This window comes from Sphingomonas oligophenolica (genome assembly GCF_006438955.1).
GTDB lineage: Bacteria > Pseudomonadota > Alphaproteobacteria > Sphingomonadales > Sphingomonadaceae > Sphingomonas > Sphingomonas oligophenolica_A.
On record NZ_RCZK01000001.1, the window covers coordinates 386,080 to 440,266 of the forward strand.

General features: G+C 66.8%; 60 protein-coding genes (2 of these 60 running past the window's edge). 27 read left to right on the forward strand and 33 right to left on the reverse strand.

The window, feature by feature from the left end:
- Positions 1-230 carry the 3' portion of a peptide-methionine (R)-S-oxide reductase MsrB gene (gene msrB / locus EAH84_RS02005; RefSeq protein WP_140866848.1) on the forward strand. 172 nt of this gene lie to the left of the window's left edge, so the window shows 230 of its 402 coding nt (coding positions 173-402); its start codon lies off the left edge, out of view; its stop codon occupies positions 228-230.
- 69 nt (positions 231-299) lie between these two features.
- A complete protein-coding gene (locus tag EAH84_RS02010) occupies positions 300-2,486 on the forward strand; it encodes a transglycosylase domain-containing protein (protein ID WP_140866851.1) in 2,187 nt (728 codons plus the stop codon).
- Here EAH84_RS02010 and EAH84_RS02015 read toward each other — a convergent pair.
- Genes EAH84_RS02015 through EAH84_RS02025 form a run of 3 tightly spaced genes read right to left on the reverse strand, consistent with a single transcriptional unit; the run spans position 2,462 to position 4,211 of the window.
- Complete coding sequence (locus EAH84_RS02015; RefSeq protein ID WP_241656406.1) at positions 2,462-3,160, reverse strand: M48 family metallopeptidase; 699 nt, start codon at positions 3,158-3,160, stop codon at positions 2,462-2,464. The two genes, EAH84_RS02010 and EAH84_RS02015, sit on opposite strands and share 25 nt — an antisense overlap.
- A complete protein-coding gene (locus tag EAH84_RS02020) occupies positions 3,157-3,585 on the reverse strand; it encodes a YcgN family cysteine cluster protein (RefSeq protein WP_140866854.1) in 429 nt (142 codons plus the stop codon). The genes EAH84_RS02015 and EAH84_RS02020 overlap by 4 nt, the downstream gene beginning before the upstream one ends.
- A complete protein-coding gene (locus EAH84_RS02025) occupies positions 3,582-4,211 on the reverse strand; it encodes an SCO family protein (RefSeq protein WP_140866857.1) in 630 nt (209 codons plus the stop codon). Before EAH84_RS02025 ends, EAH84_RS02020 begins: the two co-directional genes overlap by 4 nt.
- 78 nt (positions 4,212-4,289) lie before the next feature.
- On the opposite strand from EAH84_RS02025, the gene EAH84_RS02030 reads away from it, so the two are divergent.
- A complete protein-coding gene (locus tag EAH84_RS02030) occupies positions 4,290-4,889 on the forward strand; it encodes an ankyrin repeat domain-containing protein (RefSeq protein ID WP_140866860.1) in 600 nt (199 codons plus the stop codon).
- Here EAH84_RS02030 and EAH84_RS02035 read toward each other — a convergent pair.
- The 11 genes from EAH84_RS02035 to EAH84_RS02085 form a co-directional block, all read right to left on the reverse strand.
- Positions 4,886-5,386, reverse strand: a complete 501-nt coding sequence (locus EAH84_RS02035) for an MmcB family DNA repair protein (RefSeq protein ID WP_140866863.1) — start codon at positions 5,384-5,386, stop codon at positions 4,886-4,888. The genes EAH84_RS02030 and EAH84_RS02035 overlap by 4 nt on opposite strands.
- A gap of 61 nt (positions 5,387-5,447) precedes the next feature.
- The gene (locus EAH84_RS02040) at positions 5,448-6,104 is read right to left on the reverse strand and encodes a cell wall hydrolase (protein ID WP_140866866.1); all 657 of its coding nucleotides are present in this window, start codon (positions 6,102-6,104) and stop codon (positions 5,448-5,450) included.
- 166 nt (positions 6,105-6,270) lie between these two features.
- Positions 6,271-6,591: a DUF1491 family protein gene (locus EAH84_RS02045; RefSeq protein WP_140866869.1), complete on the reverse strand. Its 321-nt coding sequence runs from the start codon at positions 6,589-6,591 to the stop codon at positions 6,271-6,273.
- Positions 6,588-7,085 (reverse strand): PaaI family thioesterase, encoded by a 498-nt coding sequence (locus EAH84_RS02050; protein WP_140866872.1) that lies wholly within the window; start codon positions 7,083-7,085, stop codon positions 6,588-6,590. The genes EAH84_RS02045 and EAH84_RS02050 overlap by 4 nt, the downstream gene beginning before the upstream one ends.
- Positions 7,075-7,542, reverse strand: coding sequence for a PTS sugar transporter subunit IIA (locus EAH84_RS02055; RefSeq protein WP_140866875.1), 468 nt, complete (start codon positions 7,540-7,542; stop codon positions 7,075-7,077). The genes EAH84_RS02050 and EAH84_RS02055 overlap by 11 nt, the downstream gene beginning before the upstream one ends.
- A gap of 61 nt (positions 7,543-7,603) precedes the next feature.
- Entirely contained in the window at positions 7,604-8,185 is a 582-nt protein-coding gene (gene hpf / locus EAH84_RS02060) for a ribosome hibernation-promoting factor, HPF/YfiA family (RefSeq protein WP_140866878.1), read from the reverse strand.
- A 57-nt stretch (positions 8,186-8,242) separates the two neighbouring features.
- On the reverse strand, positions 8,243-8,938 hold the full coding sequence (dnaQ, locus tag EAH84_RS02065) for a DNA polymerase III subunit epsilon (RefSeq protein WP_140866881.1): 696 nt from the start codon (positions 8,936-8,938) through the stop codon (positions 8,243-8,245).
- Positions 8,939-8,945: 7 nt separating this feature from the next.
- Positions 8,946-9,539, reverse strand: a complete 594-nt coding sequence (gene coaE, locus EAH84_RS02070) for a dephospho-CoA kinase (RefSeq protein WP_140866884.1) — start codon at positions 9,537-9,539, stop codon at positions 8,946-8,948.
- Positions 9,536-10,351, reverse strand: a complete 816-nt coding sequence (gene aroE, locus EAH84_RS02075) for a shikimate dehydrogenase (RefSeq protein ID WP_140866887.1) — start codon at positions 10,349-10,351, stop codon at positions 9,536-9,538. Before aroE ends, coaE begins: the two co-directional genes overlap by 4 nt.
- A 64-nt stretch (positions 10,352-10,415) precedes the next feature.
- Positions 10,416-11,006 (reverse strand): Maf family protein, encoded by a 591-nt coding sequence (locus tag EAH84_RS02080; protein WP_140866890.1) that lies wholly within the window; start codon positions 11,004-11,006, stop codon positions 10,416-10,418.
- A complete protein-coding gene (locus EAH84_RS02085; RefSeq protein ID WP_140866892.1) occupies positions 11,003-11,815 on the reverse strand; it encodes a pyruvate, water dikinase regulatory protein in 813 nt (270 codons plus the stop codon). The genes EAH84_RS02080 and EAH84_RS02085 overlap by 4 nt, the downstream gene beginning before the upstream one ends.
- Positions 11,816-12,113: 298 nt before the next feature.
- On the opposite strand from EAH84_RS02085, the gene hemE reads away from it, so the two are divergent.
- The 4 genes from hemE (at position 12,114) to EAH84_RS02105 (ending at position 15,888) form a co-directional block, all read left to right on the forward strand.
- The gene (hemE, locus tag EAH84_RS02090) at positions 12,114-13,145 is read left to right on the forward strand and encodes a uroporphyrinogen decarboxylase (RefSeq protein WP_277753712.1); all 1,032 of its coding nucleotides are present in this window, start codon (positions 12,114-12,116) and stop codon (positions 13,143-13,145) included.
- An 8-nt stretch (positions 13,146-13,153) separates the two neighbouring features.
- Positions 13,154-13,600 carry a CopD family protein gene (locus EAH84_RS02095; RefSeq protein ID WP_140866898.1) on the forward strand — a complete coding sequence of 149 codons (447 nt, stop codon included), beginning with the start codon at positions 13,154-13,156 and terminating at the stop codon, positions 13,598-13,600.
- Between the two features lie 152 nt (positions 13,601-13,752).
- The gene (rho, locus tag EAH84_RS02100; RefSeq protein WP_140866901.1) at positions 13,753-15,009 is read left to right on the forward strand and encodes a transcription termination factor Rho; all 1,257 of its coding nucleotides are present in this window, start codon (positions 13,753-13,755) and stop codon (positions 15,007-15,009) included.
- A 240-nt stretch (positions 15,010-15,249) separates the two neighbouring features.
- Positions 15,250-15,888: a YjbE family putative metal transport protein gene (locus EAH84_RS02105; protein WP_140866904.1), complete on the forward strand. Its 639-nt coding sequence runs from the start codon at positions 15,250-15,252 to the stop codon at positions 15,886-15,888.
- A gap of 58 nt (positions 15,889-15,946) precedes the next feature.
- Here EAH84_RS02105 and EAH84_RS02110 read toward each other — a convergent pair whose 3' ends face one another.
- Both EAH84_RS02110 and EAH84_RS02115 read right to left on the reverse strand, forming a co-directional pair.
- Positions 15,947-16,648 carry a dienelactone hydrolase family protein gene (locus tag EAH84_RS02110; protein ID WP_140866906.1) on the reverse strand — a complete coding sequence of 234 codons (702 nt, stop codon included), beginning with the start codon at positions 16,646-16,648 and terminating at the stop codon, positions 15,947-15,949.
- Positions 16,645-17,118 (reverse strand): methylated-DNA--[protein]-cysteine S-methyltransferase, encoded by a 474-nt coding sequence (locus tag EAH84_RS02115; RefSeq protein ID WP_140866909.1) that lies wholly within the window; start codon positions 17,116-17,118, stop codon positions 16,645-16,647. Before EAH84_RS02115 ends, EAH84_RS02110 begins: the two co-directional genes overlap by 4 nt.
- 63 nt (positions 17,119-17,181) lie before the next feature.
- Here EAH84_RS02115 and EAH84_RS02120 point away from each other — a divergent pair, with 63 nt between their 5' ends.
- The 6 genes from EAH84_RS02120 to EAH84_RS02145 are packed head-to-tail and all read left to right on the forward strand — an operon-like array spanning position 17,182 to position 22,846.
- Positions 17,182-17,424, forward strand: coding sequence for a DUF6489 family protein (locus EAH84_RS02120; RefSeq protein ID WP_140866912.1), 243 nt, complete (start codon positions 17,182-17,184; stop codon positions 17,422-17,424).
- A 7-nt stretch (positions 17,425-17,431) separates the two neighbouring features.
- Positions 17,432-18,700 (forward strand): tRNA uridine-5-carboxymethylaminomethyl(34) synthesis GTPase MnmE, encoded by a 1,269-nt coding sequence (mnmE, locus tag EAH84_RS02125; RefSeq protein ID WP_140866914.1) that lies wholly within the window; start codon positions 17,432-17,434, stop codon positions 18,698-18,700.
- A 54-nt stretch (positions 18,701-18,754) separates the two neighbouring features.
- Positions 18,755-20,584 carry a tRNA uridine-5-carboxymethylaminomethyl(34) synthesis enzyme MnmG gene (mnmG, locus tag EAH84_RS02130; protein WP_140866917.1) on the forward strand — a complete coding sequence of 610 codons (1,830 nt, stop codon included), beginning with the start codon at positions 18,755-18,757 and terminating at the stop codon, positions 20,582-20,584.
- Entirely contained in the window at positions 20,581-21,186 is a 606-nt protein-coding gene (gene rsmG / locus EAH84_RS02135; protein ID WP_140866920.1) for a 16S rRNA (guanine(527)-N(7))-methyltransferase RsmG, read from the forward strand. The genes mnmG and rsmG overlap by 4 nt, the downstream gene beginning before the upstream one ends.
- On the forward strand, positions 21,183-21,965 hold the full coding sequence (locus tag EAH84_RS02140; protein ID WP_140866923.1) for a ParA family protein: 783 nt from the start codon (positions 21,183-21,185) through the stop codon (positions 21,963-21,965). The genes rsmG and EAH84_RS02140 overlap by 4 nt, the downstream gene beginning before the upstream one ends.
- Positions 21,962-22,846, forward strand: a complete 885-nt coding sequence (locus EAH84_RS02145; protein WP_140866926.1) for a ParB/RepB/Spo0J family partition protein — start codon at positions 21,962-21,964, stop codon at positions 22,844-22,846. The genes EAH84_RS02140 and EAH84_RS02145 overlap by 4 nt, the downstream gene beginning before the upstream one ends.
- On the opposite strand, the gene holA is transcribed toward EAH84_RS02145, so the two are convergent.
- From holA to EAH84_RS02165, 4 genes are read right to left on the reverse strand one after another with little or no spacing between them, the layout of a single operon-like run.
- Positions 22,843-23,862: a DNA polymerase III subunit delta gene (gene holA, locus EAH84_RS02150; protein ID WP_140866929.1), complete on the reverse strand. Its 1,020-nt coding sequence runs from the start codon at positions 23,860-23,862 to the stop codon at positions 22,843-22,845. The genes EAH84_RS02145 and holA overlap by 4 nt on opposite strands.
- Positions 23,859-24,410 carry an LPS assembly lipoprotein LptE gene (gene lptE / locus EAH84_RS02155; protein ID WP_140866932.1) on the reverse strand — a complete coding sequence of 184 codons (552 nt, stop codon included), beginning with the start codon at positions 24,408-24,410 and terminating at the stop codon, positions 23,859-23,861. Before lptE ends, holA begins: the two co-directional genes overlap by 4 nt.
- Positions 24,407-26,908, reverse strand: coding sequence for a leucine--tRNA ligase (gene leuS, locus EAH84_RS02160; RefSeq protein ID WP_140866940.1), 2,502 nt, complete (start codon positions 26,906-26,908; stop codon positions 24,407-24,409). Before leuS ends, lptE begins: the two co-directional genes overlap by 4 nt.
- A gap of 11 nt (positions 26,909-26,919) precedes the next feature.
- The gene (locus EAH84_RS02165; protein WP_140866945.1) at positions 26,920-27,375 is read right to left on the reverse strand and encodes a DUF3576 domain-containing protein; all 456 of its coding nucleotides are present in this window, start codon (positions 27,373-27,375) and stop codon (positions 26,920-26,922) included.
- 244 nt (positions 27,376-27,619) lie between these two features.
- On the opposite strand from EAH84_RS02165, the gene EAH84_RS02170 reads away from it, so the two are divergent.
- Positions 27,620-28,321: a hypothetical protein gene (locus tag EAH84_RS02170; protein WP_140866949.1), complete on the forward strand. Its 702-nt coding sequence runs from the start codon at positions 27,620-27,622 to the stop codon at positions 28,319-28,321.
- On the opposite strand, the gene EAH84_RS02175 is transcribed toward EAH84_RS02170, so the two are convergent.
- The gene (locus EAH84_RS02175; RefSeq protein WP_241656407.1) at positions 28,294-28,809 is read right to left on the reverse strand and encodes a thiamine phosphate synthase; all 516 of its coding nucleotides are present in this window, start codon (positions 28,807-28,809) and stop codon (positions 28,294-28,296) included. The two genes, EAH84_RS02170 and EAH84_RS02175, sit on opposite strands and share 28 nt — an antisense overlap.
- 21 nt (positions 28,810-28,830) lie before the next feature.
- On the opposite strand from EAH84_RS02175, the gene EAH84_RS02180 reads away from it, so the two are divergent.
- Both EAH84_RS02180 and EAH84_RS02185 read left to right on the forward strand, forming a co-directional pair.
- A complete protein-coding gene (locus tag EAH84_RS02180; protein ID WP_140866954.1) occupies positions 28,831-29,490 on the forward strand; it encodes a YggS family pyridoxal phosphate-dependent enzyme in 660 nt (219 codons plus the stop codon).
- Complete coding sequence (locus EAH84_RS02185; protein ID WP_140866961.1) at positions 29,487-30,155, forward strand: HAD family hydrolase; 669 nt, start codon at positions 29,487-29,489, stop codon at positions 30,153-30,155. The genes EAH84_RS02180 and EAH84_RS02185 overlap by 4 nt, the downstream gene beginning before the upstream one ends.
- Before the next feature lie 148 nt (positions 30,156-30,303).
- Here EAH84_RS02185 and EAH84_RS02190 read toward each other — a convergent pair whose 3' ends face one another.
- Both EAH84_RS02190 and EAH84_RS02195 read right to left on the reverse strand, forming a co-directional pair.
- On the reverse strand, positions 30,304-32,406 hold the full coding sequence (locus tag EAH84_RS02190; RefSeq protein ID WP_140867326.1) for a RelA/SpoT family protein: 2,103 nt from the start codon (positions 32,404-32,406) through the stop codon (positions 30,304-30,306).
- Positions 32,407-32,456: 50 nt separating this feature from the next.
- Positions 32,457-32,804 carry a CC_3452 family protein gene (locus EAH84_RS02195; RefSeq protein WP_140866967.1) on the reverse strand — a complete coding sequence of 116 codons (348 nt, stop codon included), beginning with the start codon at positions 32,802-32,804 and terminating at the stop codon, positions 32,457-32,459.
- A gap of 163 nt (positions 32,805-32,967) precedes the next feature.
- On the opposite strand from EAH84_RS02195, the gene EAH84_RS02200 reads away from it, so the two are divergent.
- Complete coding sequence (locus EAH84_RS02200; protein WP_425326436.1) at positions 32,968-33,447, forward strand: winged helix-turn-helix transcriptional regulator; 480 nt, start codon at positions 32,968-32,970, stop codon at positions 33,445-33,447.
- Between the two features lie 51 nt (positions 33,448-33,498).
- Here EAH84_RS02200 and EAH84_RS02205 read toward each other — a convergent pair whose 3' ends face one another.
- Both EAH84_RS02205 and EAH84_RS02210 read right to left on the reverse strand, forming a co-directional pair.
- Positions 33,499-34,275 (reverse strand): sulfite exporter TauE/SafE family protein, encoded by a 777-nt coding sequence (locus tag EAH84_RS02205; protein ID WP_140866978.1) that lies wholly within the window; start codon positions 34,273-34,275, stop codon positions 33,499-33,501.
- Positions 34,276-34,312: 37 nt separating this feature from the next.
- Positions 34,313-35,521 carry an LL-diaminopimelate aminotransferase gene (locus tag EAH84_RS02210; protein WP_140866983.1) on the reverse strand — a complete coding sequence of 403 codons (1,209 nt, stop codon included), beginning with the start codon at positions 35,519-35,521 and terminating at the stop codon, positions 34,313-34,315.
- Positions 35,522-35,708: 187 nt separating this feature from the next.
- Between EAH84_RS02210 and EAH84_RS02215 the strand changes: the two genes are divergently transcribed.
- Together EAH84_RS02215 and EAH84_RS02220 are read left to right on the forward strand one after the other, a co-directional pair.
- Positions 35,709-38,426: an ATP-dependent DNA helicase gene (locus EAH84_RS02215; RefSeq protein WP_140866985.1), complete on the forward strand. Its 2,718-nt coding sequence runs from the start codon at positions 35,709-35,711 to the stop codon at positions 38,424-38,426.
- A 38-nt stretch (positions 38,427-38,464) separates the two neighbouring features.
- Positions 38,465-39,004 carry a SixA phosphatase family protein gene (locus EAH84_RS02220; RefSeq protein ID WP_140866987.1) on the forward strand — a complete coding sequence of 180 codons (540 nt, stop codon included), beginning with the start codon at positions 38,465-38,467 and terminating at the stop codon, positions 39,002-39,004.
- A 29-nt stretch (positions 39,005-39,033) separates the two neighbouring features.
- Here EAH84_RS02220 and EAH84_RS02225 read toward each other — a convergent pair whose 3' ends face one another.
- Positions 39,034-39,549: a YceD family protein gene (locus EAH84_RS02225; RefSeq protein ID WP_140866990.1), complete on the reverse strand. Its 516-nt coding sequence runs from the start codon at positions 39,547-39,549 to the stop codon at positions 39,034-39,036.
- Positions 39,546-40,055, reverse strand: coding sequence for a ubiquinol-cytochrome C chaperone family protein (locus tag EAH84_RS02230; protein WP_241656408.1), 510 nt, complete (start codon positions 40,053-40,055; stop codon positions 39,546-39,548). Before EAH84_RS02230 ends, EAH84_RS02225 begins: the two co-directional genes overlap by 4 nt.
- Before the next feature lie 114 nt (positions 40,056-40,169).
- Between EAH84_RS02230 and EAH84_RS02235 the strand changes: the two genes are divergently transcribed.
- The 3 genes from EAH84_RS02235 to EAH84_RS02245 all read left to right on the forward strand — a co-directional run bounded on the left by EAH84_RS02235 (position 40,170) and on the right by EAH84_RS02245 (position 43,366).
- A complete protein-coding gene (locus EAH84_RS02235) occupies positions 40,170-40,661 on the forward strand; it encodes an outer membrane protein assembly factor BamE (protein ID WP_241656409.1) in 492 nt (163 codons plus the stop codon).
- A gap of 354 nt (positions 40,662-41,015) precedes the next feature.
- Positions 41,016-42,410, forward strand: a complete 1,395-nt coding sequence (locus tag EAH84_RS02240; protein ID WP_277753710.1) for a glycosyl transferase family protein — start codon at positions 41,016-41,018, stop codon at positions 42,408-42,410.
- The gene (locus EAH84_RS02245; RefSeq protein WP_140866999.1) at positions 42,407-43,366 is read left to right on the forward strand and encodes a hypothetical protein; all 960 of its coding nucleotides are present in this window, start codon (positions 42,407-42,409) and stop codon (positions 43,364-43,366) included. The genes EAH84_RS02240 and EAH84_RS02245 overlap by 4 nt, the downstream gene beginning before the upstream one ends.
- A gap of 71 nt (positions 43,367-43,437) precedes the next feature.
- Here the strand turns inward: EAH84_RS02245 and EAH84_RS02250 are convergent, their stop codons facing one another.
- Both EAH84_RS02250 and EAH84_RS02255 read right to left on the reverse strand, forming a co-directional pair.
- Entirely contained in the window at positions 43,438-44,316 is an 879-nt protein-coding gene (locus tag EAH84_RS02250) for a hypothetical protein (RefSeq protein WP_140867002.1), read from the reverse strand.
- Positions 44,317-44,384: 68 nt separating this feature from the next.
- On the reverse strand, positions 44,385-44,606 hold the full coding sequence (locus EAH84_RS02255) for a DUF6471 domain-containing protein (RefSeq protein WP_140867331.1): 222 nt from the start codon (positions 44,604-44,606) through the stop codon (positions 44,385-44,387).
- A 115-nt stretch (positions 44,607-44,721) separates the two neighbouring features.
- Here EAH84_RS02255 and EAH84_RS02260 point away from each other — a divergent pair, with 115 nt between their 5' ends.
- Positions 44,722-45,681 carry an IS1595 family transposase gene (locus EAH84_RS02260; protein ID WP_140867005.1) on the forward strand — a complete coding sequence of 320 codons (960 nt, stop codon included), beginning with the start codon at positions 44,722-44,724 and terminating at the stop codon, positions 45,679-45,681.
- A gap of 1 nt (position 45,682) precedes the next feature.
- Here EAH84_RS02260 and EAH84_RS02265 read toward each other — a convergent pair whose 3' ends face one another.
- Genes EAH84_RS02265 through EAH84_RS02275 form a run of 3 tightly spaced genes read right to left on the reverse strand, consistent with a single transcriptional unit; the run spans position 45,683 to position 47,038 of the window.
- Positions 45,683-46,036 (reverse strand): hypothetical protein, encoded by a 354-nt coding sequence (locus tag EAH84_RS02265; protein ID WP_140867008.1) that lies wholly within the window; start codon positions 46,034-46,036, stop codon positions 45,683-45,685.
- Between the two features lie 3 nt (positions 46,037-46,039).
- Complete coding sequence (locus tag EAH84_RS02270) at positions 46,040-46,534, reverse strand: Panacea domain-containing protein (protein ID WP_140867011.1); 495 nt, start codon at positions 46,532-46,534, stop codon at positions 46,040-46,042.
- Positions 46,535-46,594: 60 nt separating this feature from the next.
- The gene (locus EAH84_RS02275) at positions 46,595-47,038 is read right to left on the reverse strand and encodes a hypothetical protein (protein ID WP_140867014.1); all 444 of its coding nucleotides are present in this window, start codon (positions 47,036-47,038) and stop codon (positions 46,595-46,597) included.
- A 202-nt stretch (positions 47,039-47,240) separates the two neighbouring features.
- Here EAH84_RS02275 and EAH84_RS02280 point away from each other — a divergent pair, with 202 nt between their 5' ends.
- The 3 genes from EAH84_RS02280 to EAH84_RS02290 all read left to right on the forward strand — a co-directional run bounded on the left by EAH84_RS02280 (position 47,241) and on the right by EAH84_RS02290 (position 50,675).
- Positions 47,241-48,155 carry a sulfite exporter TauE/SafE family protein gene (locus EAH84_RS02280; protein WP_140867017.1) on the forward strand — a complete coding sequence of 305 codons (915 nt, stop codon included), beginning with the start codon at positions 47,241-47,243 and terminating at the stop codon, positions 48,153-48,155.
- Positions 48,155-48,928: a TIGR02186 family protein gene (locus tag EAH84_RS02285; protein WP_140867019.1), complete on the forward strand. Its 774-nt coding sequence runs from the start codon at positions 48,155-48,157 to the stop codon at positions 48,926-48,928. The genes EAH84_RS02280 and EAH84_RS02285 overlap by 1 nt, the downstream gene beginning before the upstream one ends.
- Before the next feature lie 73 nt (positions 48,929-49,001).
- Positions 49,002-50,675 (forward strand): ATP-binding protein, encoded by a 1,674-nt coding sequence (locus EAH84_RS02290; protein WP_140867022.1) that lies wholly within the window; start codon positions 49,002-49,004, stop codon positions 50,673-50,675.
- An 82-nt stretch (positions 50,676-50,757) separates the two neighbouring features.
- Here EAH84_RS02290 and EAH84_RS02295 read toward each other — a convergent pair whose 3' ends face one another.
- Positions 50,758-52,254, reverse strand: a complete 1,497-nt coding sequence (locus tag EAH84_RS02295) for a M23 family metallopeptidase (protein WP_140867025.1) — start codon at positions 52,252-52,254, stop codon at positions 50,758-50,760.
- 222 nt (positions 52,255-52,476) lie between these two features.
- Here EAH84_RS02295 and EAH84_RS02300 point away from each other — a divergent pair, with 222 nt between their 5' ends.
- Positions 52,477-54,187, forward strand: partial view of a helicase-related protein gene (locus EAH84_RS02300; RefSeq protein ID WP_140867028.1) — the 5' portion only. It continues 791 nt past the right edge of the window; only the first 1,711 of its 2,502 coding nucleotides appear in the window; its start codon is at positions 52,477-52,479; its stop codon lies off the right edge, out of view.

Below are 54,187 nucleotides of genomic sequence, written 5' to 3' on the forward strand. Positions count from 1 at the left end.
CCGACAAGTTCGAATCGGGATCGGGCTGGCCGAGTTTCACCCAGCCGATCCGGCCTGAGGCGGTGGTCGACCATAGCGACACCAGCCACGGGATGGTGCGGACCGAAACGCGGTGCGCGCGGTGCGACAGCCATCTGGGGCATGTCTTTCCCGATGGCCCGCCGCCAACTGGCCTGCGCTATTGCATGAATTCGGTGGCACTCGATTTTCGCGCGCGAAAACCGATGTGATCAAAGCCGGGGTAACCCGGCGCGTGCGCTTGTAGCGGCGCGCGATAGCGGGTAATCGCCAGCCCGTTCATGGCCCGTGCGCGTACCCCTGCATCTCCTTGGCGCCGCCGCTTCGGGCTGCTGATCAAGATTCTCATCGGCCTTGCCGTGCTCGGCACCGCCGCTCTGGCGCTGGCGGTCTATGTCACGCGATCGCAGCTGCCGAGCTTCGAAGATTTGAAATCCTCGCCCAACGGCCAGATGATCCGCGTCCATGCCGCCGACGGTAGGGTGATCGTGTCGATGGGGCCGAGCTATGGCCAGTGGCTTTCGTACGACACCATCCCCGCGGTGATGCGCGACGCCACGATCTCGGTCGAGGATCGCCGATTCCGCAGCCATATCGGGGTCGACCCGATCGGCGTCGCGCGGTCGTTCAAGGTCCGGTTCGATCGCGGGCGCTGGGTCCAGGGCGGATCGACGATCACCCAGCAGCTCGCGCGCAACGTCTTCCTGAACAACCAGAAGAAGTTCGGGCGCAAGTTCCGCGAGGCGATCCTGGCGATGGCGATCGAGCGCAAATTTTCGAAGGACCAGATCCTCGAGCTGTATCTCAACAAGGTCTATTATGGCGGCGGCGCGTATGGGATCGACGCCGCGAGCCGCAAGTTCTTCGGCCATGGCGCGGAGAATCTGAGCCTGGCGGAGGCCGCGGTGATCGCGGGCCTGGTGAAGGCGCCGTCGAATTATTCGCCGACCGCGGACGCCGAGGCGGCGGTCGGGCGTGCGGGCGTGGTGCTCGACACAATGGTCGAGACCGGGGTGATCAGCCGCGGCGAGGCGGACAGCGCAGACCCGCAAGGACTGAAGCTCGCGCCCGAACCCAAGCAGAATTCGGTCCGCTATTTCACCGACTGGGCGTTGCCGCAGCTCGATACGCTGATCGACGAGACGCAGGCGCCGCTCGAAGTGTGGACGACGCTCGATCTGGGAATGCAGAAGGCGGCCGACGCCGCGATCCGCGCCAACGCACCGCCGGGGACGCAGGGCGCGCTCGTCAGCCTCGACCGCGACGGATCCGTACGCGCGATGGTCGGCGGCAAGGATTACGTGTCGTCGAACTACAACCGCGCGACCCAGGCAGTGCGCCAGCCGGGGTCGTCGTTCAAGCTGTTCGTCTATCTCGCCGCGTTGGAGGCGGGACACCGGCCGGAAGACAATGTGGTCGACGAGCCGGTCACGATCGACGGCTGGAGCCCGCGCAACGATTCGCGGCATTTTTCGGGCCAGGTCACGATCCGCACCGCGTTCGCCTATTCGATCAACACGATCGCGGCGAAGCTGGGGCAGGAGGTCGGGTTTGCCACCGTTGCCGACATGGCGCGGCGGTTCGGAATCACGACCCCGGTCAACACCCATCCCTCGATGGTGCTCGGTACGTCGGACGTCAGGGTGATCGACATGACCCGCGCGTTCGCCAGCGTCGCGTCGAAGGGGATCGCGGTGACCCCCTATGCGATCACGCGCGTCACGAGCAACGGCCAGACTCTCTATACGCACGAGGTCGATCGCAGCCATGTGCTGGTCGCGCCCTATGTCGCCGCGGAGATGACCGATCTGCTCCAGACCACGGTCAACACCGGCACCGGGCGGCAGGCGCAGATCGGTCGACCGGTCGCGGGCAAGACGGGCACGACGACATCGACCAAGGATGGCTGGTTCCTCGGTTTTTCGAGCGGTCTCACCACCGGCGTGTGGATGGGCCGCGACGACGCGAAGCCCGTCGCGGGGCTGCATGGCGGCAGTGCACCCGCGCGCGCGTTCGCGGCGTTCATGAAGCCCGCGACCGCGAACCGGCCGATCGAGGAATTCGATACCAAGGTGACGATGCCCGACTGGGCGCTCGACAACACCGAGGAAATGTATTTCGGCGAGCCCGACAACGGGTCGTTCGTCGACCCCGACGGCAACCCCCTGCCCGCCGACCGGATCCCGCCCGACGATTATTACGGCGAGCCGCAGGTCGCGCCCGTACCGATCCCCGATCGGGCGCCGGTGCAGGCGGCACCCGGCCAGCAACTCGACGATCTGATCGACCGCGTGACCGGGCGCGATCGGCGCGATCCACCGAGGGATATCCTCCGGGACGCGCCACGGGAGTCGAGCGGCACGCCGCGCGATCCCTATGCGCCGAGCCGCCAGGCGGTCCCGCGCGACGCCTATCCGCCGCGCGCCGCGCCGCACGACCCATATCAGGATTCGCGGCCAAATCCGTGAAGCGCGGTACCGTGGCGGCGGAGCCACGTGCGCGCAGGGGTAGGGTCGCTGCCGTAGAGCGCGGCGACGAGCGCGTGGAAATCGGCGCCGTGGTTCATGTGAACGCGATGCGCGACCTCGTGCGCGACGGTCGCGCGGCGGACCCAGCCGGGGGCGAGGATCAGCCGCCAGCTATAGCGGATCGCACCGCTCGCCGCGCAACTGCCCCAGCGCCCGCGCGCATCGCCGACGCCGACCCGCGCCACCGCCACCCCGGCGAGTGCGGCATATTCGCGGGTTTCGTCAGTCAATAGCGCCAGCGCCTGGCGCTTTAACCACGCCTCGACGCGGCGCGGCACCGTCGCTTCGGGGCCGGACAGCGACAGCGTATCGCCGACGATCTCGATCCGGCGGCGCGATCCCGGCCCCCAGTGGATCGTCAACTTTCGGTCTGCGACGGAGAGCGTCGTCCCTGCCACAAAGGGCAGGCGCGGGGTGAGCCGTGCGCGCTGTTCGGCGAGCCAGTCGCGCTTGGTCTCGGCCCAGGCGAGCGCGGCCTTCAGCCCCGCACGGCGCGGCACCGTCAACCGCGCGCGGCCGCTGACCGGATCGAGCGACAGCCGTACCCGTCGCGCGGTGGGGTGACGAACGACATCGATCCCGACGCCCCCCCCGACGCCGTCGATCTCGTTCACAGTTCGCGGTCGATCATATGATGTTCGAGGTCGCCGACATCGTCTTCGCTGACGGTCCAGCCGCGCACCGAGATACCGGCGCGATGCACCGAATCGCGGTCGCCCGAGATCAGATAATGCCAGTCGCGCAGCGGTTCGCCCGCGGCGCGCAGCCGATAGGCGCAGGTGGTCGGCAGCCAGTCGATGTTGTGGACGTTGCCGACGGTGAGGCGCACGCATTCGGGAACATAGGCGTGGCGATGCCGATAATCGGAACATTGCCCGCTGCGTCGGTCGAGCAGGCGGCACGCGACGTTGGTCGCGACGAGTTCGCCCGTCTCTTCGTCCTCGAGCTTGTGGATGCAGCATTTGCCGCAGCCGTCGCACAGCGCCTCCCATTGCGCGCGATCGAGCGTTTCGATCGGCTGTTCCCAGAATTTGTTCATTGCGCCCAGCGTTCGATCTCGGTGGCGACCGCGGTCGCGCCCTCGTCCGTCGGAAGCAACGCGAGCGGCTTGCCCGCCGGGTCCATCAGATAGGTCTGGCTGCTGTGCTGCATCAAATAACCACCGCCGGGCGCGGGATCGCCCTTGCTGTAATAGACCGCGAATTCCTTGGCGACCCGGGCGATTGCCGCGTCGCCGCCGGTGAGCCCGACCATCCGCGGATGAAACGCCAACACGAATTGTTTGAGCACCGCGGGAGTATCGCGCGCGGGATCGATCGTGACGAAGATCGGGACGATTCGGCGCGCGAGATCGGGATCGCTCTTGTCGAGTTGCGCCAGGGCGGTGCCGACCACCTGCATGTCGGTGGGGCAGACATCGGGGCAGAAGGTGTAGCCGAAATACATGATCCGATATTGCCCCGCGAAGTCGCGATCGGTGATGGCGTGGCCGTCCTGGTTGGTCAGCGCGAACGGGCCGCCGATCGACGCACCGGCGAGCGGCGGCGCGGCGTCGGCGGGTTGCGCCGCGGACTGCTGGGCGGCGGGCTGGCAGGCGGCGAGCAATGCGGTCGCCAAGGGCGGGAGAATTGCTCGGCACAGGTGACGTCTGGAAACGATGTTCATGGTTCGGCCAGCCTTGATCTGATAACGCCTGCCGCGCAAGTTAGGCCTGCGCCGTTGCCCGGCCGTTGAGGAAACCCGATGAAGCTCCCGCGTCTCTTGCTGTTTGCCGTTGCGATGTCTGTCGGCGTTCCGGTCGCCGCGCAGCAGACCTCGCAAGGTTATAAGTTCCTCGAGGCGGTCGAGAAGGAAGACGGCAACACCGTCACCAACATGCTCGATACCCCGGGCAGCTCCGTCGTCAACGCCAAGCAGGTGACGTCGGGCAAGGCCGCACTGCACCTGCTGGTCACGCATTCGGGGTCGTTGTTCTTCCAGTTCATGCTTCAGCGGGGTGCCGACCCCAATATCCGCGACGACAAGGGCAACACCCCGATGGTGCTCGCCGCGCTCGCAGGGCGCGAGGATCTGGTGCGGCTGTTGCTGACCTACAAGGCGAACCCCAATCTCGGCAACGCGGGCGGGCAGACCCCGCTGATCCTTGCGGTGGCGAACCGCGATGTGCCGCTGGCGCGGCTGTTGCTGACCGAAGGTGCCAACCCCGACCAGACCGACAATCTGGCAGGAATGTCAGCGCGCGATTACGCCAAGCGCGATGCGCGCAATCCGATCCTTGCGCAGTTGCTCGCGACCGCGCCCAAGACGGCGCGACGCGCCACGGTTGCGGGGCCGAAATTCTAGCCCAGCGGTAGCGCCAGCGCTTCGGGGTCGGTCAGCGCGGTGATGCGGCGCGCGGCGCGGCGGGCGAACGCGAGGGTGCAGCGTTTGCGGACGGGTGCGGCGAGCGCCTGGGTGTGCGCCTGACGGACGATCGCGGCGTCATAGCGGTCGGCGACGATGATCCCGGTCCGTTCGGGCAGGAACGCGGGCGATTCGAGCGGCGAAAGGTCGAACCCCGCAGGGACCGCCCAGAAATAGCGGTCGGCATGGCCAAGATAATCAGGCCATTTGCCGTCGCCCATCAGGTCGGCGCGCGACACCTTGATCTCAACGATCACGATCCCGCCGCGCGCGTCGATCGCCATCATGTCCGCACGGCGCCCATTGTCGAGCGGCACTTCGAGGATCGCGACCAGGTCGTGGCGCAGCAGCATCCGGGTAACGCCGCGCGCCACATCGGCGGCGCAGAGCGCGGGATCGCCACCATCGACGCACGAAGCCGGAGCGGTGTCTAGCATCCGCGGTGTCTAGAACGTTTCAGGAACGCTGGGCAAGCCCGTGTGCGGGGGCTTGGCCGATTCAGCGATAGAAGACGTGGTTGCCGATCATCGCGATCCGCGTCAGCCGCCCGCCGGGGCGACGGCCCGAGGTGTTGAAATACAGCGCCTTGGCGGCGGGACTGTCCCACGCCGCAGCGATCGCGACCTTGGCGACCGCGATCGCGGTGCGATAGGCAGCGAGATTGCGAACGGTGGGGATTTCGCCACCGCGCACGAAGCTGAACTGCCCGCGCTGCTTGACGACACCGCACATGTCGCTCGGGAAGCGGCCCGACTTCGACCGATTAAGGATGACGTTGGCGACCGCGAGCTGCCCGCTTAACGATTCGCCGCGCGCTTCAAAGTATATCGCGCCCGCGAGGCATTTCTGGCCGTCGTCGATATCGGCAACGTCCTGCGCCGCGACCGCGTCGGCCAGGCTGTCATAATCACCGTCCGCCTGCTGGGCTGGTGCCGCCGCGATGGGCTCGTCTGGCACCTTCTGGATAAATGTGAGCGCGGTATCGACCGAGGTGGGTCGGTCGTTCGCGGGAACCATTGCGGGGGTCACGGTGTTGGGAGAGGGAATCGCGGTACGATCGATGTCGTTCGCGTGGCCGGCGGTGCTGTGGACCAGCGTGCCGGCGAGGGTCAAAGTCATCACCGCGAGGGTCGCGGCGCGCTGCAAGATCGTCATTCACATCGGTCGATATGCGGTGAGACCGCCGGTACGACCATGATGAGCATCGTCGCTCTGGTCGCCCGGGCATCCCCCCGACTGCGTCACTGATCCGGATCGCACCCGGCGGTCAGCACAACGCTTCCATTACTGATCGGGAGCAATATGGTGCAGTGCACACACGTCAATCGTCGAGGATCGTTTCAGCGGCGAACCGTTCCGCATCCGGGCTCGTCAGTTCGATTACCCACAGGTCCGGATCGGATGAGCGGCGGCGCCGCCAATAACCGGTGACGTCGTCCGCCGGAGTCGAATCGATCAGCGCGACCCGCCCGTCGGGGCCGATTCCGCGTTCGAGCACCCGGTAATCGGTGCCTGCGGTGCTCACCACGAGCAGGATCGCGCCCGCCTGCGGCTGCCCCTTGGCGAGAACGAAGCCGAAACCCCCCGAATCATTGGCGCGGCGAATCATCGCGCTCACCAGGATGCCGCTCGGCAGCGTCATCCGTCCCCACCACCGAGGCGATAACCCGGCAAGTCCGACAGCGGGATCCGCGATCGCATGAACGTGCCGGTGCCGCGTGCCGCCTCCTCGCCCTGCGCGTCGATCAGCCGGGCGTCGGCAACGTGGACGCGCCGCTTGCCGTTGATCCAGCGCCCTTCCGCGATCACGCGCCCCGAGCCGAGCGGGCGGGTGAAGAGCAGGTTGAACGCGGTCGTGAGCAGGAATCGGTCGGTGACGAGGCTGTTGGCGGCATAAAAGGCGGCGTCGTCGAGCATCTTGAAATAGCTGGTGCCGTGGACCGCGCCCGCGGCGTGGAAATGCCGTTCGTCGAGGTCGAATTCGATCCGCGCCACCCCGGGTGCGACGATCGTCAGCCGCGATTCGAACAATTGGTTGATCGGCGCGGCGGCATAGAGCGATTCGAGCGCGCGGAAATGCGCGGTCGCCCCACTGCCGGGGTCGACCGCAGGCTTAGGTGCAGGATCAGGCGGCATCACGCGCCGCGTCCGCCGAGAACAGTGCAAACAGCGCATCGCGCGACCCCGCGCCGCGCAGCTTCGCGAGGAATCCGCGATCGCGCAGCTGCCGCGACACGCGCGCGAGCGCCTTCAGATGATTCGCGCCCGCATCGGGGGGCGACAGCAGCGCGAAGATCAGGTCGACCGGCAGATCGTCGACCGACTCGAACCCGATGGGGTGCGCGAGCCGGACGAAGACGCCGGACACCTGGTCGAGCCCGTCGATCCGCGCATGCGGGATGGCGACGCCGCCGCCGAAACCGGTCGAGCCCAGCCGCTCGCGTGCGCCCAATCGGTCGATGACGGCTCGCGGATCGACGCCGAAGCATTGACCCGCAACCGTCCCGAGTTGCTGAAACACCTGTTTCTTGTTCGCCGCGGCCACGTCGATCAGGACGCCGTCAGGCGACAATAGGTCGCTAAAATCGTGCATACGCTATCACTACCCCCTGCGCGGCGCAGATATTCCCCCCGCGCCGCGCGACGCTATCGCGTCAATCGTGCTGCGGCTCGACCCAGCCGATCGTCCCGTCGCCGCGACGATAGACCATATTGTGCGCGCCGGTCTTCGAATTCTTGAACAACAGCGCGCCGGTGTTGCGCAGGTCGAGCATCATCACCGCGTCCGACACGCTGACATCGGGGATGTTGGCGCGGGTTTCGGCGACGATCAGCGGCGCATCGGCGACCTCTTCTTCCTCGGGCGTATCCTGGAACACGGTGTAGCCCGCATTGTCGAACGCGTTGCTGTCCGCGACCTCGGCCGCAAGATCCGCGTGGCGCGCCTTCAGCCGGCGCATGTAGCGGCGCAGCTGGGTTTCGATCTTGGCGGCGGCGCCGTCGAACGAGGGATGCGCCTCCTGCGCGTCGTTGTGCCCCTTGAGTACCAGCCCCTTCATGACATGCGCGACGATGTCGCAGGTGAAGCCGTTGTCGTGCGGTCCCTTGCCGAACGTCACCTCCGCCGAGATCGTGCGGGCAAAATATTTGTCGGCGATACCCTGAAGCCGGTCAGTCACATGATCCTTCAGCGCATTGCCCGTTTCGACCTGGTGACCTGAAATCCGGATATCCATTGCATTCTCCATTCTATCGTTCTTGGCGACGCGCCGTTCGGCGCGGTCGCGGGTGCGTCAATGCGACGCGTCGACGCCCCAGAGCGGGATGTCGATGCCCTGTAGAAAGGCGGCGTGCGCCGCAAGTTCCGTCGGGCTGGCACGAAATACGCGCGATGGCCTCATCGGCACGTCAGCCCGATCGCGTCGTGTCGCCGACGGCGCGACGATTGCGGCATCGGCAACGAGCCCCAGCCCGATCTGCCGCCCGCCCATCAATTCGACATAGACCTGCGCGAGCAGTTGCGCGTCGAGCAGCGCGCCGTGGAGCACGCGGTGCGACCGATCGATTCCGAACCGCGAACACAACGCGTCGAGCGAATGTTTCGCACCCGGGTGGCGACTGCGCGCGAGCTGGAGCGTGTCGACCATCCGCGTCGTGCACACCAGCGGGCGCCCGCACCGGCGCATCTCGCCGTTCAGGAAGGAAAAATCGAACCCCGCATTGTGCGCGACGAGCGGCGCGTCGGCGATGAACTCCAGCAATTCATCGACCGCGGCGGCGAACAGCGGCTTGTCGCCGAGGAAGACCGACGACAGCCCGTGGACCGCGAACGCCTCGGCAGGCATGTCGCGTTCGGGGTGGTAATAGGCGTGGAAGGTGCGCCCGGTCTCGACCCGGTTGATCAGTTCGACACACCCGATCTCGACCATCCGGTCGCCGCCCTGGAAGCTCAATCCCGTGGTTTCGGTATCGAAGACGATTTCGCGCATCGATCCTCTATCCGCCTGTCGACGCGTTCAAGCAAGCGATGAGCCCGCGTACCGCGGCGCGGGTGTCCTCGGTCGGCACATCGGTCGCGATGACGTGATCGGCGCGCGCGCGCTTGACGTCATCGGGAGTCTGACGCGCCAGAATTGCGGCGAATTTCGCGTCGGTCATCCCGGCGCGGGCGAGCACGCGGGCGCGCTGGACCGCAGGGGCGGCGGAGACGACGACGATCCGGTCGACCGCGCGCTCGCCGCCGGTTTCGAAGAGCAGCGGGATGTCGAACACGACGATCGGCGCGTCGGCATGATCGGCGAGAAAGCGCGCGCGTTCTGCGCCGACCGCGGGATGGACGATGCGTTCGAGCCGCGTCATCGCATCGTCGTCGGCGAGCACCGCAGAGCCGAGCCGGGCGCGGTCGACGCCGTTCGCGTCGGTGGTGCCCGGAAACGCCGCCTCGATTCGCGCGACGAGTGCACCGCCCGCCGCCTGGAGCCGGTGGACCGCAGCGTCGGCGTCGAACACCGGCACCCCCTCCGCGGCGAACATCGCGGCTACGGTCGATTTTCCCATCCCGATCGATCCGGTAAGGCCGATCGTGATCATGCGGTCAGCAAGGCGCGCAATTCCTCGTCGCGATCCCGCGGGGGCGCGGCGCCGAAGAACAGCTCGAACGCGACCGCGGCCTGGCCGACCAGCATTTCAAGCCCGTCGATCGTGTCGAGCCCGCGCGCGCGCGCCGCGCGGAGCAGCGGGGTGTCGAGCGGGGCATAAACGATATCGTAGACGACCGCATCCTCGGACAGCGCGCCGAGATCGAGCGTGAGCGCTGGCTGGCCGGTCATCCCGAGCGTTGTGGCGTTGACGAGCAACGCGGCAGGCGGCGCGACCGGGGAAATCGCGAGCGCGTCGCCCTTGAGCCCGAACGACGCCAGCAGCGCGGCGCCCTTCAGCGGGTTGCGCGCGAGGATCGTCACCGCGTCGACCCCGATCCGCGCGAGCGCGAACAGCACCGCGCGCGCCGCGCCGCCGGTGCCGATTACTGTGACCGGCGCGCCCGCTAGATCCAGATCGGCGAGCGGGGCGTAGAATCCAGCGGCATCGGTGTTGGTGCCGATCAGCGCGCCGTCGTCGGCGCGGACGATGGTGTTGATCGCGCCGATCGACCCGCGGACGTCGCCGCGATCCTCGACCAGATCGAGCGCGGCGATCTTGTGCGGCACGGTGATGTTGCAACCGCGCCACGCGGGATCGTCACGACGCCGCGCAACGAAATCGGCGAGGTCGGCGGGGGAAACATGGGTCTTGCGGTAATCGGCCTCGATCCCGAGCGCCTTCAGCCAGAAACGGTGGATCAGCGGCGATTTCGACTGCGCGATCGGGTCACCGATCACCTCCGCATAAGGGGCCGTCGTCATCGAAAACACCCCTTCGACGTTGACGAAGTTGACACGGAATCGGTGTTTTGCGCGAGCGTCAACGTCATGCCGCCAGCACTCCGCGGACGCGCAGAAAATCGAGCACCGGGAGCAGCGGCAACCCGAGCACGGTGAAGTGACTGCCGTCGATCTTAGCGAAAAGTTGCACGCCCGGTCCTTCGATCCTGAAACAGCCGACACAGCCCGCGATCGCGGGCCATTCCTGGTCCAGATACGCGTCGATGAAGCCGTAGGACAGCGACCGGACGTGGAGCGTGGCGCCGTCGACGTGCCGCCAGACCGCCGCGCCGTTCTCCGCGATCACCGCGGCGCTCCACAATTTATGGCGACCGCCGCTCATCCGCGCGAGGTGGTCGGCGGCCTGCCCGCGGGTCTCGGGCTTGTCGAGGCGGGTGCCGTCGGCAAGTTCGACGATACTGTCGCTGCCGAGCACGAGCGCACCCGGCGCTCGGCTCGACACCTTGAGCGCCTTCAATTCGGCGAGCGCGTCGGCAAGGTCGCGCGCGGGGAGATGCGCGAACGCCGCCTTCGCCGCGTCCTCGTCGACCCCCGCCGCCATGGCGTCGAACGGCACGCCCGCGTCGGTCAGCATGGCGCGCCGCGAGGCGCTTTGCGAGGCGAGAATCAGCGTCATGCCGCAGCGCGTTCGCCGACCAGCGCGATGATCGCGGCGGCGGTTTCCTCGATCGAGCGGCGCGTCACGTCGATCACCGGCCAGCCATTGTCGGCAAACATCCTGCGCGCGAACTGGAGCTCGCGCGCGACCGCCTCGGCCTCGACATAGGCGGTATCGGGTTGTTGGTTCAGCGTCAGCAGCCGGTTGCGGCGGATCTGGATCAACCGGTCGGGGCTGGTGGTCAGCCCGACGACGAGTGGATGTTTCAACGCATAGAGCGACGCGGGCGGCGGGCTTTCGAGCACGATCGGAATGTTGGCGGTCTTGTACCCGCGGTTGGCGAGGTAGATCGAGGTCGGGGTCTTCGACGAGCGTGAGACCCCGGCGAGGACGATGTCGGCGTCCTCCCATTCCTCCGCGGCGATGCCGTCGTCGTGCGCAATCGTGTAATGGATCGCATCGACCCGCGCGAAATAGGCGGCGTCGAGCATATGCTGGCGGCCGGGGCGCGCCTTGGCCTGCTGGCCGAGCAGGTGCGACAGCGCATCGTTGACCGGATCCAGCGGCGCTACCGCGGGCAAGCCCAGCGCGCGGCACCGCGCCTCGAGGATCCGCCGGGTCGCGACATTGACCAGCGTGAACACCACCAGCCCCGGATTCTGCGCGATTTCCTGGAGGATGTGTTCGAGATGCGCTTCGGTGCGGACCATCGGCCAGAAATGGCGGACGGTCTCGACATCGTCATATTGCGCGAGCGCCGCCTTGGCGATGTTCTCCAGCGTCTCGCCGGTCGAATCCGACAGCAGATGGAGGTGGAGGCGCGTCATGGAGTGGGCTGGACCGATCTGTGGAAAACCATCGCAAAACGGCTAGCGTAACTCGCCACACCCGCCAAGCGACACCGCCGCGGTGGACAAGCATCGATCTATCCACAATCCCGCGCACAGCATCCGGTTTCATCCACAGGGTGTGGATAACGGGGACACCATCCGCGAATCGCGCGGGGATGGTGGCTGCTTGCCGGTCAAGGCGTTGATGGTTACGGGACAACCGGCTTTATCCCGCGTTCCACGTGCCAACCACTTCAACATCCTATTTTTAGAATCTTCTAATAGAGGAAGAAGGATCCTGACCGTTCCCGTCGCCAAGTCGCTGCTGTCCGTGTTGAAGGGCGAGCGGCAGGCCGTGTCCCCGATCTGGTTGATGCGCCAGGCGGGGCGGTATCTGCCCGAATATCGCGCGCTGCGTGAAACCAAGGGTGGCTTCCTGGCGCTCGCGACCGATCCCGATGCGGCAGCGGAAGTCACGCTCCAGCCGATCCGCCGGTTCGGATTCGACGGCGCGATCCTGTTTTCCGATATCCTGATGGTCCCTTGGGCGTTGGGGCAGGACCTAACGTTCGGCGTCGGCGAGGGGCCGCGGTTGACCCCGCCGCTGATCGATCACGCATTGGGTGCGCTCGACCGCGTGCCGGAGCGGCTGGAGCCAGTCTATCAGACGGTCACGCGGGTTGCGGGTGCCTTGCCTCCCGAAACGACGTTTCTCGGCTTTGCAGGCTCTCCGTGGACCGTGGCGACCTATATGGTCGCGGGCCAGGGATCGAAGGATCAGGGCGAGACGCGCAGCTACGCCTATCAGGACCCGATCGCGTTTGGCGCGATCATCGATGCGATCGTCGAGCTCACCATCGACTATCTCGCGCGCCAGATCGAGGCGGGGGTCGAGGCGGTGCAGTTGTTCGACAGCTGGGCGGGATCGCTCAGCCCGGCGCAGTTCGAACGCTGGGTGATTGCGCCCAACGCTGCGATCGTCGCGGGCGTGAAGGAGCGGTGTCCCGGTGCGGTCGTGATCGGTTTTCCCAAGGGCGCAGGCGCGAAATTGCCCGCCTATGCACGCGAGACCGGGGTCGATGCGGTCGGACTCGACGAAACCGTCGATCCGCGCTGGGCCAACGACGTCCTGCCGACGGGAATGCCGGTGCAAGGCAATCTCGATCCGCTGGCGCTGCTGGCGGGAGGGCAAGCGCTCGACGAGGGAATCGACCGCGTGCTGGCGGCGTTCGTTGATCGTCCTCACGTCTTCAACCTGGGCCACGGGATTGGGCAGCATACCCCGATCGCGCATGTCGAGGCGCTGATCGCACGGGTACGGGGGTAGCGACACCGATGGAGTATCTTGCCTTGGCCTATAACTGGTTCCTCGCCGCGCACCTGATCTTCGTCGTGTTCTGGATGGCGGGGTTGTTCATGCTGCCCCGCTATCTGGTTTATCATCAGGAGGCGATCGCCGCGGGGCGGACCGAGGAAGCCGCGTTGTGGGTCACGCGCGAGGCGAAGATCCGGCACATCATCCTGACGCCTGCGATCGTCGTGGTGTGGGTGCTCGGGATCACGCTGGCGACGCTGGGGCATCATTGGGCGGAAGGCTGGCTCGGCGCGAAGCTCGTCTTCGTGGTCGGGCTGTCGGGATATCACGGCTGGGGGGTCGGTTATGCGCGCAAACTTGCCGCGGGACGACCTTCGCTCGACGGCAAGACGCTGCGGATGCTCAACGAGATTCCCGCGCTGGGGGTCACGGTGATCGTGATCCTGGCGGTCATCAAGCCGTTCTGAGGTTGCTTGACTAAGCGACGCGCCCCACTTACGTCCTGATTTCGTGTAGAGCGGCGTCCTGCCGTTCCGCGTCCTCGCTCCCCAGCCTCACGTCGCCGCTGTCCTTGCCGCCGACCTGATCTTCCCCCGCTGACCCGCATCCGGAAATATCCATGCATCTCAAAGATTTGAAAAAGAAGACCCCTGCCGACTTGGTCAGCATGGCCGAGGAATTGGGGGTCGAGAGCGCGTCAACGCTGCGCAAACAGGATCTGCTGTTCGCGATCCTGAAGGTGCAGGCCGAGAATGGCGACCAGATCATGGGGCTCGGCACGATCGAGGTGCTCCAGGACGGTTTCGGCTTCCTGCGCAGCCCCGAGGCGAATTATCTCGCAGGCCCCGACGACATCTATGTGTCGCCCAACCAGGTCCGCAAGCACGGGCTGCGTACCGGCGATACCGTCGAGGGCGAAATCCGCGGGCCTAAGGACGGCGAACGCTATTTCGCGCTGATGCTGATCACCGCGGTCAATTTCGACGATCCCGAAGCGGTGCGGCACCGCGTCAACTTCGACAATCTGACCCCGCTCTATCCCGAAGAGAAACTGACGCTCGATCCCGAGGATCCGACCCAGAAGGATAAGAGCGCGCGGGTGATCGACATCATCAGTCCGCAGGGCAAGGGCCAGCGCACGCTGATCGTCGCGCCGCCGCGGGTCGGCAAGACGGTGATGCTACAGAATATCGCCAAGGCGATCACCGACAACCACCCTGAAATCTTCCTGATCGTGCTGCTGATCGACGAACGGCCCGAAGAAGTGACCGATATGCAGCGCAGCGTGAAAGGTGAGGTTGTCAGCTCGACCTTCGACGAGCCCGCCACGCGCCACGTCGCGGTCGCTGAGATGGTGATCGAAAAGGCCAAGCGGCTGGTCGAGCACAAGAAGGACGTCGTGATCCTGCTCGATTCCATCACCCGGCTGGGCCGCGCCTACAACACCGTCGTGCCGAGTTCGGGCAAGGTGCTGACCGGCGGCGTCGACGCGAATGCACTGCAGAGGCCTAAGCGCTTCTTCGGCGCGGCGCGCAACATCGAGGAGGGCGGTTCGCTTTCGATCATCGCGACCGCACTGATCGATACCGGCAGCCGGATGGACGAGGTGATCTTCGAGGAATTCAAGGGCACGGGTAACTCCGAAATCGTACTCGATCGCAAGGTTGCCGACAAACGCGTCTTCCCCGCACTCGACGTTGGCAAGAGCGGCACGCGCAAGGAAGAACTGCTCGTCGAGAAGGACAAGCTCAGCAAGATGTGGGTGCTGCGCCGCATCCTGATGCAGATGGGCACGATCGATTCGATGGAATTCCTGCTCGACAAGATGAAGAATTCGAAGACCAACGAGGACTTCTTTGAGTCGATGAATCAATAGAGAAGCGCGACAGTCGGCAACGTCCGACTGACTCGCGCCAGCGCGGACGGCGGGGCGAAGCACCCGACCGACGGCGTGGACTTTGCCCACGTCCGCGCTGCGTTGATCCTCAAAAATCTTAAATTCACATTGTGCTACACCGCGGCAGAGCCGCGTCGTCAGTCCTCGCTTTTAGCGAGGCTGGCCGGGCAGCGCGACGGAGGCTCGCTTTAGCTGCGCTAAAGCGTTACGCGCGCTGCCATGCCCGATTTCAGCATTGCCGATGTGTTCACCTCCGCGGGTCTCGCCGCGCTCGGTCAGGTCATCATGATCGACCTGATGCTGGCGGGCGACAATGTCGTCGTGCTCGGTACGCTGGCATCGGGGCTGGAGCCCAAGCAGCGCAAGCAGGTGCTCACCTTCGGGGTCGGGATCGCGCTCGTGTTCCTGGTCGGGTTCGCCTATTTCGCGACCCAGCTGCTCCATGTCGTCGGGTTGCTGTTCGCGGGCGGGTTGCTGTTGCTGTGGGTGGCGTGGAAGCTGTTCCGCGAATTGCGAGGGGGTGATTTCGGCGCTGGGGGAGCCGCGGTCGACGGGGTGAGGCCGCCCAAGAGCTTTGCCAAGGCCGCGATCCAGGTCGCGATCGCCGACCTGTCGATGAGCCTCGACAATGTGCTCGCGGTCGCGGGGGCGGCGCGCGACCATCCGACCGTGCTGTTCTTCGGGCTGGCGCTGTCGGTGACGCTGATGGCGCTCGCCGCGAACTTGATCGCGCGGATCATCCAGCGGCATCACCGGATCGCATATATCGGGCTGCTGGTGATCCTCTATGTCGCGGGATCGATGATCTATAGCGGGGTCGTCGATCCTGAGGTCGGGATCGGTTACCTGTTCCGCTGAGGCGGTGGCGATCCGCGTGGTCACATGGGTGCGTCGGTGTTGGGTAGGCTATTGCGGCTTACCCTAAATGCTCAGCGAAAAACGCCATCGTTCTCGCGTCGGCTTCGTTCGCGGATGTGGGCGAGCGGCGCTGGCCGAATTCGGTCGCGAAGCCGTGATCCTCGCCCGGATAATCGTGCAGCGCCACCTTGGGATGATCGTCGAGCCCCGCATGCATCGCGGCCTGGGTCGCCTGGTCGACGAAATGATCGTCCTGCGGAATGTGGAGCATCAGCGGGTTGGCGATCGCGTGCGATTCGCGCAGCAGGCCGTCGATCCCGACCGCATAATAGCCGACCGTCGCGTCGATGTCGGTCCGCGCCGCGGTCATATAGGCGAGGCGGCCGCCGAGGCAGTAGCCCACTGCTCCAACCTTGCCGGTGCCGCCCAGCGCGGCGCGCGCGGCCTTGATCGTCGCTTCGATATCGCGCACGCCGCGGTCCTGGTCGAACTCGCCCATCAGTCCGAGCGCGCGCTGCATGTCTGGTTCGATGTCGGGATCGAGCTCGATTCCAGGCTGGAGCGGATGGAACAGGTCGGGCGCATAGGCGAGATAGCCCGCCTCCGCGAGCGTATCGCATTTGCGGCGGATCCCGGCGTTCACCCCGAAGATTTCCTGGATCACGATAATCGCGGCGCGCGGGGTGTCGGCGGGCTCGGCGACATAGGCGGTGAACGGCGTCGTGCCGTCGAGCGCGTCGATGGTGACGGTCCTGGTCATGATGATCCTTCGTGTTCGTGGGTGAGGAGCCAGCGCTTGGTCGCGACGCCGTTGCCGGCTGAATAATGGTCGTTCGGCCCGGTGCTCAGCACGCGGTGGCATGGCACGACGATGGGGAAGGGATTGCGCGCGCAGGCCTGACCCAGCGCGCGGGCGCTCGATCCGATCGTCGCCGCGATCTCGCCGTAGCGCGCGGTGTCGCCATAGCCGATGTCGACGATCGCCTGGCGCAACGCCGCGCCGCGCGGCGTTGCCGCGGGGGCCAGCGGGAGATCGAATACGGTCAATTGCCCGGCGAAATAGGCTGCAAGCTGGTTCATCGCGGCTTGTAGCGTCGGATCGAGCGGGGTTGCCGTTGCCGATCGCGCGGGCGACGGATCGATCGCGATCCGCGTGATCACGCCGTCGATCGCGTCGACGTCGGTCATGCCGATCGGGGTCGGGAGCGAAGCAGTCTCGCGTGTGGCCATGCGGTCGGCTATGCAACGCGCACGCGCGCCACTCAAGCGTGCCAGCGCACAAGGGGCGAGACGATGAAGGTCAATGTCGAAGTCGAATGCACCCCCGAAGAGGCACGCCGCGCGGTGGGCCTGCCCGATCTGTCGCCGGTCCACGACCGTTATGTCGCGATGATGCTCGATTCGATGGATGGCAACGTGAAGCCCGAGATTATCGAGACGATGATGAAGAACTGGGCGCCGATGGGCGAGGCGGGCCTGTCGATGTGGCGGCGATTGTTCGAGGCCGGCACGGGACCAGGCAAAGGCAGCGACTGAGCGGGCGATGACGACGATCGTCGCGGTATCGAGCGGGCGGCCGCCTGCCGCGATCGCGGTGATCCGGATCAGCGGTGGCGAGGCGTTCGCGGCGGCGCGCGCGCTGACGGGATCGTTGCCGCCGCCGCGTGAGGCGCGGGTGCGGGCGCTGCGGGCCGCGGATGGCGCGCTGCTCGATCGCGCGCTGATGCTGGTGTTTCCGGGGCCGCGGTCGGCGACGGGAGAGGACCTGGTCGAGCTCCACTGTCACGGCGGGCGCGCGGTGATCGACGCGGTCGAAGCGGCGCTGCTCGCAACGCCGGAGGTGCGGCGCGCGGAGGCGGGCGAATTCACGCGGCGCGCGCTGATCAACGGCCGGATCGACCTGGCCGAGGCGCAGGGGCTCGCCGACCTGCTCGCCGCCGAGACCGAACGCCAGCGCGTCGCGGCAATCGCGACCGCGGAAGGCCGGGTCAGCCGCGCGGTGCGCGACTGGATGGAGCGGCTCTCGCGGCTCGCGGCCCAGGTCGAGGCGATGCTCGATTTCGCCGACGAGGATGATGTCACCGATACCGGGGTCGAGGCGCTGCGCGAGGCGTGCGCGCTGCTCGCCGCCGACATGGGGGCTGTATTGGACGTGCCACCGATCGAGCGGCTGCGCGATGGCGTCCGCGTGGTGCTGGCGGGGCCGCCCAACAGCGGCAAGTCTACGCTGATCAACCTGCTCAGCGACCGCGACGTCGCGATCGTCGCGCCGATCGCGGGCACGACGCGCGATCGGATCGAGGCGCCGGTGACGCGCAACGGAATCCCCTTCGTGCTGACCGACACCGCGGGGCTGACCGAAACCGACAATGTGATCGAGCGGATGGGGGTCGAGCGGACCGTCGAATCGATCGCGCGCGCCGACATTTTGCTGTGGCTCGACGACCAGCCGCCGCCGCGCGAGGCGATCTGGGTGCTGCCCCGGGCCGATGAGGACGACCGAGCGGCGCTGTCAGCGTCCGGGCGAATCGTCGTGTCGCGCGAGGATGCGGAGTCGATCGCGCGTTTATGGGAGGCAATCGGCGAGCGGGCGTCGCTTCTTATCCCCCGCGAGAGCGATCTGTCGCTCGATCGCCGTCAGCGCGATGCGTGCCGGATTGCCGTCGCCGCGTTGCAACATGGATCGGATGACGCACTGATCATCGGTGAGCAGCTCCGGTCGGCATCGATGGCGTTGGCCGGGATACTCGGCATCGATGCGACGGAGGCGATGCTTGATTCGCTGTTTGGGCAGTTCTGCATCGGCAAGTGATGTTCCACGTGGAACAATTTTGACCGCGACGCCACGAGCGGATAGCGCGCCACCATGTTCGATGTGATCGTAATCGGTGGAGGACACGCGGGGACCGAGGCAGCCGCCGCGGCGGCGCGTCGTGGCGCGTCGACCGCGTTGGTGACGTTCGATCGCGCCACGATCGGTGCGATGTCGTGCAATCCGGCGATTGGGGGGCTCGGCAAGGGGCATATCGTTCGCGAGATCGACGCGTTTGACGGGGTGATGGCGTGCGCGGCAGATCGCGCGGCAATCCATTATCGGATGCTCAACCGCAGCAAGGGCGCCGCGGTCCACGGCCCGCGGGTCCAGGCCGACCGGCGGCGCTATGCCGCGGCGGTGCAGCAGATGCTCGCGGCGACCGATTGCCTGACAATCGTGGAAGGCGATGTCGAGACGCTCGTGATCGCGGATGGCCGCGTTGGTGGGGTCGCACTGGCCGACGGCAGCGTCGTGCGCGGGCGTGCGGTGGTGCTCGCGACCGGCACCTTCCTGGGTTCGACCTTGTTCCGGGGTGACGAGCGATCCGAAGGCGGGCGGATCGGTGAGCGTCCCGCTAAGCCGCTCGCCGCGCAGCTGCGCGCGCTCGGGCTGCCGATCGGGCGGCTGAAGACCGGCACACCGCCGCGGCTCGACGGGCGGACGATCGATTGGGCGCGGCTCACCGAACAACCGTCGGATCGCGACGACTGGACGATGTCGCCGCTTGAGACACGGCATCTGCCCCAGATCAGTTGCGCGATCGCGCGGACGACAGACGCGACGCATGACGCGATCCGCGCGGGGCTCGATCGGTCACCGCTGTTCAGCGGCGCGATCGACGCGATCGGCCCGCGCTACTGTCCGTCGATCGAGGACAAGATCAGTCGGTTCGGCGATCGCGACGGGCATCAGGTGTTTCTCGAACCCGAAGGACTCGACGACGCGCTGGTCTATCCGAATGGGCTTTCGACGTCGCTGCCAACCGATGTTCAGGAGGCAATGGTCCGCAGCATCGCTGGGCTCGAGCGCGCGACGATCGTGGTGCCGGGCTATGCGGTCGAATATGATTATCTCGATCCGCGCTCGCTCGATGCTCGGTTGGGGCTGACGGCGCTCGCGGGGGTGTTTTGCGCGGGGCAGATCAACGGGACGACGGGCTATGAGGAGGCGGCGGGGCAGGGGCTGATCGCGGGGCTGAACGCTGCGGCGCACGCGCTGGACCTGGCGCCAGTGATCCTCGATCGCGCGACGAGTTATATCGGCGTGATGATCGACGACCTGACGTTGCAGGGGGTGACCGAACCCTATCGGATGCTCACCGCGCGCGCCGAATTCCGACTGTCGCTGCGCGCCGACAATGCCGAGACGCGGCTGGCGCCGATCGCGCAGGAAATAGGTTGCGTCGGGGAGGAACGGCTGGGTCACCAGCGCTTGCGGCGTGAGCAGCTTGATACGCTGACCGCAGCGTTGGAACTCACTACCACCGCATCGGCGCTTGCCGCCAAGGGCGTGGCGGTGGCGCAGGACGGCGCGCGGCGCAGCGCGCATGACTGGCTCAGGCTGCCGCAGGTCGCGATGATGACGTTGATCGATATCGACGGTCGCTGGCCCGATGCGATCGTCGCGGAAGTCACCGAAGATGCGCGCTATGCGCCGTATCTGGCGCGCCAGGCTGACGAAATCGCGCGGATGCGGCGCGACGAGGCGATCGCGCTGCCCGACACGTTGCGATTCGAGGATATTGCGGGGCTTTCCAACGAGATGCTCGATCGGCTGGAGCGCTCACGGCCCGCATCGCTGGCCGCGGCGGCGCGGATTCGCGGGATCACGCCGGCGGCGCTCTCCGCGATCTATCTCCATCTTTATCGCAAGGCCGCATGACCGAGGACGAGGCGCGCGCCTGGATCGTGGCGCGTTACGGAGAGGGTCGGACCACTAGCGTCGCGCGGTTTCTCGCGATGGTTGCCGAGGAAAACCAGCGCCAGAACATCATCGCGCCGTCGACGGTGGAACAGCTGTGGGCCCGTCATGCGGTCGATTCGGCGCAGCTCATCGGAATGGGATCAGCCGAGGGATGTTGGATCGATGTCGGCACGGGCGGTGGCTTTCCCGGTATGATCGTTGCGATCCTGCGCGATCCGCCAATCGTGCTGGTCGAACCGCGCAAGCGCCGCGCCGCGTTCCTTGCGCTGGCGGCGGGCGACCTTGGACTGACCAATGTGGCCGTCGAAAGTGTCAAAGTGGAACACATCGACGCAACCGCGGCGGTGATTTCGGCTCGCGCGGTCGCGTCGGTCGAAAAGCTTTTGCAAGCGACCGCGCATTGCGCCACACCGACGACACGCTGGATTTTGCCGCGAGGTCGGCTCGATCCGGCCCAGCTCGCCGATTTGAGGCGGCAGCAGCGAGGCAAGATGTTTCACGTGGAACATAGTCTGACCGACCCCGATTCGACGATCCTCATTGTCGAGCATCGTCGATGAACTGCATCGCGGTCGCCAATCAGAAGGGTGGGGTGGGGAAAACCACCAGCGCGATCAACCTCGCGACCGCGCTGGCCGCGACGGGTAAGCGCGTATTGCTGCTCGACCTCGATCCGCAGGGGAATGCGTCGACCGGGGTTGGGGTTGGCCATGCGCAGCGCCACCGATCGAGCTATCACGTCCTGATTGGCGAGGCTTCGCTGACCGATGCGGTGGTCGCAACCAAGGTGCCGCGGCTCGATCTGCTGCCCGCAACGGTCGATCTGTCGGGCGCGGAAATCGAGCTGGTCGAGTTCGCGGCGCGGACGCACCGGCTCGACCGCGCGCTCAAACAGGCCGATGCGCGCTGGGATATCGTGCTGATCGATTGCCCGCCGTCACTCGGGCTGCTGACGATCAACGCGATGGTCGCTGCCGATTCGCTGCTCGTGCCGCTGCAATGCGAATTCTTCGCGCTTGAGGGGCTGTCGCAACTGCTGTCGACGGTCGAACGCATCCGCGAGCGGTTTAACCCAGGGCTGTCGATCCTGGGGGTCGCGCTGACGATGTACGATCGCCGCAACCGGTTGAGCGACCAAGTGTCGACCGATGTCCGTGCAGTGCTCGGGCGCGTGGTGTTCGACACCGTGATTCCACGCAACGTCCGGTTGTCGGAAGCGCCCAGCCATGGATTGCCCGCGCTCATCTACGACCATCGTTGCGCAGGGTCGGAGGCGTATATCGCACTGGCGCGCGAAATGATCGCGCGGCTTCCCAAGATGACGGCGGTGGCGGCATGAGCGACAACAAGCGTGCGCGGCCTGGGCTGGGCCGGGGGCTGAGCGCGCTGCTCGGCGAGATCGCGAGCGAGGCGCCGGTGTCGCCGGGATCGGCGGCACCGCCCGGGGTGCGGATGTTGTCGGTCAGCGCGATGTCGCCGCATCCCGATCAGCCACGGCGGCATTTCGACGATGGCCTGCTCGACGAACTCGCGGCGTCGATCGCGGCGCGCGGGCTGATCCAGCCGATCGTGGTGCGTCCGCACGGGCATGATTACCAGATCGTCGCGGGCGAGCGCCGCTGGCGCGCCGCGCAACGCGCGCGGCTCCACGAAGTCCCGGTGGTCATCCGCGAACTGACCGATGCCGAGACGCTCGAGATCGCGCTGGTCGAGAATATCCAGCGGCAAGATCTCAACGCGATCGAAGAAGCCCAGGCTTATCAACGGCTTGCAGGAGAATATGGCCATACTCAGGACGCGCTGGCGAAGATTGTCCACAAATCGCGCAGCCATGTCGCCAACCTGTTGCGGCTGCTCGACCTGCCCGCCAGCGTCCAGGCGCGGGTATCGGATGGAACGCTGCAGATGGGGCATGCGCGCGCGTTGCTCGGCGCGCGCGACGTCGAGGCGCTCGCCGAGCAGGTCGTCGAACGGGGTCTGTCGGTGCGCGAGACCGAAAAGCTCGCGCGCGGGGCGAAACCACAGCGCGAAGGCGCGCCGCGTAGGGCTCCCGCGACGCCCGATGCGGATATCGCCGCGCTCGAGCAGCAATTGTCGGATCTGCTCGGGCTGGGGATTCGGATCAGCCATGACGGTGATGGCGGGACGCTCGCGATCACCTATTCGACGCTCGATCAGCTCGACATGGTCTGTCAAAGGCTGACTGGCGAGACGATTTAACCGCGTCGTTCGACCGCGTGAGTGATGGCGAGCACTTCGTGGTCCGCGAGCACGCGGCCTGCGGTGGCGCTGGCCATGACCGCGCGTTCGGCGGTGCGGACGCGCTCGAGCGCGCGGGTGAGCATCGCGGGGGACCAGCGGCGCAATGCGCGGGCGGTGGCGGCTTCTTCGCGGAAGAACACGCGGTGGCGCTTGAGCACCGCGCCGACCTCGCCGCCGCGATCGATGTCGCCGCGCATGTCGGCGAGCGCGATCAGCCGCCGCGCGAGTTGGCGCAGCCACGGAATCGGCGAGACCCCAGCCTCGTCGAGCCGCCCGAGTTCGTGGCCGAGCGCCGCGCTGTTGCCCTCGATCACCGCGGTGACCAGCCGGGTCATTTCGGCGTCGCCCAGATCCGCGCCGACCGCATCGAGCGCGGCGTCGTCGAGATCGGCGGGACGATCGGGGGCGGCATCGAGATACAGCGCGAGCTTTTCGACCTCGCGCTGGATCACTGCGCGGTCGCCCCCCGCCGCGGCGACGAGGCGGCGCGCGCTGTCGCCGGTCGGGCGCAGCCCCGCCTCGCGCGCCAGCGTCGCGGCGATCGCCTCCGATTCCTGCTGACTGGGTTCATAACAGGCGACCGCGAGCGCGTGGCGCGAATCGACCGCGAGTTTCAGGATCTTGGCGGTCGATTTGATCGTCGGCGCGAGTGCGATCACGGGATTGCCGGCGCGATCGGCCGCGAGCAGCGTCGTGAACGCGTCGAGGCTTTCCTCGCCCGCGGGCGACACGCGGATATAGCGGGTGGTGCCGAACAGCGACAGCGACGCCGCCTCGTCGGCGAGACGCGCGGGATCGTTTTTCAGCGTCGCACCGTCGAGGTCGATGCGTTCGGCGTCGGCACCGATCGCGGTGGCGAGTCGCGCGGCGAGATCCGCGGCGGCCGAGGTGTCGGGGCCGTGGAAGAGGTAGAGTCGGCAATCGGCGGACGGCCGATCGAGCTTGGCACGTGCGTCCCTGGCGTTCGCCTTCACGGTGCAGGCGGGATGGTGGCCGCCGGGAGCGGCGCATGGCCGTGCAGCACCGGGCGCCCGCGCGCATAGACCGCGAGGCGCGCAACGATCTGGTCGGCGACGATGTCGGACAATCGCTCCAGCGCGGTGTTTTCCGCGGCGATCGTCGCATATTCGGAGCCGACGACGTCGATTCCCGCGTCCGATCCCGCGCTCGCATCGAGCAACACGCTGCCGTTGGCGAGGTCGACGAGCTGGTAACGCGCGCGCAGCGTCCGCCGCTCGCGCGCGACGCTGTCGTCGCGGCGCACGCCCAGGCCCGCGATCTGGTCGTCGAGCCGGACGTCGAGGCGATAGCGCGTACCGTTACCCCCCTGGAGCCGATCGCGCAGCGCGTTCTCCATGAGCCAGCCCGCCTTGCCCTGAATTGCGGGGACCTGGACGCCCGCGAGCGTCGTCGCGACGGCGCCCGATGCCCCGCCGGCGTAGAGCGGGTGAAGCGCGCATCCCCCCATAAGAGCGGGCAGACCGAGCAGCATCAGCGGCGCGAGGATCGAGCGCCGGGTCATGCGACCAGATTCACGAGACGATCGGGAACGACGATGACCTTGCGCGGCGGTTTGCCGTCGAGCAGCCGGACGATCTTATCGCTCGCGAGCGCGGCGGCCTCGACCGTGTCGCGGGCCGCGCCCTTGGGCATGACGAGCGTGTCGCGCAGTTTGCCGTTGACCTGGATCGCGATCGTCACCTCGTCCTCGACCAGCAGTGTCGGGTCGACCGCGGGCCAAGGTGCGTCGGCGATCAAACCGTCCTGCCCGCTTGCCGCCCAGGCTTCCTCGGCGAGGTGGGGGGCCATCGGCGCGACCATGAGCATCAGATCGCGGACCGCGTTGTCGCGCGAGGGCGACGGCGCGGCACGCTCGATCGCGGTGGCGAGTTCGTAGACCTTGGCGACCGCCTTGTTGAAGGCGAGTGATCCGATGTCTTCGCCGATGCCGTGGATCGTCTGGTGGAGCTTGCGATCGAGCGCGGGGTCACCGCCCTGGCCGGGCTCGGCGGCGTCGCCGTCGAACAGCCGCCACAACCGCTGGATGAAGCGCCACGCGCCCTCAATCCCCGATTCGGACCACGGCAGGTCACGTTCGGGGGGCGAATCGGAGAGCATGAACCAGCGCACCGCGTCGGCCCCATAACGGTCGACGATGCCGGTCGGATCGACCGTGTTCTTCTTCGATTTGGACATTTTCTCGACGCGGCCGGGCACGATCGGAGTGCCGGTCGCGGTTTCGATGCCGTCGTTGACCTCGTCGGGGGAAAGCCACCGCCCGTCGGCGGACTTGTATGTTTCGTGGGTCACCATCCCTTGGGTGAACAACCCGGTGAACGGTTCGGCGATGTCGAGCATCCCCATGTGCTTCAATGCGCGCGTCCAGAACCGCGCGTAGAGCAGGTGGAGGATCGCGTGTTCGACCCCGCCGATATATTGGCCGACCGGAAGCCAGCTTTCGGCGACCGCCTTGTCGAACGGCTTGTCCTTGGGCTGGCTGGCGAAGCGGATGAAATACCAGGACGAATCGGCGAAGGTGTCGAGCGTGTCGGTTTCGCGGACCGCGTCGCCGCCGCACGCCGGGCAGGCGACGTGCTTCCACGTCGGGTGGCGATCGAGCGGGTTGCCGGGGATGTCGAAGCTGACGTCCTCGGGCAAAATGATAGGCAACTGATCCTTGGGTACCGGCACCGCGCCGCAGGCGGCGCAGTGGATGATCGGGATCGGGGTGCCCCAATAGCGCTGGCGGCTGACGCCCCAGTCGCGCAGGCGGTAGACGGTCGATCCGTGGCCCCAGCCGCCCGCTTCGGCGCGGGTGATCACCGCGCGCTTGGCATCCTCGATGTCCATACCGTCGAGGAAATGCGAATTCACCAGCGTGCCGGGGCCGGTATAGGCTTCGGTGCCGTCGAACGCGGGGTCGGTGTGGTCGCCGTCGGAGACGACGCGGCGGATCGGCAGCGCGTATTTGGTCGCGAATTCGAAATCGCGCTGGTCGTGCGCGGGGACGCCGAAGACCGCGCCGGTGCCATATTCGATCAGTACGAAATTGGCGATGTAGACCGGCAGGCGCAGCGTCGCGTCGAACGGGTGCGCGGCGGTGATGCGGGTGTCGAAGCCGAGCTTTTCCTGCGTCTCGATCTCGGCCGCGGTGGTGCCGCCGCGCTTGCAGCGGTCGATGAACGCGGCGGCGTCGGCATTGGTCGCGGCGAGCGCCTGCGCGATCGGATGATCCGCGGCGACCGCGACGAAGCTCGCGCCGAAGATCGTGTCGGGGCGCGTGGTGAAGACCTCGACGGTTTCGCCATCGCTCAGGTCGAACCGGAATTTCAGCCCCTGGCTCTTGCCGATCCAGTTTTCCTGCATCAGCCGGACCTTGTCGGGCCAATGCTCGAGCGCGCCCAGCCCGTCGAGCAAGTCGTCGGCGAAGTCGGTGATGCGCAGGAACCACTGGCTGAGCTTGCGCTTTTCGACCAGCGCGCCCGATCGCCAGCCGCGCCCGTCGATCACCTGTTCGTTGGCGAGCACGGTCATGTCGACGGGGTCCCAGTTGACCGACGATTCCTTGCGATAGACGAGCCCTGCGGCCAGCAGGTCGAGAAACAGCGATTGTTCGTGGCCGTAATAATCGGGCTCGCAGGTCGCGAGCTCGCGTGACCAGTCGAGCGCGAAGCCCAGCCGCTTCAGCTGCGCCTTCATCGTCGCGATGTTGGCGCGGGTCCAGCCGCCGGGGTGGACGCCCTGTTCCATCGCGGCGTTTTCGGCGGGCATCCCGAACGCGTCCCAACCCATCGGGTGGAGCACTTCATAGCCGCGCATCCGCCGGAACCGCGCGAGGACATCGCCCATCGTGTAGTTGCGGACGTGGCCCATGTGGATCTTCCCCGACGGATAGGGGAACATCTCGAGCACATAGCTTTGCGGCTTGCCGCTATTGTCCCGCGCCGCGAAGGTCTGGCGGTCGTCCCAGACCTTCTGCCAGGCGGCATCCGCCGTCAGCGCGTCGAAGCGCGTGGTCATGACCGGGTGGTTCAGCCGGCGATCGACGCGCGGCGCAGGTCGCGCGCCTTGGTCAGGATGATATCTTCGAGCTTCTGCGTGGTTGCGGCCTGGACGGGGGCGGAAATCCACTGCCCGCCGCGGTTGACCTCCCGCAGCGCCGCGACGCGCAGCGCGTCGGCGCGCAGATCCTGGTCGAGGATCGACACGGTCACCTTAATCCGCTCGGTCGGCACCTGCGGATTGACGTACCAGTCGGTGACGATGACGCCGCCGTTCGAATCGGTCTGAAGCAGCGGCATGAACGACAGCGTGTCGAGGCTGGCGCGCCACAGATAGGCGTTGACGCCGATCGTCGTCACCTTCGAGGCGGCGAGATCGGCCTTGGCGACGGCATTGCCGCCACGACCGCCGCACGCGGCAAGCGGCAGAGTCAGGGGGAGGGCGATGGCGGCGACCATGAGGGCGGTACGCGACGGGCGGATCATGGGCGTGGGTTCCTGCAGGAAGGGGATCGATGCCGCTCTACAGGCGGGCCGTTCGCCCCGCAAGGCACCGCAGCGCGTGCCAACCTGTGTGGAGAATGCAACAGTCGACCGAAATCATGCCGTTACCCCCAGCAAGCGGGTCTTGGTCCGCGCCGGATTCATGGTACGCGCGTTGCAAGAGAGTCGCGCTGTAGAGTCGCGGCACTGAATCGCTGGAGGAGTGTCGGTGAACGCTGGACGGACCATGGTCGGGATTGTCATCGGGGCGCTAGTCGCCGCCGGGGCGATCGTCGCGCCTGCGTTCGGCGCAGCCGAACAACCGCGCGGGCGCGCGGCACCCGCGACCACGGCGCAGCGGCTGTCGGGCACCTTCACCCCCGCGGCGGCCGATCCCCGGCTGGCGGCGGTGTTCGCGCGCGGCGGCTTGGGTACCAATGAATTCCGCTTCACCCCTGCCGAATCGCGCCGCGACAAGCGGTCGGTGACGGTCGCGGTGCGCGCCCGGTCAACGCAGACCGCGCTGGCGGCGGTGGACAGCCACGCCGGCCCCGACACCGCAGCCACCGTCGGGATCGCGCCGATCGCGTATAATCTGGGCGTCGCGGTCGGCTGGAAGAAATTCGCGGTCGCGGGCAATGTCACGCGGGTCGACCTGGGTCTCCAGCCGGGAAGCCGCGAGGCCGCCGATATCGCGGTGACCTATGATGCGGGTCGCGCGTCGAGCCGCCTCGCCGCCGCCGCCGATCGGCCGCTGCCGGGCACCAACAAGCTGATCGAGAGCCCCGAAAGCTATTCGATCGACCTGTCGAGTTCCTATTCGCTGACGCGCAACCTCGAACTGACCGCGGGCTTCCGCTACCGTTCGGATCGCGAACGCATTCTGCGCGTCCAGGACGATCGTCGCGACAGCCAGGCCGCCTATGTCGGGACCGCGTTCCGCTTCTGAGGGGGGCTGAGCGCGTCGATCGCGGCCCAGCCATCGAAACCGAGATGGCGAATCCGACGCCAGCGCCGCGCATCCATCCCACCCAGCGCGATCACCTCGACCCCCAGCCCGACCGCGATTTGCGCCGCCTTCATGGGCCTGAGCGTCGTCGAATCGGGGTGCGACCGGGTCGGATAGACCGGCGACACGAACAGATAGCGCGCGCCGCGATGGCGGATCGCTTCGCGGCGGTCGTGCGCCGCGGCGGTCGTCGGCCGGCGACCATTGTGCTCGCCGCGCGCGCCCGGCATCACGCCCACCGCCACGACGAATAGCCGCCGCGCGGTGGCGATCCGGCGGACCGCGAGCCAGAGCCGTTGACGCTCGCGCGGCGCAGTCGCGTGGTGGCGGAACACGACCCCCGCCCCCGGGGGCAACGCCCTGAGCGCGGCGAACAGCGCGTCGCCGAAGCGCTCGTCGGTCATCAGCCAGGGGTTCCGGTCGCGCATCCGCCCGCTATAGCGGCGCGCATGACCGAACACAGTGATTTGGCCGCGATCGAGGCGCGGATCGCGACCGCCGCGGCGCTGGCGGGGCGCAAGCCGGACGAGGTGACGCTGATCGCGGTGTCGAAGACGCACGCCGCCGATCGGATCGAGCCGCTCCTTGCCGCGGGGCATCGCGACTTCGGCGAGAACCGCGTCGCCGAGGCGCAGGACAAATGGCCCGCGTTGCGCGCGCGCTATCCCGACGCGCGCATCCACCTGATCGGGCAGCTCCAGTCGAACAAGGCGGCGGACGCGGTCGCGCTCGCGGATGCGATCCACGCGGTCGATCGCCCGTCGCTGGTCGGCGCGCTCGCCAAGGCGATGGATACCGAAGATCGGCGGCCGTCGTGCTTTATCCAGGTCAATATCGGCGACGAGGCGCAAAAGGGCGGCTGCGCGATCGCCGACCTGCCCGCGCTCCTCGCCGCGGCGCGCACCGCCGATCTGCCCGTCGTGGGGCTGATGTGCCTGCCCCCCGCCGATATCGAGCCCGCGCCCTATTTTGCGCTGCTCGCCAAGTTGGCGCGCGATGCCGGGCTGGCGGGGCTGAGCATGGGAATGTCCGCCGATTTCGAGACCGCGGTGACGATCGGCGCGACCCACGTCCGCGTCGGCAGCGCGCTGTTCGGAGACCGCGGATGAGGTTCGAAGCGATCCTGTTCGATTTCGACGGGGTGCTGATCGAGAGCGAATATCTCGGCAACAAGCAGCTTGCCGAGTGGCTGACCACGCAGGGCCATCCAATCACGCCCGAACAATCGATGGCCAATTTCATGGGCTATTCGGGGCTCGATTTTCTCGCGCGGATCGAAACCTTCATCGAACGCCCGATCCCCGACGGCTTCCACGCCGCGCGTGCCGCGGAGGACGAACGGGTGATGGCGGACGGAATCGATGCGGTCGCGGGCGCGGTGGCGTTCGTCCGCTTGCTCTACGCGGCGCTGCCCAAGGCGGTGGTGTCGTCGAGCTCGACGCGGTGGATCCGGCGGCATCTCGATCATATCGGGCTGGCCGATGCGTTTGGCGATCATGTCTACAGCGGGCGCGAACATGTCGAGCGCGGCAAGCCCGCGCCCGATCTCTACCGGTTCGCGGCAGCTCAGCTCGGGATCGCGATCGACCGGTGCGCGATCATCGAGGATTCGCCGGTGGGTGCGATCGGCGCGGTGGCGTCGGGCGGGTATGTCATTGGGCTGACCGCGGGGACGCATTGCGGCGCGGGGCATGCCGACCGGCTCCGCGCGATCGGGGTCGATTCGATCGCGGCCGATTTCGACGCGGTCGCGCGGGTGCTGGCGGGCGCGTAATCACGGCGGCACGAGGTCGCGGCGGCGAAACGCGAGGGCTTTCCAGACTCCGTTCGTGCTGAGCTTGTCGAAGCACGGTGAGACTCACCGCCCTTCGACAGGCTCAGGGCGAACGGTTCACAGTTTGGTCGATTTTATCGAGCGTTCGCTAGGCGCGCTCCGCGGAGTTCACCGCGTCCGCCGCGCGCAGCGCCGCGATCAGCCGCATCAGCTGGTGGATATCGTGGACCTCCAGGTCGATCATATTGGTGTGGAACTGGGTGTCGCGGGTGTCGAGCCGAAGCGCGATGATGTTGATCTTGTGCGCACCGATGATGCTCGACACCACGCCGAGCGAGCCGGGTTCGTTCTTCACCTGGACCGCGATCCGCGCCACCGCGCCGTCGGCCTTGTCGCCCCAGTCGACGTCGACCCAATCGGCCTCGTCGTCCCCGCGCTCGGCGAGTTCGGCGAGCACCGCGCAGTCGATCGCATGGACCTCGATCCCCGCATCGGGGCGCCGCAGCCCGACGATGCGTTCGCCCGGGACCGGGTGACAGCATTCGGCGAGGTCGAATGCGACCCCCGGGGTCAGCCCGCGAATCGAGATCGCGTGCGATTGCGGGACGGTGCCCGCGACGTCGGCGCCCGCCGATCCCGGCATCAATGCTTCCATCACGGTGGCGTCAGACAGCGTCCGCCGCGCGATCGCCATCATCAATTGCGCCTCGTCGACCAGCCCGAGCCGCTGGAGCGCATGGTTCATCGCGTCGGTGCCGATGACTGCTGGCAGCCGGTGAACGATGTCGTCGTACAGTTTGCGCCCGAGCGCGGTCAGTTCGACACGCTCCTTGTGGCGCAGGTGCCGCCGGATCGCGGCGAGCGCCTTGCCCGTGGTCGCGAAGTTGAGCCATGCGGCCTGCGGGGTCTGCCCCTTAGAGCGCAGGATCTGAACCTGGTCGCCATTTTCGATGACGGTCGACAGCGGCATGACGCGCCCGTTGATCTTCGCGCCGACCGATTGTTCGCCAAGATCGGTGTGGACAGCATAGGCGAAATCGATCGGGGTTGCGCCCTTGGGTAGCTGGATCAGCTCGCCCTTCGGCGTGAAGGCGAAGATGCGATCCTGATACATCGCCATCCGGGTGTGTTCGAGCAGCTCTTCGGGGCTGCCGGCGGTATCGAGAATCTCGACCAGGTCCGCGATCCAGCTGTGCTGGGTATCGGCGCGAACCTTGTTCTCCTTGTATGCCCAGTGCGCCGCGAGCCCGAATTCCGCCTCGGCGTGCATGTCCGCGGTTCTGATCTGGATCTCGATCCGCGCGTTGTCGGCATGGATCACGCTGGTGTGGAGCGATCGATAGCCGTTGCGCTTGGGGGTCGAGATGTAATCCTTGAACCGCCCCGGCACCATCGGCCAGCGGCGGTGGATGATGCCAAGCGCGCGATAACAGTCCTGCACCGTCGGCACGATCGCGCGGAACGCCATGACGTCGGAAAGCTGTTCGAAGCTGATGTGGCGTTCGGCCATCTTGCGCCAGATCGAATAGGGGTGCTTCTCGCGCCCGCTGACATCGGCGTCGACGCCTGCCCGCCCGAGCAACAGGTTGAGCCCGGAGGCGATCTTGGCGATCTTGTTGCCGCCGCCGTCCTTCAGCTGTTCGAGCCGCCGCGTGACCGATTCATAGGCCTCGGGTTCGAGCTGTTCGAAGGCGAGCGACTGCATCTCCTTCATGAATTCGTACATCCCGATCCGCTCGGCGAGCGGGGCGTAGATGTCCATCGTCTCCTTCGCGATCCGCCGCCGCTTCTCGGGGTTCGCGATATGATGGAGCGTGCGCATGTTGTGGAGCCGGTCGGCGAGCTTCACCAGCAGCACGCGAATGTCGTCGGACATCGCGAGCAGGAATTTGCGGAGATTCTCCGCGGCGCGCTCGCTTTCGGTCTGCGCCTCGATCTTGCTGAGCTTGGTGACCCCGTCGACCAGCCGTGCGACGCTGTCGCCGAACAGCCGCGCGATCTCCTCGGGCGTGGTGAGCGTATCCTCGATCGTGTCGTGGAGGATTGCGGTCGCGATCGTCTCGGCGTCGAGCCTGAGGTCGGTCAGGATTCCCGCCACCTCGATCGGGTGGCTGAAATAGGGATCGCCGCTCGCACGTTTCTGGCTGCCGTGCGCCTGCATCGAAAACACATAGGCGCGGTTGAGCAGTGCCTCGTCGGCATCGGGATCGTAGTCGAGGACGCGATCGACGAGTTCGTACTGCCGCAGCACGCGGTCCACATGGGGCCGCGCGCTGCTGCTTTGCAACATTTAGTTCGGCGTCACTTCGCGTTGCTGGCGACATGGTTGGTCGCGCCGCTCGCCTTGTTGTTGCACTTGGCGAGCTTCGCGTCGTCGAGCGGTTTGCCCTTTACCGAGAAACTGGTCAGCGCTCCGGTCTTGCCGGCGACGAGCTGGCACAGGATTTCGGGGCGTTCGGGGGCCTGATCGGCGACATAGGCGCCGCCTTGAAGCCGCCACGCGGCGGTGCGGGTGACGAGATGCACGGCGTCGGGCTGCGCGGCGGGGACCGCGACATAATAGCCGGTCGGAGTCTGGGCATGTGCGGTGGCGGTAACGAGCGTGCCTGCGACCAGGATCGCGGCGCCGAGCGAGACGAGATGCTTCATGATATCCTCCTGTGCAGTGGTCGAACGGGCCCGAATCGGGGCAGTGGATTTTCCGTTGCAGAACGCTACTTAACTAGCTAGGTTTTAGGTTGCAACTGGAAACTTATAAATCATTCTGCGCGTGACGCTTTTTTGCGGTAGGGTGGCCACAGAGGATGCGATGATGGGAAAATTACGCGAACCGCTGCTCGAATGCAGCCTGCCCGCGGCGCTCGAATCGATGGGCGAACGCTGGTCGTTCCTCATTCTGCGCGCCGCGTTCAATGGGCTGCATCATTTCGAGGAATTCCAGTCCGAACTCGGCATCGCGCGCAACATCCTCGCCAACCGGCTCGCGCGACTGACCGATCACGGCATCCTCCAGCGCGAGGCGATGCCCGAGGATCGGCGCAAGATCCAATATTCGCTGACCGAAAAGGGCGCGGCATTGCTCCCGACGATGATCGCGCTCAGGCAATGGGGCGAACGCTGGGAAACGTGCGTCCCCGCCTTCCCGATCCTGGTCGACGCGCGCGATCGCCGCCCGATCGGCGAGGTCGCGGTTCACGCGCATGACGGGCGGGTATTGAAGAAGACCGACTTGATCTGGGCGTTGCCCCAGGACATCGCCGCCGATCCCGATCAGATGCAGGCGGCGGAGTAGCTGACATTCCAGAAATCCTCCACCTGGTGGGGGGGATTTAAGACAGGGTAGCTAAAGCAGCATCTTCACGCCAACGACGACGAGCACCGTCGCCAGCATCACCGCCAGCACGCGTTCGTTGACTCGCGACGAGATCAGGCTGCCGACAATCACCCCGGGAATCGAGCCCGCGAGCAGCGATACCAGCAGTGCGACGTTGACCGATCCGAGCAACAGATGCCCCGCCCCCGCGACCAGCGTGAGCGGCACCGCATGCGCGATGTCGGACCCGACGAGCCGCGCGATCGGCAATTTCGGGTAAAGCACCAGCAGCGCGGTGATCCCGAGCGCGCCAGCCCCGACCGAGGTCAGCGATACCAGCGCGCCGAGCACCGCGCCCAGCATCACCGTCGCGATCAGCAGCGCGCGCCCCTCGAGCGTGCCGAATCGCGGGGTGAGCCAGCCGAGCAACCGTGCGCGGAACAGTGTCGCGACCGCGGTCAGGATCAGCATGACGCCGAGCACGACCGAGATCACGGCCGCGGTTTGCTTCGATCGTTCGCCGAGCAGGGCGAGCGCGATCAGCATCAGCACCGCCGCGGGGATGCTCCCCGCCGCGAGCCGCCGGACGACGCGCCAATCGACGGTGCCGCGCCAGCCGTGGACGCTCGTGCCGACCGTCTTGGTCGCGGACGCGAACAACAGGTCGGTCCCGACCGCGGTCGCGGGATGAAAGCCGAACGCCAATACGAGCAGCGGGGTCATCAGCGATCCCCCGCCGACCCCGGTCAGCCCGACCAGCACGCCGACCAGCGCCCCCGCGACCGAATACAGCGGTTCGATCGTCACGCCGCGCGCGCCGCGCCGGTGCGGGTGGCGAAGCGCGTCAGCGGGTCGCCTGTGCGGGGGTGTTGACCCCCATCGACTGGAGATAGCGTTTCACATTGCGCGCCGCCTGGCGCAGGCGCTGTTCGTTCTCGACCATCGCGATTCTCACAAAGCCTTCGCCGTTTTCGCCATAACCCACTCCTGGGGCCACCGCGACCTGCGCGTTAGTCAGCAATTGTTTGCTGAACTCAAGACTTCCTAAATGCGCGAGCGCAGGGGGCAGCGGCGCCCAGGCGAACATCGATGCGCGCGGCGACGGGATGTCCCAGCCGGCGCGCGCGAAGCTTTCGACGAGCACGTCGCGGCGCTTGTGGTAGAGCGCACGGTTGGTCTCGACGATGTCCTGCGGGCCGTTGAGCGCGGCGCACGCCGCGGCCTGGATCGGGGTGAACGCGCCGTAATCGAGATAGGATTTCACCCGGGTCATCGCCGCGATGAGCGTCGGGTTGCCGACCGCGAACCCCATCCGCCATCCCGCCATCGAATAGGTTTTCGACAGCGAGGTGAATTCGACCGCGATGTCCTTCGCGCCCGCCACCTGGAGGATCGAGGGCGTAGGTTTGCCGTCGAAATACAGTTCCGAATAGGCGAGGTCGCTGACGATCCAGACCGCGTTGTCGCGCGCCCACGCTACCAGCCGTTCGTAGAAGGCGAGGTCGACCGTCTCTGCGGTGGGGTTGGAGGGATAGTTGACGACGAGCACGCTCGGGCGCGGCACCGTGAACGCCATCGCGCGCTCGAGGCTTTCGAAATACGCCTCGTCGGGGGTGGTCGGCACTGCCCGGATCGTCGCGCCCGCGATGATGAAGCCGAAGGTGTGGATCGGATATGACGGGTTGGGCGCGAGCACGACATCGCCCGGCGCGGTGATCGCGGTGGCGAGGCTGGCGAGCCCCTCCTTCGACCCCATCGTGACGACGACCTCGGTCTCGGGATTCAACTCGACCCCGAAGCGCCGCGCGTAATAATTCGCCTGCGCGCGGCGAAGCCCCGGAATCCCCTTCGACTGCGAATAGCCGTGCGCGTCGGGTTTGCGCGCAACCTCGATCAGCTTCTCGATCACGTGCGGCGGCGGCGGCAGATCGGGGTTGCCCATGCCAAGGTCGATAATGTCTTCGCCCCCCGCCCGGGCGGCGGCGCGCATGTCGTTGACTTCGGCGATGACATAGGGCGGCAGACGCTTGATGCGGTAGAAGTCGTCGGACATGGGCGGGCCTTTCGCGCGCGAGCATAGGCGGTGTGGTGGCGGAGCGAAAGCGCGCGAAGTGGGCCAGGGGAGATGGCGGCTCGAATGCCAGTCCGACCGTCGAACCTCGGCAGCCCACCGATCATTAGGAGATAAACGCGCTCTGGATTGTTGCCCTTTCGTTCCCGGTTCGCCATGGTCGTCGGTGATGACCCCGCTTCCCCATCCCGCGCTCCACGCCAGCCACGCCGGGATCTGGGTCGCGACCGCCGACGGCACGCGTTCGGTCAGCCGGGGGGAGGCGATCCGGATCGCGGCGGACACGCCCGTCATCCTGCTCAACGCCGCGCTCGTCGGGCAGCGGCTGGGCTATGCCGAGCTGTCGGGGCTCGACCTGCTCGAACTCTTTGCCTTCCTCCACCCCGCGCGGTTCGCGGTGCCGACCCCCAAGGGGCTCGCGCGCGCCACCGGGCTGACCCCGCCGACCCGCGACGCCGACGTTGCCGCGTTCCTGCTCGAGGCGACCGCCGCGCTGCTCGCGGTGCCCGGCGGCGACTGGCCCGAACGTGAAGGCGCGTGGACCGCGGCGCAGTCGCTGATGCGGCTACGCTGGCCGTGGGCACCCGCGCTCGCCGACCGGCTCGCCAAGCCCGAAACCAACGAACGCTGGCTGTTCACGCGGTTGCCCGAATGGGAGGAAAACGCCCCGCGGCCCGCGCCGCGGACGATCACGATCCCGCCGGGCGATGCCGAGGCGCGGCTGGTCGACCTGACCGGCCATGGCGCGGAGGAGCGCGTCGGCCAGCGCGCCTATGCCGCCGCGGCGACCGCGGCGTTCGCGCCGCGCACCAGCCGCGATGCGCCCAATTTGGTGCTGGCGGAGGCGGGCACCGGGATCGGCAAGACGCTGGGCTATCTCGCCCCCGCCTCGCTCTGGGCCGAGCGCGCGGGCGGCGCGGTGTGGATTTCGACCTACACCAAGGCGTTGCAGCGCCAGCTCGCGCACGAAACCACGCGGCTGTTCCCCGACGCCGTGGTGCGCAAACAGAAGGTCGTCACCCGCAAGGGCCGGGAGAATTACCTGTGTTTGCTCAATCTGGAGGATGCGCTCCAGGGCGGGTTCGCGGGGCGTGCCGCGATCCTCGCGCATCTCGTCGCGCGGTGGGCGGCATACAGCGCCGATGGCGACATGGTCGGCGGCGACCTCCCCGGCTGGCTGCCGACGCTGTTCCGCCGCAACGGTCCGACCGCGCTGACCGACCGGCGCGGCGAGTGCGTCTATGCGGGCTGCCCACACTATCGCACATGCTTCATCGAGCGCGCCGCGCGGGCGTCGGCGGAGGCCGATGTCGTGATCGCTAATCACGCGCTCGTCATGGTCAACGCCGCGCGGGGCCGCGAACTCGCGACCAGGCCGACGCGTTATGTGTTCGACGAAGGCCATCACCTGTTCGACGCCGCCGATTCGATGTTCGCGACCGCGCTGACCGGGCAGGAGACGATCGAGCTCAGGCGCTGGATCCTGGGGCCGGAGGCGGGTGGGCGCGGGCGTCGCCGGGGCCTGGCCGCGCGGCTGCTCGACGTCGCGAGCTACGACGAAGCCGGCGCGCGCGCGATCCAGGACGCGGTCGATGCCGCGCGCGCACTCGCGAGCGACGGCTGGCTGGCGCGGCTGGCGGAGGGCCAGCCGTTCGGCGCGATCGAAACGCTGCTCGCCGCGGTGCGCGGGCTCACCTATGCCCGCGCCGAACAGCCTGGCGATGCGGGCTACGGCCTCGAGACCGAACTCGCCGAGCCCACCCCCGAACTGATCGACGCCGCCGCCCCCGCCGCCGCCGCGCTCGACGCGCTCGTCCGCCCGCTCGTCACGCTCGGGCGGCGGCTCGAGGCGGTGCTCGCCGAGGCGCCCGACTGGCTCGACAGCGCCGCGCGCGCGCGGGTGGAAGGCGCGATCGCCTCGGTCGGGTGGCGCGCGGATACGGTCGCGGCGTGGCTGTCGCTGCTCGCGCGGGTCGGCGGCCCGGTCAGCCCCGACTTCGTCGACTGGCTCGCGGTCGACCGGATCGAGGGGCGCGAATACGACATCGGCCTCCACCGCCACTGGCTCGATCCGACCCGCCCGTTCGCGGAGATCGTGCTGAAGCCCGCGCACGGCGCGCTGGTGACGTCGGCAACGCTGACCGGCGGGGGCGACTGGGACAGCGCGGAGGCGCGGGTCGGCGCGCCGCATCTCGCGCGCGCGGCTGCCCGGTTCGAGGCGGTAAGCCCGTTCGATTACGCGACCAATGCCGAGGTGCTGGTCGTCACCGACGTCAAGCGCGGCGACCTCGCCGCACTCGCCAACGCCTACGCGCGGCTGATCGTCGCGGCGGGGGGCGGCACGCTGGGGCTGTTCACCGCGATCCGGCGGTTGCGCGGGGTGCATGGACGGATCGCCGATCGGCTGGCGCGCGAGGGGCTGCCGCTCCACGCCCAGCATGTCGATCCGATCGACACCGGCACGCTCGTCGATATCTTTCGCGACGACCCCGCCGCCTCGCTGCTCGGCACCGACGCGCTGCGCGACGGGGTCGACGTGCCGGGCAGTTCGCTGCGGCTGGTGGTGATGGAGGGGGTGCCCTGGCCCAAGCCGAGTGTTCTCCACGCCGCGCGGCGATTGGCGGGCGGCGGCAGCGCCTATGACGACCGCATCGTGCGCGCGCGGCTGGCGCAGGCGTTCGGACGCCTGATCCGCCGCGCCGACGACAAGGGCGCGTTCGTGATGCTGTCGGCGGCGATGCCGTCGCGATTGCTCACCGCCTTCCCGCCCGGCGTCGTGGTGTCGCGGGTCACGCTCGACGAGGCGGTGGCGCGGGTCGGGCAACGATTGGTGGGGCGGCTTTCATTGACGCCCGGCATCGGGCAAGAGGCGCAGCTTGATGCCTGAGCCCGTTTGCCATCGGGCCTGACGGAGACATCCGAATCGTGAAGACGCTGACGCTATTGCGCCACGCCAAGTCCGGCTGGGACGATCCGGTGTCGCGCGATGTCGATCGCCCACTCAACCCCAAGGGCAAGCGCGCCGCCGCGTTGATCGGCGCGCATTTGCGCAGCGAAGGGATGGCGTTCGACCATGTCGTCGCCTCGCCCGCGGTGCGGGTGGGGGAGACGATCGACGCGGTCGTATCGGGGTATGCGCGCACGCTGGCGCCGGTGGTGGATCGCCGCATCTATCTGGCATCGGCGGCGACCTTGCTCGACGTGGTGCGCGAATTCCCCGATGGCGCGACGAGCGCGTTGATGGTCGGCCATAACCCTGGCCTCGAAGACCTGGTGCTGATGCTGGTGCCGACCGGGCAGAACGATCTGCGCGAGACCGCCGAACAAAAATACCCGACCGCGACGATCGCGGAGATGACGTTTGCGATCGACGACTGGGCCGCGGCGGCGCCTGATACGGCGACCCTGACCCGGTTCGTCCGGCCGCGCGACCTCGATCCGACGTTGGGGCCGGACAGCGACTGACGGGATTTGGGCGCGCCCGTCGCGGGGCGTCAGCGGCCCGCCAGTTGGTCTTTCAGCCCCGCAAACGGTCCGGCGGGCTTGGCTTCCTCTTCGGTGATCACACCTGCCGCCTTCAACGCCGCCGCCGCGTTCGGCCCGCGCGGGAACGGATCGAGCGCCAGCGCCATCGTTTCCGCCGCGACCTCGCCGAGATCGATCGCCGCGCCCTCGATCTCGACGGTGTCGAGCGCGTTTTCGGCGAGTTCGATCTCCGCGATCGACCCGCCGGGTTCGACGAACATCAGCGCGACGGGTTCGTCGATCGCGACGCGAAGCGGATCGTCGGTGATCGAGCACGCCTGGACCACCGCCCCCCTCACCCGGCCGCGCACCCGAATCCCCGCGGCGTCGCGGTGGACCGTCAACGTCGCGCCGAGCGCCTCGATCGCGACCAAGCCGAATCGCGTCGCGAGCGCCGCGCGCTCGGCGTCCTGCGCGGTGATCGTCACCACGCGCTCGCCCTCGCCGATTGCGTCGAGCCGTTCGGGTCGGCTGAATTCGCTCATGGCAGCTCGCCCGCGTCGATCGCGGCCAGCGGCGTCGTCGCCAGCGCGGCGTGAAGCCGCGTCAGTTCGGTCGCGGCATGCGCCAGCGCCGCCGGCGCGGGCTGCCCCGCCCGATACAGGTTGCGGAGCAGCGCGGGCTTAAGATCGCCCGCCGCCAGCCCGTCGCGATACGCGCCGATCCGCCCGCCGAGCATACTGATCATCTTGCCGATATGCTTGCCGACGACGATGTCGCCGATCCCCATCTGGCGCAGCTGGCCATCCATATCCTCGACGAACCGCTCGGTGAGCTGTGCGGTCAGCGGGGCGGCGGACGCCCCGTCGCGCTCCAGCCGGATCAGGACCATCGCCAGCACCGCGGCGATCATGTCGAAGCGCCCGTCGACCGTGTCGGGCACCGCGCCTGCGACATACCAATGTTCGGCGCGCCCGCGATCGACGATCGCGACGTACAGCGGGAGTGCCTCGTCGCGCGTTTTACTCAGCAAAGTCGCGAACCATCCCACGCACAGACTCCTCGTTGCACCGATCCGCGGCTTGCCCGCTGCGGCGTCCTCGCATATCGAGACGAACGGCGGACGATGCAATCGATCGGTTGGCGCGCCCGCGTGGAGAATGTGATGAGCGTAACTTTCCGCCCCCGCGCGCGTGCCGCGATCGTGGGGCTCACCGCCCTTGGAATCGCGCTCGGCGGCTGCGCCCCGCTGCGATCGCATCAGGGCTATATCATCGATGCCGACCTGGTGAACGCGATTCAGCCGGGCGTCGACAACCGCACGTCGGTGCAGCAGACGCTGGGGAAGCCGACCATCGTCAGCGAGTTCGGGCAGAAGGACTGGTATTATGTCGCGCGCGACAGCCGGAACCTCAACTTCCAAAAGCCGAAGGTGAAAGACCAGATCACGCTGAAGATCAGCTTCGACGATGCGGGTAACGTTTCCTCGATCAGCCGCGGCGGCGTCCAGCAGGTTGCGCAGATCGATCCCTATGGCAAGACGACGCCGACGCTGGGTAAGAAGCGTAGCTTCTTCGAGGATCTGTTCGGCAATATCGGCACCGTGGGCGCCGCGGGTACCGGCGGCGCGGCGAGCGGCGATCCGACCCAACCCTAATCCGGCATGATTCCAACTCGCGTGGACAACCACGCCGATTTCCTGGTCCGCGACGATGCTGCAAAAACCGGCTTTGGCCACGCCGTGTGTTACGCAGCGGCGCGGCCGGGCCGTGTTGACGGCACCGATCCCGAAAGGGGGGACGGGACCAACGGCGCAACGCGCGGGCGGCGAGCTTGGTTCGCCGCCGATCCTGTTTTTTGACGTAACGCGCCGCGCCGATTTCGGTCGTCGATCGCAGCGTTTCTCGGGTATCGGATAGAGAAAGCGCGTCCGGCGAACAATGTATATTGCGCTTGATTTGATCATCAAAGCGTCCGATTCTCGCTGCGCCATGATGCGGGGGGGCATTGCGTGCTGGTCGATTCGCTGTGGTTTGTCGATAACGTGGCGCGCGAGACGATGTTGTTCGCGGCGACCGGTTTGCTGATCGGCGGATTCGATGATCTGCTGGTCGATCTCTTTTACCTCTTTTATCGGGTGCGGCGGCGTGGAATGTCGAGACTGAGGCTGGAAGAACTGGTGCCATCGAACAGGGTCGGGCGACTGGCGATCTTCGTACCCGCGTGGGATGAAGCGGCGGTTATCGGGGGGATGATCGACTCGGCGCTCGCCCGCCTGGACCATGACGACTATCGGCTCTACGTCGGGGTCTATCCGAACGATCCGGCAACGATCGACGCGGTCGCCGATATCGCGGAATCCGACCCCCGCGTCCGGCTGGTGATCGGCGATGCCGACGGGCCGACCACGAAGGCCGACAATCTGAACCGGCTGTGGGCCGCGGCGATCGCCGACGAAGCACGCGAGCGATGGCCGCTGAAAGCGGTGGTGCTGCACGATGCCGAAGACGTCGTCCATCCCGCCGAATTGCGCGTCTTCGATACGCTGATCGACACCCATGACGTCGTCCAGCTCCCCGTGCTGCCGTTGATCAAGCGCGGATCGCGGCTGGTGTCGGGACATTATGCCGACGAATTCGCCGAACATCACACCGCGCAGATGCCGGTTCGCACCGCGCTGGGGGCGGGAATGCCGCTGGCGGGGACGGGGTGCGCGATCGCACGCGCGACGCTCGGGGAAATCGCGGCGGAGCGCGGCGGGCTGCCGTTCGATGCGACCAGCCTGACCGAGGATTACGAGCTGGGGTTGAGGATCGGCGAGCGGGGCGGGCGCTGCCTCTTCGCGCGGGTCGACGACGATACGCACGGCGGGCTGGTCGCGGTACGCGCCTATTTTCCCGCGACGATCCCCACGGCGACCCGGCAAAAGGCGCGGTGGATGATCGGGATAGCGCTGGCGGGATGGGATCGCACCGGATGGAGCACGGGGCGGCATTGGCGCGATCATTGGATGCGGATGCGCGATCGGCGTGCACCGATCGCGGTGCTGGTGCTGGCGGTCGCCTATATCGCGGTGATCGCGTGGGGATGTCGGCTGGCGCTGCATTGGATTGCGCAGGTGCCGCCGTCGACCGATGCGCTGGCGGGATGGCTGTTGGGAATCACGACGAGCCTGTTGGTCTGGCGGCTCGCGATGCGCGTCGCGTGTACCGCGCGCTGCTATGGCTGGCGCGAGGCGCTGTGGTCGATCCCGCGCTTCTTCGTCGGCAACGTGATTGCGCTGGTGGCGGCGCCGCGCGCGATCGTCCGCTACGTCGCGATGCTCCGCGGCGCGATGCCCGTGTGGGACAAGACCGGCCATGAATTTCCCGACGCCGGAATCGGCGACTACGTCCAACCGGCATGACCGCAGGCAAGCCGCTCCGGTTCATGGCGGCAATGGTCGGCGGCTGGATTGCGTTGCGCGCGTTCGCGTTGTGGCCGAGCAGCGAGACGATCCGCCGCGCCGCCGATCTGTCGGGGCCGGCTATCGTCGAAGCCGCGGTGCGATCCGTACCGGCGCGCGCTGCGATCCCGCTTCTGGTGGTGCCGCCCCCACGGTACGACGCGACGACGACCGTCGCCCGCGCCATCCCGCCTGCGGCAATCCCGGTGTCAGCCACTCTGGTGTCAGCCACTCCTATTTCAACGCTCGTTGCAGCGGTCGCTCCGTTCAGAGGCCCCACGCCGCCGCAAGTCCCGACGATCCCGCCGCCGCTGGTGCCAACCCCGATCGCAAGTGGTTCGGGCGAGGCGTCGCGCTGGCGCGCGAGCGCGTGGCTGATCGCGCGCGGTGGTCAACGCCAGGCGCCGCTCGGCGGGCAGCTTGGCGCGTCGCAGGCGGGCGCGCGGGTTACCTATGCGATTCTTCCTTCCGCGCGGATCGCGCTGTCCGCCCGCGTCGCGACCCCGCTGGCGGGCAAGGGACGCGAGGCCGCGGTCGGGCTCGATTGGCAGCCGACCCACGCCCCCGTCCATGTGATCGTCGAACAGCGGATCGCGATCAATGGCGGTCGCGGCGGCCCCACGGTCGAACTGGTCGGCGGGTTCGGCCCCAGCGCGATCCTGCCCGGCATCGATGCGGAGGGCTATGCGCAGGCGGGGGGCATCGTGCGCGAGTCGCTCGAAGCGTTCGTCGACGGCGCGACGCGGGTGACACATCGCGTCGCGCAGCGTGATCGGCTCCGGGTCGATCTCGGTGTCGGCGCCTGGGGCGGCGCGCAGCGCGGGGCGTCGCGGCTTGATGTGGGGCCTACGGTGGGAGTCGTCGTGCCGGTCGGCGAGACCGCGGTGCGCGTAACGCTCGACTGCGGTATTATGTAGCAAACGCACCAAGGCGGTTACACCAGCGCACGCGCGTGATGGCTGGTGCCATCATAGGCGATGCGTCATGATTAAGCGGCTCCCCTCAGGCGCTTATTATGTTCTTTAAGTGGCACTGGGGGTGGCTCGCCCTCGCCGTCCTCATTCCCGCCGTAGAACGTGTCCAACAGCACGGTATCGGGAGACAGCCCATTGCGGGGGTTGTCGGCGACGAGCCAAGCCTGCCTGCGCCACTTTCGCGCACCGAAGATGTCTTGATAGCGTATGGTGGTAAAAACTTGAGTCATCATCGCTTCTCCCGCCCCGTCTGGGGGAGCGATGCCGAACTTACTGCTGAGAGAAGCTCCGGGATCTATGGTGCCCATCCAAGAGTCGGCGTGCTCAAACGGCTTGTATGTCGGCACTCGCCCATTCGGGTTGTCATACGTCACGACGATATACATTTCGAGGACCACGTTGGTGGCGGGCGTCTGCCCGAAATTCTTAATGCTGGGGGTAATGGAAGGGCTGGCGCCGGAACAAGCGAGAGTGACGTAATCGCAGCCCACATAGGCCCGCAATTGCCTTCTCGCGGTATCCTCAGAGCTTTTCATCGCGCGCCGAGCGCGCATAGCCTCTGCAGTTCGCGCGTGTCTCAGTCGACGGTTTTCCGCTTGTGTGTGCCCCAGAGCGGTTTCAGCAATATCAGCGCTGCATTTTGTTTCGCGTGCAGCGTCGCGCGCATACAGCGCAGCGGCAATTGCGGCCCCCATCGTTACAGAGCCCAAAACCAAGCCAACCCAGCCAATGTGAACCTGGTCGCTAGCGGCATCGGCAGCCTTCCATTGTGCGCAAAGATCGCTATCGCGGCGATCCTTGCGGTCGGGGCAGCCGCCATCGGCGGGTGGGGCGTTATCAGAGCTTGGTATAGCGTTGATGATAGGCGAGGGCTGCTTGTGCTGGTCGCCCATGCGAGCGCCGCGATCGGGCTTGGTGTTGCCTACCTCGGGTGGTGTAGTTGGGCCTTGGGCGGCTAGGCTCAGCCATCCGAAAGCCGCAAGGAGGACGAACCGATAGCCTCTAGGCATTGGATCAAGAACACCGCTGTGAATTTACCCCGCGCCAGCTTGTTCCTGATATTCGGTTCCGAGTCCATGACGCCAATGTCCGCCAGTTTCCCGGCAAGCTGCGCGTAGGTCACACCCCGGCGCTTCAGTTCGCCTTTCAGCAGCCCCTTTGCCTCGTCCTCCCAATCCTTCATCGTCTTCACGTAGCTGCTCCTATGATGCGATATGCCATCATACGCGATACAAACGCCATTGACAACGATACCGTGATGCCATTATATCCGATGCATAAGCACTGGATACGATTACATGGCACAACATTTCCTCCTTTCCGCACAAGCTCGCACCCTCAGCTTGAAGACCGTCTTCAAGATGGGCGAGGATGCCGCCTACGAGGCGTTCCGTCAGATGCGTTGGCCTGAAACGGAAGGCGAGGCCGTGTGTCCGCAGTGCGGTTGCCCCGATACCTATAACATAACGTCGCGCCGTCGCTTCAAGTGCGTCGCTTGCTATCACCAGTTTTCGGTGACGAGCGGCACGATCTTCGCGAGCCGCAAGCTGCCGTTCACCGACCTACTCGCCGCGATCGTCATTTTCGTGAACGGCGCAAAGGGCGTGTCAGCGCTGCAAGTCAGCCGCGACCTGGACGTGCAATACAAGACCGCATTCGTGCTGTCGCACAAGCTACGTGAGGCGATGGCGCTAGAGGATGCGGGACAGCGCCTTAGCGGCACGGTCGAGGTCGATGGCGCGTATTTCGGCGGCTATGTGAAGCCCGCCAACCGCAAGGCCGATCGCGTCGATCGCCGCACGCTGCTGGCACAGAATGGCAAGCGCCAGTCGGTTATCGTGATCCGCCAGCGCGGCGGTGACATGCTGACGTTCGTTGGCAAGGGCGAAGCCGCTGGCGTCGCTCACGTCGCCGCTGTGGTCGAACCCGGCACGGTCGTTCATGCTGACGAGGCCAGCCACTGGGATGCGCTCCACGCTCGCTACGAAACGTTCCGCATCAACCACAGCGAGGCCTACGCACTCGACGGCGCTTGCACCAATCAGGCGGAAAGCTTTTTCAGCCGCCTACGTCGTTCGGAGATCGGCGTTCACCACCACGTCGCGGGACCGTATTTGAACGCCTACGCTGGCGAGATGGCATGGCGCGAGGATAACCGTCGCCAGCCCAACGGTACGCAAGCGGCGATGGTTACGCGGGCTGCGATGGTGTCGCTGGTGTCGCGCAAGTGGGCGGGATATTGGCAGCGCGCGGCTTAATCTACTTGTCTTTCGTAGCTGATCCAAAAACAAAGCCGAGCGCGCCGGTTATTAACGAAAATGCGCCGCTAATCGCCAACTTGAACACTTCAGCCGCTTTGTCGGTCGCGCTCACGCCAAGGCCGATACAGGCAGCTATGATTAGGAGCAACGCCCCTAAAATAACAAATCCCGCGATATTGCCAGCCTTCTCGGGGCCACCCCCAAAAAACTTTCCTATCCATCCTAGATGATGGGGAAGATTTGGGTCCGGTCTTCCGGTTAGGGGATCAAAACCCTTTTTGGGTATTTCAGACGTCGGGGCTTCTACCGGTGCGCTTTCGATCGACGTAATCGGTGCCAGATCGTCCGCCAAGGCCTATGCTCTTGCCAATTCTAGAAAATGCGCTCGGATTTCATCGTCCGATATATACTGGTGACCTTCCTCGCGTGCCTTGCTCCACGGCGTACCCGCAGCATGTGTAAGAGCGGAAAGCTCCGGCCCGGTGAAGCCCTTGTAACGCTGCCAAACCGCTGCGAAGATCTCGTAAAATTTCTCGTCTGATTGTGCGACAACCAAGGCTTTTGCTTCCCCAGTCTGGGGATCAATATCGGATGCAAGCTCAGTTATAAAATTCCAGCGATACTTCTTAAATTGCTGATACAGCGACGATAAAACGGGCCCATTAGGCCATGCTTCAAATCGATCACCTACGACGGGAAACCCGGTTGTAGCCAGATACCACCCATGCATGTTGTATACGAGCTTTTGTATCTTTAGCGGGTCCACTCCTACGCGATCTTCTTTGGCGCGCCAGAGAAAGGTATTTGCTACCCATGTAGGCTTATAGACGTATGTTGGAGCGTCAGCCATTGCGGGATGACATGTAGGGATTCCCGCTGAATCTGTCTATAGCGCTGGTTCAGGTACGCTCTATCCGGCCAGCCGCCACTCCAACTCGCTCCCCGACCCGTACTTCACCCCCACCACCAGCCCCTTCTTCCGCAGCCGGTAGAACGAATCCGCCACGCGCTTGCGTAGGAGCGTCATGGCAACGCGGTCGCGCTCGTCAACGCCGCGGTCAGCCGCCATTGCCGATGCAGCCTGTAGCGTCCGCACCGGCCCGCCTGATCGCCGCAGCATGTCGAGCAGGAACCGCTGTAGGTCGGTCGTGCCATCCTTGGCGACGGGAGGCCGCTTGCGGATCGGGAGATCGTCGTAATTGAGGCCGGGGCTGAATACGAGGATAGCGCGGTCGATCGCCTCTAGCGACGCGCTGGTCGCCTCCCACGCCGTGCGGTGTGTCTCTACCTCTAGCGCCAGTTCGCCGCGCTTACGCAGCAACCCGCTTAGCGTCTGATCGTATCCGTCCTGCATATGATGGCATTAGCGTATTGACGCGGTTACGTCTGTCGCTACGTTGGTGCATCTGATACATAATACCGCTCGACTGGCGTCGCCGCGTGGCGGGGCGCGCCGCGCCGGGATCCGGCCCCGCGCTGTCAATCGGGAGTGATTTCTAGATCGATCGGCTCGTCGCTTCTGGCACGCCACGGCGCGACGCGGTAACGCCACGCGCGTGGACGTGTATCTCCCCATCGCGAATCTGTCGGTCAACGCGCTCGTCATCGTCGCGCTGGGCTGCGGCGTCGGGCTGTTGTCGGGGATGTTCGGAATCGGGGGCGGGTTCCTGACGACGCCGCTGCTGATCATCTATGGCATCCCGCCGACCGTCGCCGCGGCCTCGTCGGCGAGCCAGATCACCGGCGCCAGTGTGTCGGGGGTGTTCGCGCATTTCGATCGCAAAGGCGTCGACGTGAAGATGGGCGGGGTGCTGGTCGCGGGCGGTATCCTCGGTTCGTTCGTGGGGGCGTGGATCTTCCAGCTGCTCCAGGCGAGCGGGCAGATCGATACCGTCATCGGGGTCGTGTACGTCGTGTTGCTGGGGTCGATCGGATCGCTGATGGCGCGCGAATCATGGACCGCGATCGGTTCGGCGCGCGGCGCGCGACCGGTGAAGCCACGGCGGCGGCGGCACCATCCGCTGATCGCGGCGCTGCCGCTCAGAACGCGATTCTATGCGTCGGGCCTATATATCTCGCCGCTCGCGCCGCTGTTGCTCGGGTTCTCGACCGGCATCCTCACCATGCTGCTCGGAATCGGCGGGGGCTTTATCCTGATCCCGGCGATGATCTACCTCCTCGGGATGGCGACCAGCGTCGTGGTCGGCACCTCGCTGTTCCAGACGCTGTTCGTCACCGCGGTCGCGACGATGGTCCATGCAACGACGACCAAGGCGGTCGATATCGTGCTCGCGGCGCTGTTGCTGCTCGGGTCGGTGACCGGTGCGCAGGTCGGCGCGCGATTCGCGACCAAGGTCCGCCCGGAATATCTGCGCCTCGCGCTCGCGATCCTGGTGCTGCTGGTCGGCCTGCGGATCCTGCTGGGGCTGGTGTGGCGACCCGATGAACTCTTTTCGATCGAGCTGGCCTGATGCGCGCGCGCGCGCTGGCGGCGGCGATGCTGGCCGCGCCGCTGATGATGGCGGCGTCGGCGTCGAAGCCGGTGCTGATCCCCGACGTCAGCCAACGTAACATCGACATCGCCTACAGCTTCACGGGCGCCGAATTGCTGTTGTTCGGCGCGATCCTTTACCCCGGTGGGCGCCAGCCCAAGGGCGAACAGCCGACCGACATCGTCGTCGTGGTCAAGGGCCCGACCCAGTCGATCGTGGTGCGCGAGAAGGAAAAGGTCGCCGGGATCTGGGTCAACGCCGATCGGCTGCGCTATCGCTCCGCGCCGAGTTTCTACGCGGTCGCCTCGTCGCGCCCGATCGATCAGCTGGTCGACGAGCGGACGCGGGCGATCTACGAACTGGGGCTCGGCAGCCTCCAGTTGTCCCCCGCCTCGAGCGCGGTATCGGATACGCAGGCGCGGTTCCAGCAGGGGCTGGTCGAGCTCAAGCGGCGCGCGGGACTGTATTACGAGGCGCCCCAGGCGGTCGAGATTACCGACGGCGTGCTCTATCGCGCGCGTCTGACGGTGCCTGCGCGGGTGCCGGTGGGCCGGTTCACCGCGGAAACCTTTTTGATCCGCGATGGGCGCGTGCTCGCCGCAGCGGTGCGCGATATCGATATCAGGAAATCGGGGTTCGAGCGGTTCGTCGCGCGCGCTGCCGATCATACGTCGATTCGCTACGGGCTGGTCGCGGTGGCGTTGTCGATCGCGCTCGGCGGCGCGGCGGGCTGGATCGCGCGGCGGCTGTAATTGGCGTTAATTACACGATCTTAACGGGTTTGCGGGCATAGGCAGCAATCGAACGACAGGGGTCGATGTGCCGATGAACGACATGCCCGGAGCCAGTGCCTTCGTCGGCGCCACGCCGATCGGGGCCGGATTGCCCGCCGATGCGACCGCGGTCGCGGCGATCGGTTGCGTGCTGTCGATCGCGGGATCGAGCAGCCGTATTCTGCTCAGCCGTACCGAGCTCGACGCGGTCGCGCGGCACCCCGATCCCGTCATCGCCTCGGCGGGACAGGTCGGGGGGCAGGTGAAGATGCGGGTCGGGTCGGCGTGGCTGATCGCCAACATTCGCAGCCTCAGCCTCGACGACATCGCGGGCGACTGGGTCGCAGCCGACGTCGACTTTCTCGGCGAGGGCGACGAGGAACGGCTGACCGGCAAGCTCTACAACTTCCGCCGCGGGGTGACGCGCTATCCGATTCCGGGTGCCGACGTCTTTCCGGTCGCGACGCTCGACCTCAAGCAAATCTATTCCGCGACCGATCGCCCGCACATTCAGATCGGGATGGTCTATCCGACCCGCGACGTCCGTGCTTCGCTGTATGTCGATGCGATGCTGGGCAAGCATTTCGCGCTGGTCGGGTCGACCGGCACCGGCAAGTCGACCAGCGCCGCGCTGATTCTCCACAAGATCTGCGACATGGCTCCCGAAGGCCATATCGTGATGATCGATCCGCACGGCGAATATGCCGCGGCGTTCGCGGACAGCGGCGCGATCTTCGACGTCACCAATCTGCAAATGCCGTACTGGCTGATGAATTTCGAAGAACATTGCGAGGTGTTCGTCACCGTGCAGGGTCACGAACGCCAGATCGATAGCGACATCCTCGCCAAATGCCTGCTGATGGCCAAGGCGAAGAGCCGGATCGGACAGGAGATCGCCAAGCTGACGGTCGATGCGCCGGTACCGTATCTGCTCAGCGACCTGACCAACATCATCGGGCTCGAAATGGGCAAGATGGATCGCGCGGGCGATACCGCGCCATACCTGCGGCTGAAGACCAAGATCGACGAGATCAAGGCTGACCCGCGCTACGGCTTCATGTTTTCAGGGATGCTGGTTGCCGACACGATGGCCGATTTCCTGGCCCGGGTGTTCCGGATGCCGGGCGGGGGCCGCCCCATCTCGATCGTCGATGTGTCGGGCGTGCCGTCGGAGATCACCTCGGTGGTCGTCGGGGTACTGGCGCGGATGACGTTCGATTTCGCGATCTGGTCGCGCAACGAGCCCCAGCGCCCCGTGCTGCTCGTCTGCGAAGAGGCGCATCGCTATATTCCGAGCGGGCGTGGGACCGATCATTCGTCGGTCGGCCGCATCCTGGGGCGGATCGCGAAGGAAGGCCGCAAATACGGGGTGAGCCTGGGGCTGATCACGCAGCGGCCGTCCGATCTGGAAGAGGGCGTGCTGTCGCAGTGCGGCACGATCATCGCGATGCGCCTCAACAACGAACGCGACCAAGCCTTCGTCCGCGCGGCGATGCCGGAGGGCGCCCGCGGGTTCCTCGATTCGATCCCCGCGCTGCGCAACCGCGAATGCATCATCTGCGGCGAAGGCGTTGCGGTGCCGATCCGGGTGAGCTTCGACGATCTGGCCGAAGACCGTCGTCCGGCGTCGGGCGACCCGCTGTTCACCCAATTGTGGCGCGATAGCGGTGGCGAAGACGCGATCATCGAGCGCACGATCCGCCGCTGGCGCGCACAGGGCAAATAGTCCGAGGTTGAGTTGGCGCTTGCTAGCCGATGGCGCGGTTGAGATTTAACCGATCTAACATGGTCGCGCCGTTAGCCGCCAATCAGCGCGTGGCGCCGACCTTTACCGCGAGCAGGTGCGCGACCCGTGCCTTGAACGCGCGCAGTTTCTCGCCCGAGAGCGCGGAGACGGCGGCGAAGCTGATCGAGCGCGGGTTGATCGCCTGGCCGTTCTTCCACACCTCCCAATGGAGATGCGGCCCGGTCGACATGCCGGTCGAGCCGACGTAGCCGATCACTTGACCGCGGCTGACGCGCTGACCTTGGCGCACCGCGAAGCGGCTCATATGGCCATAGCCGCTCGCCAGCCCGCCGCCATGCGCGAGCTTGATGAAATTGCCGTAGCCGCCCGCGCGCCCTGCAAGCTGGACGACACCGTCGAGCACCGCATAGATCGGCGCGCCATAGGCCGCGCCGATGTCCATCCCCTTGTGCATCCGCATGAAGCCGAGCAGCGGGTGCAGCCGCATCCCGAAGGTCGAGGTAATATGGCCCGCGACCGGCATTCCCATGAAGCCGCGGCGTTCGGTCTGACCGTTGGCGTCGTACCAGCCGCCGTTGTCGCTGGTGCCGGCGGGGCCGTCCCATTTGACGAGCTGGAGCTTCTTCGCGCCCTGGTCGATTCCCGCGAAGACGAGCTTGCCAAGCCGGACTTCGCCGGTCGCGGCGCGCTGTTGTTCGACGATCAGGTCGAAACTGTCGGCCGCCGCGATGTCGCGTCCGATCGACAATTTGGTCGCGAGCGCCTTGATATAGGATTCGACGACGCGCGGCGGCGCACCCGCGGCGCGTGCCGAGCGATAGAGGCTCGATCCGACCAGGCCCTGGATCCGCAACGGGGTGTTGTCGATCGCGATCGGTTGGCGGGCCATGACGAGTCCGCTGCCCGCGCGGTCGATCGCGAGCGCGAGGTCGAAACGCGCGCGCAGTGCCAGCGATTCAAGCGGGCGGGCGACGCGCTTGTCGGCACGCCGCCCCAGCGTCAGGTTGATCCGGGTGCCCGATGCGATGTCGCCGAGCGCTACCGCCTGCGACACCAGATCGGCGGCGCGGTTCGCGTCGGTATCGCCGACCCCGGCGCGTTCGAGGACGCTGGCGAACCGGTCGCCGTCGCCCATCGTCGCGCTGAGTTCGATGGTCGGGCGTTCGGGGGCTTCGGCGAGCGGCGCGACTAGATCGTTGGCGGCCATTCGCTTGCCGGTATCGGCGCCCCAGGCGAGCGGCGCGATTCCCTGCGCGCGCGCCTCGTCCCATTCGCGCCCCTGCAGCGGTGCCGGGACCGCGCCGACAACGGTGCGCCCGACGCCGGGTGAGAGCATATAGGCGACGGCACACAGCGCGGTGCAGGTGGCCAGGCCGCGCCACCAGTCGCGGCTGCCGATCTGGGTACCGAGATCGGGGGTCCAGTCGATCCGCGCGAGCGTGTCGAACAGCGATGGCGGCGGCGCAACGACGGCGGCACGTCCAAACCCGGGACGCACGAACGAGCGGGCGGTGGTGCCCCCCGCGAGTTCCAATCCTGGTTCGTTGCGTAGAAACACGGGCGAAGCCTTACCGTCGTCAGCTCGCCGTATTCCCCCCGGCGCAGGTCGATTCACTGTGAGGGCAAGGTGCTAAAGTCAAATTAACCGGCGCGCGCGGCGCGGCCCGCTGCGGCGAACGGTTGCCGGGTCACGGCGGGCGGTTTAATCGAGCGAAAACCAATGTGTTCGAAGCCGATGTGGATCATTGCGCGGCGCGTCGCGAAGCCCGATGTGGGGTGCATGGCCGTCGCCCCCCCCGTCTCCGCTGACAACGTCACTGCGGTCCTGGGGCCGACCAATACCGGCAAGACGCATCTCGCGGTCGAACGGATGTGCGCGCATTCGAGCGGGGTGATGGGGTTTCCGCTGCGGCTGCTGGCGCGCGAGGTCTATGACCGCGTCGTCCGGATCAAAGGCGAACGGCAGGTCGCGCTCGTGACGGGGGAGGAGAAGATCGTCCCCCCCGACGCGCGCTGGTTCCTGTGTACCGCCGAAAGCATGCCGGATCACGACGCGGCGTTCGTCGCGCTCGACGAAGCGCAATTGGGGGCGGACCCCGAGCGCGGGCATATGTTCACAGACCGGCTGCTCAACCGGCGCGGGCGCGAGGAGACGATGATCCTGGGGTCGGAGGCGCTGCGCCCGATGATCCGCGCGGTGATTCCCGACGCCGAGATCGTGGCGCGACCGCGCTTTTCGACGCTTTCCTATGCGGGCGCGAAGAAGATCAGCCGGCTGCCCAAACGCTCCGCGATCGTCGCGTTCAGCGCCGAAGAAGTCTATGCGGTCGCCGAGATGCTGCGGCGGCTGCGCGGCGGGGCAGCGGTGGTGATGGGCGCGCTTTCCCCGCGGACGCGTAACGCGCAGGTCGCGATGTTCCAGGCGGGCGAGGTCGATTATCTGGTCGCGACCGATGCGATCGGGATGGGGCTCAACATGGACGTCGCGCATGTCGCGTTCGCGAGCCTGAACAAGTTCGATGGCAAACGCAGCCGCCGCCTGACCGTCGCCGAGATGGCGCAGATCGCGGGGCGCGCGGGGCGGCACCAGCGCGACGGGACGTTCGGCGCGCTGGTCGAGGAGGGGCCGGGCGCGTTCCTGCCCGAAGAGGTGCTCGCGATCGAGGAACATCGCTTTCCGCGGATCGAGCAACTGTATTGGCGCGAGGGCGATCCCGACCTGTCGAGCATCGATGCGCTGATCGCGGATTTGGAGCGCAAGCCGCAGGCCGACGTGCTGCGCGCCGCACCGCAGGCGATCGACCTGGCGGTGCTGAAGCGGCTCGCCGACGAGCCTGGCGTGCGCGAGCGCGTCCGATCGCCGCAGATGGTCGCGCGGCTGTGGGCGGCGTGCGGATTGCCCGATTTCAGAAAGAGCGGGCTCGATCCGCACAGCCGGTTCGTCGCACGCGTCTTCAACTATCTCGCCGAGGGGCCGATTCCGCACCAATGGTTCGCCGACGAGATCGCGCGGCTCGACACCGTGGTGGGGGATGTCGAAACGCTTAGCGGGCGGATCGCGTCGGTCAGGAGCTGGGCGTATATCGCCAACCGCAAGGACTGGCTCGCCGATTCCGCGCATTGGGCGGAGCGGACGCGCGAGGTCGAGGAGCGGCTGTCCGACGCGCTCCATGCGGGCCTGACCCAACGGTTCGTCGACAAGCGGACGACTGCGCTGATCCGCAAGATCGGTGCCGACGCATCAGCGCTGCCGGTGACGATCGGCGAGGCGGGGGAGGTGATGGTCGACGACCATGCGATCGGGCGGCTCGACGGGTTCCGCTTCACGGTCGATGCCAGCGCGCGGGCGGGGGATCGACGGCTGTTGCTTGCTGCTGCCGAACGCCATCTGGCGGGCGAACGCGCGGCGCGCGCAGCGGCGCTGATCGCAGCGGCGGATGGCGATATCGCGTTCGGGTCGCAGGGGAGCGACGGGGTGGCGATGGTGTGGC

What these genes read in the sequence shown, in the direction of transcription:
- EAH84_RS02200 (WP_425326436.1), top strand. Translation starts at nt 32,968, where the DNA reads ATGGGAAAATTACGCGAACCGCTGCTCGAATGCAGCCTGCCCGCGGCG.
- EAH84_RS02105 (WP_140866904.1), top strand. Translation starts at nt 15,250, where the DNA reads ATGCCCGATTTCAGCATTGCCGATGTGTTCACCTCCGCGGGTCTCGCC.
- EAH84_RS02270 (WP_140867011.1), bottom strand. Translation starts at nt 46,534, where the DNA reads ATGGCTGACGCTCCAACATACGTCTATAAGCCTACATGGGTAGCAAAT.
- EAH84_RS02040 (WP_140866866.1), bottom strand. Translation starts at nt 6,104, where the DNA reads ATGACGATCTTGCAGCGCGCCGCGACCCTCGCGGTGATGACTTTGACC.
- EAH84_RS02175 (WP_241656407.1), bottom strand. Translation starts at nt 28,809, where the DNA reads ATGCGCGACCGGAACCCCTGGCTGATGACCGACGAGCGCTTCGGCGAC.
- EAH84_RS02045 (WP_140866869.1), bottom strand. Translation starts at nt 6,591, where the DNA reads ATGACGCTGCCGAGCGGCATCCTGGTGAGCGCGATGATTCGCCGCGCC.
- EAH84_RS02145 (WP_140866926.1), top strand. Translation starts at nt 21,962, where the DNA reads ATGAGCGACAACAAGCGTGCGCGGCCTGGGCTGGGCCGGGGGCTGAGC.
- mnmE (WP_140866914.1), top strand. Translation starts at nt 17,432, where the DNA reads ATGACGACGATCGTCGCGGTATCGAGCGGGCGGCCGCCTGCCGCGATC.
- EAH84_RS02055 (WP_140866875.1), bottom strand. Translation starts at nt 7,542, where the DNA reads ATGCACGATTTTAGCGACCTATTGTCGCCTGACGGCGTCCTGATCGAC.
- EAH84_RS02140 (WP_140866923.1), top strand. Translation starts at nt 21,183, where the DNA reads ATGAACTGCATCGCGGTCGCCAATCAGAAGGGTGGGGTGGGGAAAACC.
- EAH84_RS02110 (WP_140866906.1), bottom strand. Translation starts at nt 16,648, where the DNA reads ATGACCAGGACCGTCACCATCGACGCGCTCGACGGCACGACGCCGTTC.
- EAH84_RS02235 (WP_241656409.1), top strand. Translation starts at nt 40,170, where the DNA reads ATGAGCGTAACTTTCCGCCCCCGCGCGCGTGCCGCGATCGTGGGGCTC.
- EAH84_RS02185 (WP_140866961.1), top strand. Translation starts at nt 29,487, where the DNA reads ATGAGGTTCGAAGCGATCCTGTTCGATTTCGACGGGGTGCTGATCGAG.
- hpf (WP_140866878.1), bottom strand. Translation starts at nt 8,185, where the DNA reads ATGGATATCCGGATTTCAGGTCACCAGGTCGAAACGGGCAATGCGCTG.
- EAH84_RS02170 (WP_140866949.1), top strand. Translation starts at nt 27,620, where the DNA reads ATGGTCGGGATTGTCATCGGGGCGCTAGTCGCCGCCGGGGCGATCGTC.
- EAH84_RS02050 (WP_140866872.1), bottom strand. Translation starts at nt 7,085, where the DNA reads ATGCCGCCTGATCCTGCACCTAAGCCTGCGGTCGACCCCGGCAGTGGG.
- EAH84_RS02250 (WP_140867002.1), bottom strand. Translation starts at nt 44,316, where the DNA reads ATGGGCGACCAGCACAAGCAGCCCTCGCCTATCATCAACGCTATACCA.
- mnmG (WP_140866917.1), top strand. Translation starts at nt 18,755, where the DNA reads ATGTTCGATGTGATCGTAATCGGTGGAGGACACGCGGGGACCGAGGCA.
- EAH84_RS02085 (WP_140866892.1), bottom strand. Translation starts at nt 11,815, where the DNA reads ATGACGCGCCTCCACCTCCATCTGCTGTCGGATTCGACCGGCGAGACG.
- leuS (WP_140866940.1), bottom strand. Translation starts at nt 26,908, where the DNA reads ATGACCACGCGCTTCGACGCGCTGACGGCGGATGCCGCCTGGCAGAAG.
- coaE (WP_140866884.1), bottom strand. Translation starts at nt 9,539, where the DNA reads ATGATCACGATCGGCCTTACCGGATCGATCGGGATGGGAAAATCGACC.
- dnaQ (WP_140866881.1), bottom strand. Translation starts at nt 8,938, where the DNA reads ATGCGCGAAATCGTCTTCGATACCGAAACCACGGGATTGAGCTTCCAG.
- EAH84_RS02115 (WP_140866909.1), bottom strand. Translation starts at nt 17,118, where the DNA reads ATGGCCACACGCGAGACTGCTTCGCTCCCGACCCCGATCGGCATGACC.
- EAH84_RS02215 (WP_140866985.1), top strand. Translation starts at nt 35,709, where the DNA reads ATGACCCCGCTTCCCCATCCCGCGCTCCACGCCAGCCACGCCGGGATC.
- EAH84_RS02195 (WP_140866967.1), bottom strand. Translation starts at nt 32,804, where the DNA reads ATGAAGCATCTCGTCTCGCTCGGCGCCGCGATCCTGGTCGCAGGCACG.
- EAH84_RS02275 (WP_140867014.1), bottom strand. Translation starts at nt 47,038, where the DNA reads ATGCAGGACGGATACGATCAGACGCTAAGCGGGTTGCTGCGTAAGCGC.
- EAH84_RS02080 (WP_140866890.1), bottom strand. Translation starts at nt 11,006, where the DNA reads ATGACGCTGATTCTCGCCTCGCAAAGCGCCTCGCGGCGCGCCATGCTG.
- EAH84_RS02255 (WP_140867331.1), bottom strand. Translation starts at nt 44,606, where the DNA reads ATGAAGGATTGGGAGGACGAGGCAAAGGGGCTGCTGAAAGGCGAACTG.
- EAH84_RS02025 (WP_140866857.1), bottom strand. Translation starts at nt 4,211, where the DNA reads ATGAACATCGTTTCCAGACGTCACCTGTGCCGAGCAATTCTCCCGCCC.
- EAH84_RS02035 (WP_140866863.1), bottom strand. Translation starts at nt 5,386, where the DNA reads ATGCTAGACACCGCTCCGGCTTCGTGCGTCGATGGTGGCGATCCCGCG.
- EAH84_RS02180 (WP_140866954.1), top strand. Translation starts at nt 28,831, where the DNA reads ATGACCGAACACAGTGATTTGGCCGCGATCGAGGCGCGGATCGCGACC.
- EAH84_RS02285 (WP_140867019.1), top strand. Translation starts at nt 48,155, where the DNA reads ATGCGCGCGCGCGCGCTGGCGGCGGCGATGCTGGCCGCGCCGCTGATG.
- EAH84_RS02245 (WP_140866999.1), top strand. Translation starts at nt 42,407, where the DNA reads ATGACCGCAGGCAAGCCGCTCCGGTTCATGGCGGCAATGGTCGGCGGC.
- lptE (WP_140866932.1), bottom strand. Translation starts at nt 24,410, where the DNA reads ATGACCCGGCGCTCGATCCTCGCGCCGCTGATGCTGCTCGGTCTGCCC.
- EAH84_RS02010 (WP_140866851.1), top strand. Translation starts at nt 300, where the DNA reads ATGGCCCGTGCGCGTACCCCTGCATCTCCTTGGCGCCGCCGCTTCGGG.
- EAH84_RS02290 (WP_140867022.1), top strand. Translation starts at nt 49,002, where the DNA reads ATGAACGACATGCCCGGAGCCAGTGCCTTCGTCGGCGCCACGCCGATC.
- rsmG (WP_140866920.1), top strand. Translation starts at nt 20,581, where the DNA reads ATGACCGAGGACGAGGCGCGCGCCTGGATCGTGGCGCGTTACGGAGAG.
- EAH84_RS02030 (WP_140866860.1), top strand. Translation starts at nt 4,290, where the DNA reads ATGAAGCTCCCGCGTCTCTTGCTGTTTGCCGTTGCGATGTCTGTCGGC.
- EAH84_RS02165 (WP_140866945.1), bottom strand. Translation starts at nt 27,375, where the DNA reads ATGATCCGCCCGTCGCGTACCGCCCTCATGGTCGCCGCCATCGCCCTC.
- EAH84_RS02020 (WP_140866854.1), bottom strand. Translation starts at nt 3,585, where the DNA reads ATGAACAAATTCTGGGAACAGCCGATCGAAACGCTCGATCGCGCGCAA.
- EAH84_RS02210 (WP_140866983.1), bottom strand. Translation starts at nt 35,521, where the DNA reads ATGTCCGACGACTTCTACCGCATCAAGCGTCTGCCGCCCTATGTCATC.
- EAH84_RS02120 (WP_140866912.1), top strand. Translation starts at nt 17,182, where the DNA reads ATGAAGGTCAATGTCGAAGTCGAATGCACCCCCGAAGAGGCACGCCGC.
- aroE (WP_140866887.1), bottom strand. Translation starts at nt 10,351, where the DNA reads ATGACGACGGCCCCTTATGCGGAGGTGATCGGTGACCCGATCGCGCAG.
- EAH84_RS02260 (WP_140867005.1), top strand. Translation starts at nt 44,722, where the DNA reads ATGGCACAACATTTCCTCCTTTCCGCACAAGCTCGCACCCTCAGCTTG.
- EAH84_RS02225 (WP_140866990.1), bottom strand. Translation starts at nt 39,549, where the DNA reads ATGAGCGAATTCAGCCGACCCGAACGGCTCGACGCAATCGGCGAGGGC.
- rho (WP_140866901.1), top strand. Translation starts at nt 13,753, where the DNA reads ATGCATCTCAAAGATTTGAAAAAGAAGACCCCTGCCGACTTGGTCAGC.
- EAH84_RS02095 (WP_140866898.1), top strand. Translation starts at nt 13,154, where the DNA reads ATGGAGTATCTTGCCTTGGCCTATAACTGGTTCCTCGCCGCGCACCTG.